Source organism: Arthrobacter sp. StoSoilB5, from assembly GCF_019977235.1.
GTDB lineage: Bacteria > Actinomycetota > Actinomycetes > Actinomycetales > Micrococcaceae > Arthrobacter.
The window spans coordinates 3,160,566-3,216,985 of record NZ_AP024646.1 but is presented as its reverse complement, the minus strand read 5'-3'; the positions used below and the strand labels follow the sequence as shown (position 1 = coordinate 3,216,985).

At 61.5% G+C, this 56,420-nt stretch carries 57 protein-coding genes (2 of these 57 cut by a window edge); 31 read left to right on the top strand and 26 right to left on the bottom strand.

Annotated features, from left to right (window positions below):
- Both lepA and hemW read left to right on the top strand, forming a co-directional pair.
- Positions 1–55, top strand: partial view of a translation elongation factor 4 gene (lepA, locus tag LDN75_RS14485; RefSeq protein WP_216925590.1) — the final stretch only. Its footprint begins 1,799 nt before the window's first position; the window shows 55 of its 1,854 coding nt (coding positions 1,800–1,854); the start codon falls outside the window, past its left edge; it ends in the stop codon at positions 53–55.
- Positions 56–1,285, top strand: coding sequence for a radical SAM family heme chaperone HemW (hemW, locus tag LDN75_RS14480; protein ID WP_223932982.1), 1,230 nt, complete (start codon positions 56–58; stop codon positions 1,283–1,285).
- A 29-nt stretch (positions 1,286–1,314) separates the two neighbouring features.
- On the opposite strand, the gene LDN75_RS14475 is transcribed toward hemW, so the two are convergent.
- Together LDN75_RS14475 and LDN75_RS14470 are read right to left on the bottom strand one after the other, a co-directional pair.
- Complete coding sequence (locus LDN75_RS14475) at positions 1,315–1,728, bottom strand: DUF4870 domain-containing protein (RefSeq protein WP_159699313.1); 414 nt, start codon at positions 1,726–1,728, stop codon at positions 1,315–1,317.
- A 134-nt stretch (positions 1,729–1,862) separates the two neighbouring features.
- Positions 1,863–2,714, bottom strand: coding sequence for a DUF3097 domain-containing protein (locus tag LDN75_RS14470; RefSeq protein ID WP_223932981.1), 852 nt, complete (start codon positions 2,712–2,714; stop codon positions 1,863–1,865).
- Between the two features lie 162 nt (positions 2,715–2,876).
- Here LDN75_RS14470 and hrcA point away from each other — a divergent pair, with 162 nt between their 5' ends.
- From hrcA to LDN75_RS14455, 3 genes are read left to right on the top strand one after another with little or no spacing between them, the layout of a single operon-like run.
- Positions 2,877–3,884, top strand: coding sequence for a heat-inducible transcriptional repressor HrcA (gene hrcA, locus LDN75_RS14465; RefSeq protein ID WP_223932980.1), 1,008 nt, complete (start codon positions 2,877–2,879; stop codon positions 3,882–3,884).
- A 50-nt stretch (positions 3,885–3,934) separates the two neighbouring features.
- Positions 3,935–5,062, top strand: a complete 1,128-nt coding sequence (dnaJ, locus tag LDN75_RS14460; RefSeq protein WP_223932979.1) for a molecular chaperone DnaJ — start codon at positions 3,935–3,937, stop codon at positions 5,060–5,062.
- Positions 5,063–5,064: 2 nt separating this feature from the next.
- Positions 5,065–5,838: a 16S rRNA (uracil(1498)-N(3))-methyltransferase gene (locus LDN75_RS14455; protein WP_223932978.1), complete on the top strand. Its 774-nt coding sequence runs from the start codon at positions 5,065–5,067 to the stop codon at positions 5,836–5,838.
- 46 nt (positions 5,839–5,884) lie between these two features.
- Here the strand turns inward: LDN75_RS14455 and LDN75_RS14450 are convergent, their stop codons facing one another.
- Positions 5,885–6,757 carry a GerMN domain-containing protein gene (locus tag LDN75_RS14450; protein ID WP_223937587.1) on the bottom strand — a complete coding sequence of 291 codons (873 nt, stop codon included), beginning with the start codon at positions 6,755–6,757 and terminating at the stop codon, positions 5,885–5,887.
- Positions 6,758–7,179: 422 nt separating this feature from the next.
- Here LDN75_RS14450 and LDN75_RS14445 point away from each other — a divergent pair, with 422 nt between their 5' ends.
- The 5 genes from LDN75_RS14445 (at position 7,180) to LDN75_RS14425 (ending at position 12,685) form a co-directional block, all read left to right on the top strand.
- A complete protein-coding gene (locus LDN75_RS14445; RefSeq protein ID WP_223932977.1) occupies positions 7,180–8,265 on the top strand; it encodes a PhoH family protein in 1,086 nt (361 codons plus the stop codon).
- The gene (gene ybeY, locus LDN75_RS14440) at positions 8,262–8,735 is read left to right on the top strand and encodes an rRNA maturation RNase YbeY (RefSeq protein WP_223932976.1); all 474 of its coding nucleotides are present in this window, start codon (positions 8,262–8,264) and stop codon (positions 8,733–8,735) included. The genes LDN75_RS14445 and ybeY overlap by 4 nt, the downstream gene beginning before the upstream one ends.
- Positions 8,732–10,063: a hemolysin family protein gene (locus tag LDN75_RS14435; protein WP_223932975.1), complete on the top strand. Its 1,332-nt coding sequence runs from the start codon at positions 8,732–8,734 to the stop codon at positions 10,061–10,063. The genes ybeY and LDN75_RS14435 overlap by 4 nt, the downstream gene beginning before the upstream one ends.
- On the top strand, positions 10,047–11,009 hold the full coding sequence (gene era, locus LDN75_RS14430; protein WP_223932974.1) for a GTPase Era: 963 nt from the start codon (positions 10,047–10,049) through the stop codon (positions 11,007–11,009). The genes LDN75_RS14435 and era overlap by 17 nt, the downstream gene beginning before the upstream one ends.
- Before the next feature lie 104 nt (positions 11,010–11,113).
- Positions 11,114–12,685: an LCP family protein gene (locus tag LDN75_RS14425; RefSeq protein WP_223932973.1), complete on the top strand. Its 1,572-nt coding sequence runs from the start codon at positions 11,114–11,116 to the stop codon at positions 12,683–12,685.
- Positions 12,686–12,780: 95 nt separating this feature from the next.
- Here LDN75_RS14425 and LDN75_RS14420 read toward each other — a convergent pair whose 3' ends face one another.
- Positions 12,781–14,733, bottom strand: a complete 1,953-nt coding sequence (locus LDN75_RS14420) for a M13-type metalloendopeptidase (RefSeq protein ID WP_223932972.1) — start codon at positions 14,731–14,733, stop codon at positions 12,781–12,783.
- 251 nt (positions 14,734–14,984) lie between these two features.
- Between LDN75_RS14420 and leuA the strand changes: the two genes are divergently transcribed.
- From leuA to LDN75_RS14405, 3 genes are all read left to right on the top strand, one after another.
- Positions 14,985–16,724 (top strand): 2-isopropylmalate synthase, encoded by a 1,740-nt coding sequence (gene leuA / locus LDN75_RS14415; protein WP_223932971.1) that lies wholly within the window; start codon positions 14,985–14,987, stop codon positions 16,722–16,724.
- Between the two features lie 87 nt (positions 16,725–16,811).
- Positions 16,812–17,567, top strand: coding sequence for a DNA repair protein RecO (gene recO / locus LDN75_RS14410; RefSeq protein WP_223932970.1), 756 nt, complete (start codon positions 16,812–16,814; stop codon positions 17,565–17,567).
- Positions 17,568–17,569: 2 nt separating this feature from the next.
- The gene (locus LDN75_RS14405; protein WP_223932969.1) at positions 17,570–18,394 is read left to right on the top strand and encodes an isoprenyl transferase; all 825 of its coding nucleotides are present in this window, start codon (positions 17,570–17,572) and stop codon (positions 18,392–18,394) included.
- Positions 18,395–18,409: 15 nt separating this feature from the next.
- On the opposite strand, the gene LDN75_RS14400 is transcribed toward LDN75_RS14405, so the two are convergent.
- The 3 genes from LDN75_RS14400 to LDN75_RS14390 are packed head-to-tail and all read right to left on the bottom strand — an operon-like array spanning position 18,410 to position 22,176.
- On the bottom strand, positions 18,410–19,483 hold the full coding sequence (locus LDN75_RS14400; protein ID WP_223932968.1) for an alpha/beta hydrolase: 1,074 nt from the start codon (positions 19,481–19,483) through the stop codon (positions 18,410–18,412).
- Entirely contained in the window at positions 19,480–20,487 is a 1,008-nt protein-coding gene (locus LDN75_RS14395; RefSeq protein WP_223932967.1) for an alpha/beta hydrolase, read from the bottom strand. Before LDN75_RS14395 ends, LDN75_RS14400 begins: the two co-directional genes overlap by 4 nt.
- A 9-nt stretch (positions 20,488–20,496) precedes the next feature.
- The gene (locus LDN75_RS14390; RefSeq protein ID WP_223932966.1) at positions 20,497–22,176 is read right to left on the bottom strand and encodes an FAD-binding dehydrogenase; all 1,680 of its coding nucleotides are present in this window, start codon (positions 22,174–22,176) and stop codon (positions 20,497–20,499) included.
- Positions 22,177–22,244: 68 nt separating this feature from the next.
- On the opposite strand from LDN75_RS14390, the gene LDN75_RS14385 reads away from it, so the two are divergent.
- A complete protein-coding gene (locus tag LDN75_RS14385; protein ID WP_223932965.1) occupies positions 22,245–23,330 on the top strand; it encodes a quinone-dependent dihydroorotate dehydrogenase in 1,086 nt (361 codons plus the stop codon).
- A gap of 86 nt (positions 23,331–23,416) precedes the next feature.
- Here LDN75_RS14385 and LDN75_RS14380 read toward each other — a convergent pair whose 3' ends face one another.
- Positions 23,417–24,010, bottom strand: coding sequence for a DUF3043 domain-containing protein (locus LDN75_RS14380; RefSeq protein ID WP_223932964.1), 594 nt, complete (start codon positions 24,008–24,010; stop codon positions 23,417–23,419).
- A 118-nt stretch (positions 24,011–24,128) separates the two neighbouring features.
- Between LDN75_RS14380 and LDN75_RS14375 the strand changes: the two genes are divergently transcribed.
- The 5 genes from LDN75_RS14375 (at position 24,129) to LDN75_RS14355 (ending at position 29,385) form a co-directional block, all read left to right on the top strand.
- Entirely contained in the window at positions 24,129–25,601 is a 1,473-nt protein-coding gene (locus tag LDN75_RS14375) for a dipeptidase (protein ID WP_223932963.1), read from the top strand.
- A gap of 209 nt (positions 25,602–25,810) precedes the next feature.
- A complete protein-coding gene (locus LDN75_RS14370; protein WP_216925609.1) occupies positions 25,811–26,200 on the top strand; it encodes an iron-sulfur cluster assembly accessory protein in 390 nt (129 codons plus the stop codon).
- Between the two features lie 182 nt (positions 26,201–26,382).
- Positions 26,383–27,255: a cytochrome c oxidase subunit II gene (gene coxB, locus LDN75_RS14365; RefSeq protein WP_223932962.1), complete on the top strand. Its 873-nt coding sequence runs from the start codon at positions 26,383–26,385 to the stop codon at positions 27,253–27,255.
- A 10-nt stretch (positions 27,256–27,265) separates the two neighbouring features.
- Positions 27,266–28,987, top strand: coding sequence for a cytochrome c oxidase subunit I (gene ctaD / locus LDN75_RS14360; protein ID WP_216925611.1), 1,722 nt, complete (start codon positions 27,266–27,268; stop codon positions 28,985–28,987).
- Positions 28,984–29,385, top strand: a complete 402-nt coding sequence (locus tag LDN75_RS14355; protein ID WP_223932961.1) for a cytochrome c oxidase subunit 4 — start codon at positions 28,984–28,986, stop codon at positions 29,383–29,385. Before ctaD ends, LDN75_RS14355 begins: the two co-directional genes overlap by 4 nt.
- 64 nt (positions 29,386–29,449) lie before the next feature.
- Here the strand turns inward: LDN75_RS14355 and LDN75_RS14350 are convergent, their stop codons facing one another.
- The gene (locus LDN75_RS14350; RefSeq protein WP_223932960.1) at positions 29,450–29,743 is read right to left on the bottom strand and encodes an HPr family phosphocarrier protein; all 294 of its coding nucleotides are present in this window, start codon (positions 29,741–29,743) and stop codon (positions 29,450–29,452) included.
- A gap of 165 nt (positions 29,744–29,908) precedes the next feature.
- On the opposite strand from LDN75_RS14350, the gene LDN75_RS14345 reads away from it, so the two are divergent.
- On the top strand, positions 29,909–30,697 hold the full coding sequence (locus tag LDN75_RS14345; RefSeq protein WP_223932959.1) for a GntR family transcriptional regulator: 789 nt from the start codon (positions 29,909–29,911) through the stop codon (positions 30,695–30,697).
- Between the two features lie 100 nt (positions 30,698–30,797).
- Here LDN75_RS14345 and LDN75_RS14340 read toward each other — a convergent pair whose 3' ends face one another.
- From LDN75_RS14340 to LDN75_RS14325, 4 genes are all read right to left on the bottom strand, one after another.
- Entirely contained in the window at positions 30,798–32,471 is a 1,674-nt protein-coding gene (locus LDN75_RS14340; RefSeq protein WP_223932958.1) for a cytochrome bc complex cytochrome b subunit, read from the bottom strand.
- Positions 32,449–33,519 carry a Rieske 2Fe-2S domain-containing protein gene (locus LDN75_RS14335; protein WP_223932957.1) on the bottom strand — a complete coding sequence of 357 codons (1,071 nt, stop codon included), beginning with the start codon at positions 33,517–33,519 and terminating at the stop codon, positions 32,449–32,451. Before LDN75_RS14335 ends, LDN75_RS14340 begins: the two co-directional genes overlap by 23 nt.
- A gap of 99 nt (positions 33,520–33,618) precedes the next feature.
- Positions 33,619–34,407: a cytochrome c gene (locus LDN75_RS14330; RefSeq protein ID WP_223932956.1), complete on the bottom strand. Its 789-nt coding sequence runs from the start codon at positions 34,405–34,407 to the stop codon at positions 33,619–33,621.
- Positions 34,408–34,494: 87 nt separating this feature from the next.
- Positions 34,495–35,169 (bottom strand): heme-copper oxidase subunit III, encoded by a 675-nt coding sequence (locus LDN75_RS14325; protein ID WP_223932955.1) that lies wholly within the window; start codon positions 35,167–35,169, stop codon positions 34,495–34,497.
- A 112-nt stretch (positions 35,170–35,281) separates the two neighbouring features.
- On the opposite strand from LDN75_RS14325, the gene trpD reads away from it, so the two are divergent.
- Complete coding sequence (gene trpD, locus LDN75_RS14320; RefSeq protein WP_223932954.1) at positions 35,282–36,349, top strand: anthranilate phosphoribosyltransferase; 1,068 nt, start codon at positions 35,282–35,284, stop codon at positions 36,347–36,349.
- 15 nt (positions 36,350–36,364) lie between these two features.
- Here trpD and LDN75_RS14315 read toward each other — a convergent pair whose 3' ends face one another.
- Positions 36,365–36,643 (bottom strand): Lrp/AsnC ligand binding domain-containing protein, encoded by a 279-nt coding sequence (locus LDN75_RS14315; RefSeq protein WP_223932953.1) that lies wholly within the window; start codon positions 36,641–36,643, stop codon positions 36,365–36,367.
- Positions 36,644–36,715: 72 nt separating this feature from the next.
- Positions 36,716–37,105, bottom strand: a complete 390-nt coding sequence (locus LDN75_RS14310) for a DUF3054 domain-containing protein (protein WP_223932952.1) — start codon at positions 37,103–37,105, stop codon at positions 36,716–36,718.
- Between the two features lie 131 nt (positions 37,106–37,236).
- Between LDN75_RS14310 and LDN75_RS14305 the strand changes: the two genes are divergently transcribed.
- Positions 37,237–37,614, top strand: coding sequence for a VOC family protein (locus LDN75_RS14305; protein ID WP_223932951.1), 378 nt, complete (start codon positions 37,237–37,239; stop codon positions 37,612–37,614).
- Between the two features lie 52 nt (positions 37,615–37,666).
- Here the strand turns inward: LDN75_RS14305 and ligD are convergent, their stop codons facing one another.
- Positions 37,667–38,911: a non-homologous end-joining DNA ligase gene (gene ligD / locus LDN75_RS14300; RefSeq protein WP_223932950.1), complete on the bottom strand. Its 1,245-nt coding sequence runs from the start codon at positions 38,909–38,911 to the stop codon at positions 37,667–37,669.
- Between the two features lie 102 nt (positions 38,912–39,013).
- Here ligD and LDN75_RS14295 point away from each other — a divergent pair, with 102 nt between their 5' ends.
- Entirely contained in the window at positions 39,014–40,762 is a 1,749-nt protein-coding gene (locus LDN75_RS14295; protein WP_223932949.1) for a pyruvate dehydrogenase, read from the top strand.
- Positions 40,763–40,806: 44 nt separating this feature from the next.
- On the opposite strand, the gene LDN75_RS14290 is transcribed toward LDN75_RS14295, so the two are convergent.
- Entirely contained in the window at positions 40,807–42,204 is a 1,398-nt protein-coding gene (locus tag LDN75_RS14290; protein ID WP_223932948.1) for a PLP-dependent aminotransferase family protein, read from the bottom strand.
- 123 nt (positions 42,205–42,327) lie between these two features.
- Here LDN75_RS14290 and LDN75_RS14285 point away from each other — a divergent pair, with 123 nt between their 5' ends.
- From LDN75_RS14285 to LDN75_RS14275, 3 genes are read left to right on the top strand one after another with little or no spacing between them, the layout of a single operon-like run.
- A complete protein-coding gene (locus LDN75_RS14285) occupies positions 42,328–43,215 on the top strand; it encodes a dihydrodipicolinate synthase family protein (RefSeq protein WP_223932947.1) in 888 nt (295 codons plus the stop codon).
- Positions 43,212–44,444 carry an MFS transporter gene (locus tag LDN75_RS14280; protein ID WP_223932946.1) on the top strand — a complete coding sequence of 411 codons (1,233 nt, stop codon included), beginning with the start codon at positions 43,212–43,214 and terminating at the stop codon, positions 44,442–44,444. Before LDN75_RS14285 ends, LDN75_RS14280 begins: the two co-directional genes overlap by 4 nt.
- A gap of 57 nt (positions 44,445–44,501) precedes the next feature.
- Positions 44,502–44,957 (top strand): Lrp/AsnC family transcriptional regulator, encoded by a 456-nt coding sequence (locus LDN75_RS14275; RefSeq protein WP_223932945.1) that lies wholly within the window; start codon positions 44,502–44,504, stop codon positions 44,955–44,957.
- Between the two features lie 19 nt (positions 44,958–44,976).
- Here the strand turns inward: LDN75_RS14275 and LDN75_RS14270 are convergent, their stop codons facing one another.
- The 5 genes from LDN75_RS14270 to LDN75_RS14250 all read right to left on the bottom strand — a co-directional run bounded on the left by LDN75_RS14270 (position 44,977) and on the right by LDN75_RS14250 (position 49,217).
- The gene (locus tag LDN75_RS14270; protein WP_223932944.1) at positions 44,977–46,392 is read right to left on the bottom strand and encodes an aldehyde dehydrogenase family protein; all 1,416 of its coding nucleotides are present in this window, start codon (positions 46,390–46,392) and stop codon (positions 44,977–44,979) included.
- Entirely contained in the window at positions 46,385–47,431 is a 1,047-nt protein-coding gene (locus tag LDN75_RS14265) for a homoserine dehydrogenase (RefSeq protein WP_223932943.1), read from the bottom strand. Before LDN75_RS14265 ends, LDN75_RS14270 begins: the two co-directional genes overlap by 8 nt.
- A gap of 150 nt (positions 47,432–47,581) precedes the next feature.
- A complete protein-coding gene (locus LDN75_RS14260) occupies positions 47,582–47,983 on the bottom strand; it encodes a RidA family protein (protein ID WP_223932942.1) in 402 nt (133 codons plus the stop codon).
- A gap of 89 nt (positions 47,984–48,072) precedes the next feature.
- Positions 48,073–48,492 (bottom strand): alternative ribosome rescue aminoacyl-tRNA hydrolase ArfB, encoded by a 420-nt coding sequence (gene arfB / locus LDN75_RS14255; RefSeq protein WP_223932941.1) that lies wholly within the window; start codon positions 48,490–48,492, stop codon positions 48,073–48,075.
- Between the two features lie 62 nt (positions 48,493–48,554).
- Entirely contained in the window at positions 48,555–49,217 is a 663-nt protein-coding gene (locus LDN75_RS14250) for a TetR/AcrR family transcriptional regulator (protein ID WP_223932940.1), read from the bottom strand.
- A gap of 99 nt (positions 49,218–49,316) precedes the next feature.
- Here LDN75_RS14250 and LDN75_RS14245 point away from each other — a divergent pair, with 99 nt between their 5' ends.
- The 3 genes from LDN75_RS14245 (at position 49,317) to LDN75_RS14235 (ending at position 51,366) form a co-directional block, all read left to right on the top strand.
- Positions 49,317–49,790, top strand: a complete 474-nt coding sequence (locus LDN75_RS14245; RefSeq protein ID WP_223932939.1) for a nuclear transport factor 2 family protein — start codon at positions 49,317–49,319, stop codon at positions 49,788–49,790.
- Positions 49,787–50,668, top strand: coding sequence for an NAD(P)H-binding protein (locus LDN75_RS14240; protein ID WP_223932938.1), 882 nt, complete (start codon positions 49,787–49,789; stop codon positions 50,666–50,668). The genes LDN75_RS14245 and LDN75_RS14240 overlap by 4 nt, the downstream gene beginning before the upstream one ends.
- A 107-nt stretch (positions 50,669–50,775) precedes the next feature.
- Positions 50,776–51,366 carry a dihydrofolate reductase family protein gene (locus tag LDN75_RS14235; RefSeq protein ID WP_223937586.1) on the top strand — a complete coding sequence of 197 codons (591 nt, stop codon included), beginning with the start codon at positions 50,776–50,778 and terminating at the stop codon, positions 51,364–51,366.
- 19 nt (positions 51,367–51,385) lie between these two features.
- Here LDN75_RS14235 and LDN75_RS14230 read toward each other — a convergent pair whose 3' ends face one another.
- The gene (locus LDN75_RS14230; RefSeq protein ID WP_223932937.1) at positions 51,386–51,805 is read right to left on the bottom strand and encodes a DUF1801 domain-containing protein; all 420 of its coding nucleotides are present in this window, start codon (positions 51,803–51,805) and stop codon (positions 51,386–51,388) included.
- Positions 51,806–51,881: 76 nt separating this feature from the next.
- On the opposite strand from LDN75_RS14230, the gene LDN75_RS14225 reads away from it, so the two are divergent.
- A complete protein-coding gene (locus tag LDN75_RS14225; protein ID WP_223932936.1) occupies positions 51,882–52,235 on the top strand; it encodes a TraR/DksA C4-type zinc finger protein in 354 nt (117 codons plus the stop codon).
- A gap of 18 nt (positions 52,236–52,253) precedes the next feature.
- On the opposite strand, the gene LDN75_RS14220 is transcribed toward LDN75_RS14225, so the two are convergent.
- From LDN75_RS14220 to LDN75_RS14210, 3 genes are all read right to left on the bottom strand, one after another.
- Complete coding sequence (locus LDN75_RS14220; RefSeq protein WP_346347141.1) at positions 52,254–52,472, bottom strand: hypothetical protein; 219 nt, start codon at positions 52,470–52,472, stop codon at positions 52,254–52,256.
- A 95-nt stretch (positions 52,473–52,567) separates the two neighbouring features.
- Positions 52,568–53,824 (bottom strand): MFS transporter, encoded by a 1,257-nt coding sequence (locus LDN75_RS14215; RefSeq protein WP_223937585.1) that lies wholly within the window; start codon positions 53,822–53,824, stop codon positions 52,568–52,570.
- 165 nt (positions 53,825–53,989) lie between these two features.
- Positions 53,990–55,924, bottom strand: coding sequence for an FAD-binding monooxygenase (locus LDN75_RS14210; RefSeq protein WP_223932934.1), 1,935 nt, complete (start codon positions 55,922–55,924; stop codon positions 53,990–53,992).
- A 181-nt stretch (positions 55,925–56,105) separates the two neighbouring features.
- Here LDN75_RS14210 and LDN75_RS14205 point away from each other — a divergent pair, with 181 nt between their 5' ends.
- A protein-coding gene (locus LDN75_RS14205; RefSeq protein WP_223932933.1) for a 5'-3' exonuclease crosses the window boundary here: on the top strand, positions 56,106–56,420 show its start. 633 nt of this gene lie beyond the right edge of the window; 315 of the gene's 948 nt are visible here — the first part of the coding sequence; the start codon lies at positions 56,106–56,108; the stop codon falls past the right edge of the window.

The window sequence follows — 56,420 nt, the reverse complement described above, 5'->3', positions numbered from 1 at the left end:
GGCTTTCATTGCCGCACTGACCACCGACGAGTCCAAGGACAAGGCCAAGAAGTAGATGCCCAGCGTCCTTCCTTTGGGCGACCCTGCACCTGCGGATGGCTTACTGCCCCCGCAGGTGCTGACCGGCGTCGAGCATCGCAAGTTCGGCCTCTACGTGCACATCCCGTTCTGCGCCGTGAGGTGCGGTTACTGCGACTTCAATACTTATACGGCCACGGAGCTCGGCGGTGGTGCATCGCAGGATGCCTATGCCCAAACGGCTGTCACGGAACTGGACTTTGCGGCAACGGCCCTGGATGCTTCCGGCTTGCCGGAGCGGCCGCTGAGCAGTGTATTTTTCGGCGGCGGAACACCCACGTTGCTACCTGCGGAGGACCTGGCGCGGATCCTGCGCGCCGCCGTCGGGCATTGGGGGCTTGAGCCCGGCGCGGAGGTGACCACCGAAGCCAACCCCGACTCCGTAACGCCCGCGTCGCTCAAGGTGCTGGCTGATGCCGGATTTACGCGCGTCTCCTTCGGCATGCAATCCGCGGTCCCGCATGTGCTTAAAGTGTTGGACCGCACCCATACCCCGAGTCGCGTTCCGCTGGTGGTGCAGTGGGCGCGGGAGGCTGGCCTCGCCGTTAGCCTGGACCTCATCTACGGCACGCCGGGCGAGTCGATGGCGGACTGGCAACTGTCCCTCGAGACCGCCCTATCCTATGAACCCGATCACATCAGCGCCTATGCGCTGATCGTGGAGGACGGCACAAAGCTCGCAGCCCAAATCCGGCGGGGCGAAGTTCCCGGAATCGACGACGACGACCACGCCGCCAAATATGAGCTCGCTGACAAACTGATTACGGAAGCTGGCCTGACATGGTACGAGGTCAGTAACTGGTCGAAGACGCCTGAACAAGCCTGCCGTCACAACCTTGCCTATTGGCGGGGCGATGACTGGTGGGGGATCGGTCCGGGCGCCCACTCACACGTGGGCGGGGTCCGCTGGTGGAACGTAAAGCACCCAACGGCTTATGCCAACAGGCTTGCTGCAGGAGCCTCGCCGGCAGCTGGCCGGGAAACCCTCGACGCCGAAACCCGGGAAGTCGAACGCATCATGCTTGAGGCGCGGCTTGGTACCGGGCTAGCGGTGGATGCGTTGGACAAAGTTGGCCGCCATGCGATGGCGGGACTTATCGCTGAAGAGCTGGTGGATCCGGTTGCGGCCTTCAAGGGCCGCCTTGTTCTTACGCTTAAGGGCCGACTACTGGCGGACGCCGTGGTGCGAAGGATTCTGCCGGACTGAATGCGGCAGTAGCCTGCAGAACCTGTGGGCTACTTGATCCAGCGCAGGTTGAGCTTGTAGCGGTGGGGCTGTCCGTGGTTGACACGAATACCGGCCGAGACTGAGAAGCACGTTAGAGCTACCCAGATTCCCGTGGCGATGACTGCAAAGATATTGCCGACCACGGGAAGCAGGACCAGGATATTTGCGAGCACCGCCGCGATGGTCGGCGGAAGTGTGAAGTTCAGTGCTTCCTTCGACTCCTGTGCCGTAAACGGCCCGCGATCACGGAAAATCAGATAGATCAGCAGGGACGGCAGGCATCCCAGAATTCCTCCGAAGTGCGCCAATGTGGCCCACTGCCGGTCTTCGCTTGCCGTCAGTGGGAGTGCGTTTGCAGGCGCGCCATGGTACTGGGGCTGGCCTGCGGCGCTGCCCGGTTCTTCAGGAGCGTTCTCTGCCACGGTGTCTTCCCTTTGCTGTAAAGATGCTGCGGTGTTGCTGTCCCAGAATACTGGGTCCCGGGTCATCCCGGGACCAACGCCCCGTTGGGTCCCTGAGGAAAGCGTATTCAGGGGCGCAGATCAGGAACTGGCATTCAGGGCGTAGTGAGGAAGTCGATGACTTCCTCCACCCTTCCCAGGAGCGAGGCTTCCAGGTCCGCATAGCTGCGTACCGCGCCGAGCAGGCGTTGCCAGCCGAGGCCAATGTCTTCAGCCGTTTCGTGCGGCCAACCGAAGGCGGCCAGAATCCCGGTCTTCCAGTCAGTCCCTCGTGGAACTTCCGGCCAACGCTCCATACCCAGCACTTTTGGCCGGATGGCTTGCCAGACATCCACATAGGGGTGACCGACAATAAGGACGTTTCCGGCGGCTCCGGGCACCGTCATGGCTTCTTCGGCGATGCGCGATTCCTTTGAGCCCGCCACGAGGTGGTCTACCAGGATCCCGAGCCTGCGGCCCGGCCCGGGGGAGAACGCGGCGATCGCCGACTTGAGGTCGTCCACGCCGTGGAGTGGCTCGACCACGATGCCCTCAATGCGGAGATCGTCGCCCCAAACTTTCTCCACCAGTTCGGCGTCGTGCTTGCCTTCTACCCAGATGCGGCTCGCCTTGGCCACCTGGGCACGCTGGCCCGTGACCTTCACGGAACCAGACGCAGTCCGTCCTGCTTGCACAGGCGTAGCCGGAGTCTTTGCGGCAGGCGGCATGAGCCGAATGGCCTGGCCTTCAAGCAGGAAGCCAAACCCAAGCTGGAAGGACTTTGTCTTGCCGCGCCTGTCCTCCAGAGAGACGATGTGCATGCCCCCGGATTTCTCCACCCGGGTAACCTCGCCCACCCAGCCGGACCGGACATCTTCCAGGACCATTCCGCGCTGGACGGCTACCTCGGGGAGTTTGCGTTTGGCAGGAGCGGACAGATCCTGCGGGCCCCACGTGTCGAAAGCCAAGGACTTCATACCCCTTTGTGCTGGTTGTGCTGGGAATAACTCCCGCGGGCGGTTTCAATGCTAGCAACGCCCTGGCTCATACTAGACTTGTTAGCACTTAGGCATGTTGAGTGCTAAGTATTGGTCCGATGTAGGCCCGGACAGTCGTCAGGAGGTGTTGCAATGAGTGAGCCACGCAAGCTTGAGGTGCTGCGCGCAATCGTTGAGGATTATGTGCATTCCCGCGAGCCTGTTGGATCCAAGGCACTTGTGGAGCGGCACCATCTCGGCGTTTCCAGCGCCACCATCCGCAATGATATGGCCGTACTTGAAGAAGAGGGCCTCATCGCGGCGCCGCACACCAGCGCGGGCCGGATTCCCACGGACAAGGGCTATCGGCTGTTCGTGGACCGAATCTCGCAGGTCAAGCCGTTGTCCGCCGCGGAGCGTCGAGCCATCCATTCGCTCCTGGAGGGGCCGGACGACCTCGATGACATCCTTGAGCGCACAGTCAGGCTGCTGTCGCAACTGACCAACCAGGTCGCCGTCGTTCAGTACCCACACTCCAACCGGGCCTTGGTCCGCCACGTTGAGTTTGTGCTCCTGGCACCAAAGCAGGTGCTCGTTGTGCTCATCGCAGATACGGGAAGCGTTGGCCAGAAGGTCATCGAGGCCGGCTCCGATGTCAGCAACGAGGCCCTGATGTCTCTGCGTTCCAGGTTCCTTGGCAGTATCGCGGGAACCCAACTGGCTTTGCTGCCGCAGGTGTTGCCTTCCGTGGTGGCGCTGTGTCCGCCGGACCTTCGGGGACTCGCGCAGCATCTTGCCCATGGTCTGCAGGCACTGAGTGACACCAGCCGTGAAGAGCGCATCGTCCTTGCCGGAACAGCCAACCTTGCGCGCTCCAACGTGGACTTTCCGTTGAGTATTGGGCCAGTGCTGGAGGCCCTTGAGGAACAAGTTGTCATGCTCCGGTTGTTGTCCGACATGGGGGATGATCCTCGCGGGGTGTCAGTGAGCATCGGGCGCGAGAATCCCTATGACGGCCTGGCTGAGGCATCAGTCGTGGCAACGGGGTATGGCTCCGGCGCCAAGGTGGGAATCCTCGGACCAACCCGGATGGACTATCCCACCACCATGGCTGCCGTGCGCGCCGTGGCCCGTTACCTTTCCCGCATTCTCGGCGGCTGACGCCAGCCCCGAGGTAAGAATCGCAGTACAACAAGGAAGAGATACCGACTTTGAGCAGCCACTATGACGTTTTGGGAGTCTCGCCGGAAGCCACCGGGGAAGAGATCAAAAAGGCGTACCGCAAGTTGGCGCGCAAGCTTCACCCGGACGTCAACCCTGGTGAGGATGTCGCGGAGCAGTTCAAAGCCGTGACGCATGCCTACGAAGTGCTGTCCGACCCCCAAAAGCGCCGCGTCTACGATGCCACCGGTAACGAGAACGGCACTGACAACGGCTTTGGTGGCGGTTACTCTGGCCAAGGCTTTGCGTTCCAGGACATCTTCGATACCTTCTTCGGCGGTGGCGGCGGACACGCGGGTCCGGCCTCCCGCGTACGCAGGGGCCAGGATGCACTCATCAGCGTCCGCATCGACCTCAAAGACGCCGTGTTCGGTGTCAACAAGAAGCTCGAAGTTGATACGGCCGTTGTCTGCCCCACGTGTGATGGCAGCTGCTGCCGGCCTGGCACGCACCCGGAGCGTTGTGACATTTGTGGCGGCAGCGGCCAGGTCCAGCGGGCTGTTCGTTCCATCCTGGGCCAGGTCATGACCACGGCGCCGTGTGGTTCCTGCGAGGGCTTCGGTACGGTCATCAAGGATCCCTGCAACGAGTGCAACGGGCAGGGGCGCATCCGCAGCCGCCGTTCCCTCACCATCAAGGTCCCTGCCGGTGTTGCCACGGGTACCCGCATCCAGCTCTCCGGGCAGGGCGAGGCGGGACCGGCTGGCGGACCTGCGGGCGATCTTTACGTAGAGATCCGCGTCAACAATGACTCCACGTATATCCGTGAAGGCGACGATCTGCACGCAACTCTGAGCGTTCCGATGACCGCAGCCGCCTTGGGCACGGAACTGACCCTGGAAACCTTTGACGGGCCCCAGGAGATCGATGTCAAGGCCGGCACCCAGTCCGGCGAGGTCATCACTCTTCGCGGTTTGGGCGTTACCCACCTCAGGGGCTACGGCCGCGGCGATCTCAAGGTGCACCTGCACGTTGAGACACCGGTCAAGCTGGATCCGGCACAGGAAGAGCTGTTGCAGCAGCTTGCCAAGTTGCGCGGAGAGCAGTTCAGCGAAGGCAAGCTCGTGGCCAGCGGCGGCATGTTCGCCAAGCTGCGGGACAAGCTCGGTAACCTGTAGCGGTGAGCAACCCCGTTTTCTTCGCGCCCGCCGGGAGCCTGGATGGCGTTGAGCCGGGCGCTTTGTTCGCCATTGACGGTGCAGAAGCCAGGCATGCCGTAACGGTGAAGAGGCTCACGGTGGGTGAAGCCGTGGACATTGCCGATGGCGCAGGGGCCCGCCTCACGGGCACAGTGGCAGAGGTTGGTCCCGGAAGCTTGTCCGTCAAGGCATCCGAGGTAGTTTTCGAAGAGCAGCCTGACGTGCGTCTGGTACTTGTTCAAGCATTGGCCAAGGGTGACCGTGACGAGCTGGCTATTGAAACAGCCACAGAGCTGGGCATTGATGCCGTGATCCCTTGGCAGGCTGAACGATCCATTGTCCGTTGGAAGGGCGATCGCGCTGCCAAGGCCCACGCGAAGTGGCAGTCAGTGGTCACTGCCGCGGCCAAGCAGGCCCGCAGGGCATGGATACCCGAGGTGCGTCCCATCCTGGATTCCGGGGCGTTGGCAAAGGCTGTTGCTTCGGCAGACTTGGCCGTAATCCTTCACGAGGACGCAAAGAGACCCCTACGGGCAGTGCTTGAAGCGCTGGTGGAGACGAAGGGCACCGGGCTGGATTCACCCCGTGAGGTCCTCCTGATTGTCGGCCCCGAGGGTGGCATCTCGCCGCGCGAGGTGACGCGCCTCAGTGACGCTGGAGCGGTCACGGCTTTGTTGGGACATCATGTCCTGAGGTCCTCGACGGCGGGACCTGCCGCCGTCGTACTCGCCTCTGACGTCCTGGGCCGCTGGTAGGCTGTTTCGGCCTACAGGCGCCCCTGGCCGACGCCCGCCGCTGATCTTAGCCGACGCTGAAAAGCCGGGTGTCCGTGGTTGATGCGTTTGCTTGCCCGGAGTCCTGAACCTGGGCCACCCGCAATTCGTACTTCCCGGGCTTCAGGGTCGCGCTGAAGGAGAACACGCCGAATTGTCCCGGCTCTCCTGTGGCCTTCGTCTGGCCGGTGAGCAGGCTGGTTTTTTCGCCGCTGCCATTGTCCTGGAGGATCTGCCAGCTGACGGGCTTGGAGCTGTCAGTACTGCGGCCATTGAATTTGACGGGACCCGCGGGGAGTGAGGTGTCCTCTTGCGGATCGATAATCCACAGCGGCGCTACCAAGGAGGCGTCCCTGGCCATGGGCTGACCAAGCCGCACCTGGCCGAAGGCCATGAAGTCCGTATGGCCGTCCACCAGGATGACCACCTGGATTTGCTGGCCGGAGTTGATCAGGCCCGATGACGAGGCTGCCGCGGTAGCTGTGTAGACCAGCTGCTGTACCGCCCTTTGCGCCATGCCTGCGTCAAGGTTGGAGTTGAAGGCGTCGCGCGAAATATCAACAGTGATGACGTTCTTGCCCGAAATGGATGTTGCCAGGCTGCCTGGATCCTGCCAGGGCGTAAAAAAGTCGTGGTCCAACGGCTTTTCGGCCATCATGATCCGCAGCGCCGTGGTTACTGGGTTTCCATCGCCCCGGATGTCCCTGAATTCGCGGTACAGGTAGACATCGTCCTTGCTCCGACCAATCCAGTACACCGGGATCTTTGTTGATGCTTGGGTGGTCTCCAGGGGAGCGTTGCTGGCGGGCGCCTCCTGGAGGCTGACCGGCGGCGGGCTGGAGGTGGCCTGGGTGGATCCGCCGTTGGCGATGCACCCGGTCAGCAGCAGGACAGCAAGCATCGCAGGCGCTGCGACGACGGATTTGTTCCGCTTTCGCCCGCCGGGCTGGTGGCTTGCTGACTGCGTGATGGGGTGTTCCTTGCCTTGCGGCCGGCGGTGTCGCCAGCCCTTTTCGAATGCGCGTATTCTTTCTACCCGCCCTGCCAGCTTGGCATATCGTCGACGGCGGCTGGCCGGGTTTGCGGGCACTGGCAGTAACTGAAACAGGATTGATACCCGCTTGATGCCGAGTTGAGACAAAATGTCGTCCGCCGGCGGAGTGTGCAAGTGGACGAAGCACGCGCGTACGCCCTGGGCGTGCCGGGCTGGCGTAGGATTGAAGGCATTCCGGCATATGGCCTGGCGGTTAAGCCAGTCCCGTTGTCGAAACGATGGACTAACTGTATTCCGACCGGAGGAGAAGAGGCCGCACGGCCACCACTATGAGTGAATCCCTGAATGGGCGGTTGCGGACCGGAAACGGGAACCCAGCCACCACCGAGTTCCCGCACACCTTACCGGGCACGCGCACGGAAATCGTCACGTTCGACAACTCCGATCAGATGGTTCACTCATTGGGCAGCCATGACGAAGCCTTGCGCTACATCGAGGAGCAGTTTCCCGACGTCAACTTCCACGTTCGCGGCAATGAATTGTCCATGTCCGGTCCCTCCACGGTCATACCGCGCATCATGCGCCTCCTCGAGGAGGTCCGGGGACTCGTGGCCAGGGGCACAGTGGTGACTCCTGACGTCCTGCAGCAGCTCGTTTCCTTGTTGAGGACGCAGTCCGTCCAGAATCCTGTGGATGTCCTTACCCACAACATTCTCTCCAGCCGGGGCAAGACCATCCGGCCCAAGACGCTGAACCAGAAGAACTATGTGGATGCCATAGATGCGAACACCGTGATCTTCGGCATTGGCCCGGCAGGTACCGGCAAGACCTACCTCGCCATGGCCAAGGCCGTTCAAGCGCTCCAGCTGAAGGAAGTCAGCCGGATCATCCTGACCCGCCCGGCTGTTGAGGCGGGGGAGCGGCTGGGCTTCCTGCCGGGAACGCTGAGCGACAAGATCGATCCCTACCTGCGGCCGCTTTACGACGCTTTGCACGACATGATGGACCCGGAGTCCATTCCACGGCTGATGGCTGCGGGCACCATTGAAGTCGCACCCTTGGCGTACATGCGTGGACGGACGCTCAATGACGCGTTCATCATCCTGGACGAGGCCCAGAACACCACTCCTGAACAGATGAAGATGTTCCTGACCCGCCTCGGATTCGGTTCCAAGATGGTTGTTACCGGCGACGTTACGCAGATCGACCTGCCTTTTGGCTCCACCTCCGGACTCCGGATAGTACGGGAAATCCTCACTGGGATCGATGACGTCAATTTCTCCATCCTTGAGGCCGCTGACGTCGTTCGGCACCGTCTGGTCGGGGACATTGTTTCGGCCTATAGCAAGTGGGATGAGGCTCATCGTACAGATGGGGCCGCAGGCACACATCACAAACGTGGAGAACGAAAATGAGCATTGAAATCAATAACGAATCCGGTGTGGAGGTGGACGAAGCCCAGCTGGTCACATTGTCGCGGTTCATTTTTGAGCGCCTCTACATCCATCCGCAGGCTGAGCTGTCCATCCTGCTGGTGGATGAACCCGCCATGGAGAAGCTGCACATTGAACTCATGGACGAACCCGGAGCCACGGATGTGCTCTCGGTGCCCATGGACGAGCTGACGCCGGGCACTCCTGACAAGCCCACGCCGCAGGGAATGCTTGGAGACATCGCCATATGTCCCCAAGTGGCCCAGGTGCAGGCGCGGAACGCCGGACACACCACCCAGGATGAGATGCTGTTGCTCGCTACGCACGGCATCCTCCACCTGCTCGGTTTCGACCATGCTGAACCGGAGGAAAAGGAAGAAATGTTCGGTTTGCAGCGTGAGTTGCTGTCTGAGTTCCTGGGCAAGGATGCCCCCATGGAGACCATGCAGTGACCTCGCTCATCCTGGTCGGCATGGCGCTGGTTTTTCTCAGCTTCGTCGCCTTGCTGACCGCAGCTGAGGCTGCGTTCAATTTCCTGCCGCGGCACGAAGCTGAACAATCAGTGGTCCGCAGCAAGGGCAGGGCCTTGGGGAGCATCCTCAAGAACCCCATCGCACATATGCGGGCCCTGAGGTTCTGGCGCGTGTGGTTCGAGATGGCAGCCGCAGTGGCCGTCGCTGTCGTCATGCATAGTTTGCTGGACAACGTATGGCTTGCAGGCCTGGCGGCGACAGGCATCATGGCAGTCATCGGATTCGTTTTGGTTGGCGTCTCGCCGCGGCAGTTGGGCCGCGCCCATTCCGGTCCCGTTGTCAGGTTTACGGCCCCGCTGATCAGGTTCTTGTGCTGGGTCCTTGGGCCGATTCCCGGCTGGCTGGTCGCGTTGGGGAGCGCGGTCGCTCCCGGCGCCCCCGGTGGTGATGACGCGTTCGTCAGCGAGGAAGAATTCCGTGAGTTCGTGGATCGCGCGGCGGAATCGGACATGATCGAAGACAACGAGGCAGAGCTCATCCACTCAGTCTTCGACTTCGGCGATACCTTGGTTCGCTCGGTCATGGTTCCCCGTACGGACATCGTCAGCATTGGAGCGGGTTCGGACCTCGAAGCTGCCATGGCGCTTTTCCTCCGTTCCGGCTATTCCCGTATCCCGGTCATTGGCGAGAATACGGACCAGATCCGCGGCATTCTCTACCTCAAGGACGTTGCCGCGGCGATGCATCGCGGCGAACCCGGACTGCAACAGCACGACGTCGATTCGCTCGCCCGGGAGGTTAGATACGTGCCGGAATCCAAGCCTGTGAGCGACCTCTTGAAGGAACTGCAGAAGGAATCCACGCATGTGGCCATTGTCATTGACGAGTATGGCGGCACCGCCGGCCTTGTCACCCTGGAGGACCTCATCGAGGAAATCGTGGGCGAGATCGTTGATGAGTATGACGCCGCGGCGGAAGAGGCGGTGGACCTCGGCGATGGAAGCTACCGTGTCAGCGCCCGCATGAGCATCGATGACCTGGGGGAGCTGTTCGATATCGACCTCGACGACGACGAAGTGGATACCGTCGGAGGCCTCCTTGCCAAGGCGCTCGGCCAGGTCCCCATCGTCGGAAGCTCCGTTGAAGTGAACGGTGTGTCGCTAAAGGCAGATAGGCTTGAGGGTCGCCGAAACCGGGTCAGCCACATCATTGCGGCTGCCATGCCAAAGGAAGACACTGACTTTGAAGACCTTCTCGATGAGGCCGACACAACGCAACAGGGAGTTCCACGTGAGCAAGCAAAATAAAAAGTTCGACGCCGATGACGATTTCGGTGGCTTCCACGCCGGATTCTCGGTCCTTGTTGGCCGCCCGAACGCGGGTAAGTCCACGCTGACAAATGCCTTGGTGGGCCAGAAGGTGGCCATTACATCGGCCAAACCGCAGACCACGCGCCACACGATTCGCGGCATCGTCCACCGCGAGGACGCACAACTGATCCTGGTTGATACTCCCGGCCTCCACCGGCCCCGCACTCTCTTGGGAAAGCGGCTCAACGACCTCGTTGCCGACACCTTGTCCGAGGTGGACGCTATTGGCTTCTGCTTGCCGGCCAATGAGAAAATCGGTCCCGGCGACAAGTACATCGCCGCTCAGTTGGCTGCCGTGGGCCGCAAGCCCATTGTTGCCATTGTGACCAAGACCGACCTCGTGGACCGCCAGGCTCTCACGGAGCAGCTGCTCGCTGTTGCCGCATTGGGCCGGGAAGTCCTCGGGGACCAGGGCTGGGCGGATATCGTCCCCGTTTCTGCAGCCGATGGTTTCCAGGTGTCCACTGTTGCGGACGTACTTATTGGGCATATGCCGTCGTCGCCGCCGCTTTATCCGGACGGCGAGCTGACCGACGAGCCCGAGGCCGTCATGATTGCCGAACTCATCCGCGAAGCTGCCCTCGAAGGTGTCCGGGATGAACTTCCCCACTCCCTGGCCGTTGTTGTCGAGGAAATCGTGCCACGCGAAGGCCGCACCGAAGAGAATCCGTTGCTGGACGTCCGGGTCAATCTTTACGTGGAGCGTCCTTCCCAAAAAGCAATCATCATCGGCAAGGGTGGGAGCAGGCTGCGTGAAGTCGGAACCAATGCGCGTAAGGGAATCGAGACGCTCCTGGGAACCAGGATCTACCTGGATTTGCATGTCAAGGTTGCCAAAGACTGGCAGCGGGATCCCAAGCAATTGGTAAAACTCGGCTTCTGACCCGGCGTCACGGCAACGGCGTGGCTTGGGCTCGATAAGGAACTTCCCAGAATCGGCCACTATGATTGCGGGGATCCACGTGTTTGAGGAAAGGTAACCGAATAGTGCGACGTCGTGACGCCCGCCCGCCGGGCCCCGGCACCGCTGCTCCCGATGCGGCGCGCCATGGGGAGGACCCCGAGGGAACTCCGCGCCACATGAACGCGCCCAAGGGGCTCCCGTTGTGGCTAAAGATTGTTACCGGCGTCGTGTCGGTGGCTCTCGTTGCCGGCGTTGCTTTTGCAGCCTTCTGGTTTATCCGGCTACAGACCAACATCACCAAGGCCCCGCTATCCGCGGGCGAAACGCGTGATGCCACCGACGCCGTGGTGAATGACAAATCGGACCGGCTGCAGATCCTTATCCTCGGCTCGGACACCCGCGATGGGAAAAACTCGCAGTACGGCAACGCGGACGATTCCACTGGCTATGGCCACTCGGACGTCATGATGCTGCTGGACATTTCCGCTGACAACAAACGGGTCAGCGTCATGAGTTTCCCGCGTGACCTCCTTGTTGATGTGCCCCAGTGCACGGACCACACCAACAACCAGACGTTCCCCGCCCGTAGCGGCGTGATGATCAACGAAGCCATGGCAGAAGCCGGTATCGGTTGCGCCGTGGACACCATCAATAAACTCACCGGCCTGGAAATAGATCACTTCATGATGGCCGACTTCAATGCGGTGAAGGAACTCTCCAAGGCCGTCGGCGGAGTGGATGTTTGTGTCAGTGATCCCGTCTTTGATCCCGACTCCCATCTTCGTTTGCCGAAGGGCAATTCCCAGGTGGAAGGCGAGCAGGCCCTGGCATTCCTGCGTACCAGGCATGCCTTCGGAGACGGTGGCGACCTTGGCCGAATCAAGGGCCAGCAGGCGTTTCTTTCGTCCCTGACGCGGAAGCTCAAGGCCGACGGCACGCTCGGCAATCCACAAAGGCTCCTGCAGATCGCCGACGTCGTGACGCAAAACCTCACTGTTGATGAGGGGCTGGCGTCAGTGCCATCACTGTTGACGATTGGTGGAAGGCTGAAGGACATTGATGTCTCCAAGGTCGCGTTTGTCGCCGTCCCCACCCAGCCTGCCGCATTGGACCCCAACCGGTTGGAGCTCGTTGAGCCCCAGGCATCACAGCTCTTCGCAGCCCTTCGCGCCGATCTGGACCTGACAAATCCCGGGGCGACGTCTAGTCCGGCCCCAACAGGGCCTGCGGAAGGAACACCTTCGGCGGCCCCTACCACTGTTGCTCCTGCAGTTCCGGCCTACAACAAAGCCATCCAGCCGGTGGCAGTCGCCAACGGCAGCGGAGTTGGGACCAGGGCGCAGGAGATTTTGGCGACCTTGACCGGCAATGGATTTGCGCAGTCCGTTTCCTATCTGGCAAACCCCGTGGAGAAGACTGTTGTCTACTACGGTCCGGACTTCGCTGACGTTGCTACGGACATTGCCACGCTCTTCGGCATCCCGGCGGCACAGGTTCAGCCATCCCCACGGGTTTCGGGCGTACAGCTCTACGTGGGCACGGACTTCGCCACCGGGACAGCCTATGGGGCGGCCTCGGTTCCACCCGATGTAGTCAACCAGACGGCCAAAGAAGCAGTGTGTCAACAGGTGAACCCGCTCTACATCACCCAATAACAGTCATCTCAGCGGTAACAGGCTGCAAAGGCAGCCAAAGACGAATGGCCGGACCCCGATTCATCCACGGGATCCGGCCATTCGTCGTAGGGGCCTTACCAGATGCTGACCCTGTCCCCGGGTTCCATCCACATCCGGTCTTGATCGTTGACCTGGAATGCTTCGTGGAAGGCGTCAAGGTTGCGGGCAATGGCATTGGTGCGGAATTCGTTGGGGGAGTGTGGATCGGTGGCGAGCCTGCGGATCGCTTCCTCGGGCCGGATCACCTGGCGCCAGCCGGCAGCCCATGACATGAAGAACCGCTGCTGGCCCGTGAAACCATCCAGGACCTCAGGCTCGGCGCCGTCGAGACTGAGAAGGTAGGCCTTGTACGCAATCGTGAGCCCGCCGAGGTCGCCGATGTTCTCACCCAGCGTCAGCTTCCCATTGACCTTGTGGTCAGGTGCCGCATAGGGCGATAGGGCATCGTATTGGGCAACCAACTTTGCCGTCCGGGCTTCAAAAGCCGTCCTGTCCTCTTCTGTCCACCAATTGCGGAGTGCTCCGCTGCCGTCGAATTGGGATCCCTGGTCGTCGAATCCATGGCCGATCTCATGGCCGATCACGGCACCAATGCCACCGTAGTTCACGGCGTCGTCTGCCTCTGCCGTGAAGAAGGGTGGCTGGAGGATAGCGGCGGGGAACACGATTTCGTTCAGCATCGGGTGATAGTACGCGTTCACGGTCTGTGGCGTCATGAGCCACTTGTCCAAGTCAACGGGCTTGCCTATTTCGTCCAGGTGGCGGTCGACGTCGGCGTCATGGGCCCGTTCTACGTTGCCCAAAAGGTCATTGGGGTCGATCTCAACGGCGGAGTAGTCGATCCATTTCTCAGGGAAACCAATCTTGGGGCGGAACGCATCCAATTTCTTGAGGGCCTCGGCCTTTGTATCCTCACCCATCCACTCAAGGGAAGAAATGCTGTCCCGGTAGGCCTCAATCAGATTGGCCACGAGGGTTTGCATCCTTGCCTTGTGACCTTCAGGAAAATGCCGCTCCACGTAAATTTGGCCCACGGCCTCGCCGAGTGCTGCTTCGACGACGGCAACGCCGCGCTTCCAGCGCTCCTTGTTCTGGGGGGTGCCGCTGAGGGTGGTCCCGTAGAAGTCGAAGTTCGTGTCCACAAACACCGAGGAAAGGTATGGCGCGGCGGAGCTGAGCACCCTCAGGGTCAGCCATTCCTTCCAGACATCCAGTGGTTCCGATTCCAACAGCGAAGCGGCGCCTGCAAAGAAGTCCGGTGTGCTGACCACGATCTCGCTCCGCTTGCCGGCGTCGACACGGCCGGCGTCAAACCAGGTATCCAGTAGGGGGAACAGCTTCGCTGCTTCTTCCGCGGTCTTGAGGTTGTACGTCTTTTGGGGGTCACGAAGGGTGACGTTGTCCCAGTGGTGGGATGCGAGGGCCTTTTCCAAGGCGACAATGCGGCCAGCAGCGGCTTCTGCGTCAGGAACACCGGCGAGGCTAAACAACTTGGCGATGTATTCGCCGTAGGCAACCACGATCGCGGCAAACTTTTCATCGCGATAGTAGGACTCGTCTGGGAGGCCCAGGCCGCCTTGCCCGATGTACAGCAGGATCCGCTCCGGGTTTCCGGCGTCCGGCGCCGGGTAGATGGAGAACAGGCCGGACACATCGCACCGGAACAGCCGGCCCAGTAGCGCCGCGAATTCCTCGGCCGAACCCACTGAACGGACTTCTTCCAGACGCCCCCGGAGTGGCTCGAGCCCCTTCGCCTCCGCTGCGGCCTCGTCCATGAAGCTGGCGTAAAGTCCGCCGACCTTCTGTTCGACGCCGGTGGCTGAGGCTCCCTTGTTTGCCGCTTCCTCGATGATCGCCTTGACGGCCAGTTCTGCTTCGTCCCGCAAAGCGGTGAATGTGCCTTCCAGGGGGCGGTCGTCAGGGATCGTCGTGCTGTTCAGCCATGCACCGTTGACGTGCTGGTAGAGATCGTCCTGCGGCCGGACGCTGTGATCTATGTTGGAAAGAGTGATCCCCGACTGTGGCACTGTTGCTCCTTGAATGGACGCTGCAGCCGGCGTTGCCACCGTCGCGGCGTCTGCATAGTGGACGTTGCATGAGGTGTTGCAATGTCATCATACGCACCGTGTTACTGTGAACTTGTGCGTGCGGGAATGCTTCTTCTTAGCTGCCGCGGCGAGGCCTGAAAGCTATCTGAAAAGCTGGGCCATCCTCGCCGCGGAGTTTCGTTGTGCCCGGCTAAGCTTTCACTTAGATCTTAGAGAAAAGGCCACACGACATGCGTAATGCACAAAAGCCCTCCGGTATGCCGATTCACCGCTACCTGCCGTTCCAGGACCAGATCACAGTTGAGGTTCCGGATCGTACTTGGCCGGACAAAGTCATCACCAAGGCACCACGCTGGTGTGCAGTTGACCTGCGTGATGGCAATCAGGCGCTCATCGATCCCATGAGTCCGGCGCGCAAGCTGAAGATGTTCCAGCTGCTCGTCAACATGGGGTTCAAGGAGATCGAAGTTGGGTTCCCGTCAGCATCCCAGACCGACTTTGATTTCGTTCGGCAGCTGATCGAAGGCGGCCATATTCCGGACGATGTCACTATCCAGGTCCTGACCCAGGCGCGTGAACACCTGATCGAACGAACCTACGAGTCGCTGGTAGGTGCCAAGCAGGCGATTGTGCACCTGTACAACTCCACGTCGGTGCTGCAGCGTCGCGTGGTCTTCAACCAGGACGAGGACGGCATCCTGGATATCGCCCTGCAGGGGGCCCGCTTGTGCAAGAAGTACGAGGAGACCCTGACCGACACTCACATCACTTACGAATACTCACCGGAATCCTTTACGGGCACCGAGCTGGAGTATGCCGCCAGGGTATGTAACGCGATTGCCGATGTCTTTGAGGCATCCGCGGACAAACAGGTCATCATCAACCTGCCGGCCACCGTGGAGATGGCCACGCCGAACGTCTATGCGGACTCCATTGAGTGGATGCACCGAAATCTGCACCCGCGTGATGGCATCATCATTTCGCTGCACCCGCACAACGACCGCGGAACAGGTGTGGCCGCTGCTGAACTCGGCTATCTGGCCGGCGCGGACCGCATCGAGGGGTGCCTGTTCGGCAATGGTGAACGGACTGGAAACGTGGACCTCGTCACCCTGGGCCTGAACATGTTTGTCCAGGGCGTGGATCCCATGATCAACTTCTCCGACATCGATGAGATCCGCCGCACGGTTGAATACTGCAACCAGTTGCCTGTTCCGGAACGCTCACCATACGGTGGCGACCTCGTCTTCACAGCGTTTTCCGGTTCGCACCAGGACGCCATCAAGAAGGGCTTCGAGGCACTGGAGAAGGACGCCGCGGCGGCTGGCGTCCCTGTTGACGACTTCACGTGGCAGGTTCCCTACCTGCCTATTGACCCGAAGGATCTGGGCCGAAGCTATGAAGCCGTGATCCGGGTCAACTCGCAGTCCGGCAAGGGCGGCGTGGCGTATCTGCTGAAGAACGAGCACAACCTGGATCTGCCGCGGCGCGCACAGATTGAATTCTCCGGCGTCATTCAGCGCAGGACAGACGCTGTTGGCGGCGAGGTCAGCGGTGCGCAGCTCTGGCAGATCTTCCAGGACGAATACCTGCCCTCGGACGAGGAACAAGCACAGTGGGGCCGGTACTCCTTGGGCAGCGTAAGCACCGAGACGGACGAGTCCGGTGCCATGACCATGAACGCGAACCTGCGGATCGACGGCGTCGAGGTCCGCAGGACCGGCCACGGTAATGGTCCAATCGCCGCGCTGCTGGACATCCTGCACCATGACGGCGTAGATGTCCGCGTTCTCGATTACAGCGAACATGCCCTGTCGGAGGGCGGCAGCGCCAGTGCGGCCGCATATGTTGAATGCGCTGTCGGAGAGCGTGTCCTGTGGGGTGTGGGAATCGACCCCAGCACCACGACGTCGTCGCTGAAGGCGCTGATCTCTGCTGTGAACCGGGCAGTCCGGGACGCCCAGGCGTAAACGCCTGAACCGTGTGGTGACGGGAATCGCCGTCACCACACGGTCCGGCGGACCTCTTTGGCCGCCGGCTTAGTGCGAAGATTAGTTGTGGCCAATCCCTCATCGTTTGCAGCACGGTCCTACCGGGACGATGCCGTGGTGCTCCGTACCCACAAACTGGGTGAGGCTGACCGCATCATTACCCTGCTGACCAAACACCACGGGCAGGTCAGGGCAGTGGCTAAAGGGGTGCGTCGGACCAGCAGCCGGTTCGGTGCACGGCTGGAGCCCTTCATGGTGGCAGACCTCCAGCTCATTTCCGGCCGCACCCTGGATATCGTCACGCAGGCTGTCGCCAAGGGGTCATACGGGAGCAGCATCGCGGCGGACTACGGCCGTTTCACGGTGGCAGCTGCCATGACCGAAACCGCGGAGAAGCTCACGGACGCGGATGCCGAATCCGGTACAGCCCAGTACAACCTCCTGGTGGGTGCGTTGGCCGCGCTCAGCCGCTCGGACCATCCTCCGGAACTCATCCTGGATTCGTATCTCTTGCGTGCCCTGGCTACCGGCGGGTGGGCACCTAGCTTTACCGACTGCGCACGGTGCGGCAGGCTTGGCCCCCACACAGCTTTCGCGGCACCTCTTGGAGGCATGGTGTGTGGCGATTGCCGTCCGCCCGGTTCGCCCGCCCCCGCGCCGGAGACTGTGGTACTTCTTGGCGCCCTGCTGACCGGGGATTGGGGCGTTGCTGACTCTTCGGATTCCCGGCATCGACGCGAAGCGGCCGGGCTAGTGGCCAGCTACCTGCAATGGCATTTGGAACGCGCCTTGAAATCACTCAAACACGTGGAGCGAAGCTGACTGTGGCACTTGGAAAGAAAAGCAAGACGACCCCCGCGAGGACTTCGCCCGTAGTAGCCCCGTATGGCCACCCTTCAGGTGCCGTTCCGCCGAACATTCCAAGTGAACTTATTCCACAGCACGTGGCAATTGTGATGGATGGCAATGGCCGTTGGGCCAACCAGCGGGGATTGCCCCGCATTGAAGGGCACAAGGCCGGCGAACCGGCACTGCTGGACGTGATGGCCGGAGCCATCGAGCTAGGCATCAAGTACGTTAGCGTCTACGCGTTTTCCACGGAGAACTGGCGACGATCTCCAGAAGAAGTCCGCTTCCTGATGGGATTTAACAAGGATGTGCTACGTCGCCAACGGAACCAACTCGACGAATGGGGAGTCAGGATCCGCTGGGCCGGGCGACGGCCCAGGCTCTGGGGCTCGGTTATCCGTGAGCTTGAAGAGGCCGAGGAATTTACCAAGGCCAACGACACTTGCACCTTGACCATGTGTGTTAACTACGGCGGCCGGGCTGAAATAGCCGACGCCGTCTCTGCCATTGCCGAGGACGTTGCCGCCGGGCGACTCAAGCCGGGATCCGTGACCGAAAAGACCATCCAGAAATACCTGGATGAGCCCGACTTGCCCGACGTAGACCTCTTCCTGCGCAGTTCCGGCGAGCAGAGGTTGTCAAACTTCCTGCTGTGGCAGTCTGCCTACGCTGAATTCGTCTTCATGGACACGTTGTGGCCGGACGTAGACAGGCGGACGCTTTGGGACGCCGTCGAGATTTACGCTAGGCGGGACCGCCGGTATGGCGGAGCGGTAGACGCGGCGCCAGCCGCTAATTAGCACGGGCATGCTGGATCAATACGGGTAGGACGAGAGCCAAACCGACACATCACGATAAGCCTGTTGGCGAATTGTCCTCCGGGACAGGAAAATGTCGTGGAGTGCCCCTGGGTAGCGGAACACAGCCGTTCGCCGGCCCAGGCCCAACGCACGGCGCGATGTCTCCTCGACGTCGATTACGGCGTCCGCCCTCATGAGGTCTGCCGTCCATTCGACCTGGATCCTGGTCCGGCCCGATAAAAGCACCAGGACCGGGGCATCGATGTTGAGTTTTCGCTCCACCGTTTTGTGGCCGGCGAGCACTGCCTTGGTCCATCCGGCGCGAATGGGGAATGAGGCGCGCGGCCGCCAGACCGAATCGAGCACCCATTCGCCGTGGGCTTGGTTGCTGACGCTCTCCCAGTACGCGGGCATCTCGGGGAACCTGAACGGACGCTTAGGGTCAGTTCGTGCGAAGGGCTCCACCAGATGCATGGCGATGCTGCGAACCAGGCTGCTGCCCTGGAGCTCAAGCCAAGGCGAGTTCAGCACCAGTGTCCCAATCCGGCCTGGGTGGCGGTCCGCCCACAAGGAAGCAATCAGCCCGCCCAAAGAGTGTGCGAGCACATGAATGGTTGGCGGCGCTGGATTGTTGGTCCTTGCCAAAACGTCCCGTTCGACCTCCAGCAAGGCTGCCTCGATGTCTTCGTCGTAGACAGCAAGGTTGGTTGTATATCCGGGCGTCTGACCGGGCAACAGGCTCCGCCCAAATTTCCGAAGGTCCAGCGCGTAGAAATGAAAGCCTGATGCAGTGAGGTACTCAGCGAGTTCGGTCTGGAGGAAATAGTCAGCCCATCCGTGAAGATAGAGAACCACGCGTGGCGCCCCCGCTGGATCCGTGGAAGCTGCCCGGCGCCTGCCTTTTGTGAAGGTGGAGAGAAAGTCAAGGATGCCGTGGGGAGTTGTGGCTGTAACTGGTGGGGCATGCCTGACGAGGGTCGCTTTGACGGTGCCCTCGTCGTCAGGGGGCAAGGGGAGTTCCAAGCACTGATACCCGCTGCCCAGGATGTCCGGTCGCCACAGTGATACTGATTCTTCGGTGGTGGTCATGCGTCCCCTTCCTGCCGTTCCTGCGGCAAGCCATCTTCCATGTACCCGCGAATCCAACGTGAAAGCCTCGCGTAGGCATCTGCCCGGACGTTGGGTGCGGACAGAAAGACGTCATGCAGGCCCCCGTCCACTCTCTCCAACGTCACGCTGCGGCCCAAGGCCATGGCCCTCAGTGCGATGATGCCAACGTCCAATACCGCATCCGAACGCCGCATGGACTCCTGCCACACCATTCCATTGGCACTGGCAGCCGACGTGAGCACCAGGACCGGGATGTCCAGGTCCAGGCCACGCGCAACCTGCGAGTGGCCGGCCAGAACGGCTCTGAGCCACCCCGCCCTGACAGGAAAAGCCAGGGGAGGCCGGTATTTTTCATCCAGCGGCCATTCTCCTTCGGCCGTGTTGCTTATGCTTCGGAAGTAGAATCCACGCTCCGGGAGCCTCAGGACCATCTCCGGCCGGAGTTTTGCGAGAGGTCCAACCATCACTTGGGCGGCGCGCCGAACGATTGAGTTGCCATGCATTTCGAGCCAAGGGCTGTTCAGTATCAGGTGTTGCACTTGGCCCGCGTGCTTGCTCGTCCACAGCGCCGCGATAAGGCCTCCGGTGGAATGCCCCATCATGGCAAGGTTGTCCCTGCGATGTGCAGGGCTGTCGCTGCGGATGACCTCGATGGCGCGACTGATTTCGGCATCGTAGTCCCCAAGGTTGGCCACATAACCACCATGCGAACCGTATATCAGGCTTCGACCATGGTTGTGCATGTCCAAGGCATAGAACTCATAGCCGTTCCTTGCCCAAAACCTGGCGAGCTCCACATTGAAGAAGTAGTCGCTCCAGCCATGAAGGAAGAGCAAGGCACCATGTGTTTCTCTGGCCTCCTGGGTCATTGATTCCGGTCGGTAACGGACCAACGTTGCCCGGCGCAGCACACCATCAGGTCCTTCGGCGTCCAGGACACGCGATTGGAAGTCCATTCCCAGGATGTCAGTCGACCAATCCATGCCTTCAGCTTAGACACTCGCTGCGGCATCGCGTCCCGCAGCCCTGCCAGTGAAAAGGCATCCACCCAGGAACGTTCCCTCCAATGCCCTGTACCCGTGGACGCCGCCTCCACCGAAGCCGGCCGCTTCACCCGCAGCATAGAGGCCAGGGATCACCTGGCCGTCTTGGTCCAGGACGCGGGAACGAAGGTCCGTCTGCAGCCCTCCCAGGCTTTTCCTCGTGAGGACGGAGAGCCTGATGGCAATGAGGGGACCGTGGGCAGGATCTGCCAGCCGGTGTGGGGGAGCCACCCTCATCAGTTTGTCAGTGGCAAAACGGCGGGCCGCCCGGATGGCGGCAAGTTGAGGGTCTTTACCCAGCCCGCTCGCCACTTGAAGGTCGCGGGCCCGGACCAACGCGTCCAGGTGATCAGCGCTGACCAGCTGATCCCCGGTGAGTCCGTTCATTTTCGCGGCCAGGTCCCGGGGCGTCGTGCCCTGGATGAAGTCGATGCCTTTGTCCAGGAAACGTTGTATTGGGGTATCGCCACCGGGCTTCAAGCGCGAGACGAGCAGTGAGACGTCCTTCCCCGTGAGGTCCGGATTCTGCTCGGAACCGGACAGCGCAAGCTCCTTCAGTGCAATAGTGCGGTTCAAAACGAACCACGAATAGCTGTGACCCGTGGCCACGATGTGGCGAAGCGCGCCAAGGGAATCGAAACCCGGGAACAGCGGCGCCGGGAGTTGTTGCCCGAGGGCATCCAACCACAGGGACGAGGGCCCTGGCAGTATACGGATGCCGTGCTTGGGCCATATGGGATCGTAATTGTGGATTCCCTCGGGGTAGTGCCACATGCGGTCACCGTTCACCAAGGCTGCGCCGATGGATTCCGCAACCGGGAGGAAATCACCATCCACTGAGGCAGGAACGCCGCTGAGCATGTATGCCGGTGCATCATCGCCCGGCCACTGCCGGCGAACCGAACCGTGGTTGCCGCCAATGCCGCCTGTCGACACTACGACTGCGCCCGCCATCGCGTCGAAACCCCCGACGGCGGTGCGTGAGGAAGCTTGGCCGCGCACCGCCGTCGAGGGTTCCAGAACCTGGCCTGAGACGCCCACGACCCGGCCGGCCGTCGTCGTCAGTGAAGTTGCCCTATGCCGGAAATGCAGCGTTACCCGTCCGGCCTGGACACCTTCCTGCACCTTCGCAAGAAACGGTTCCACAAGGGCAGGACCAGTTCCCCACGTGACGTGGAACCGGGGAACCGTGTTTCCGTGTCCCTGGGGCCCGTAACCGCCGCGTTCTGCCCATTGCACGAGGGGGAAGATTCCGACGTCGAGGCTCTTCAACCATGCCCTTTTCTCACCCGAGGCGAAGTGGACGTACGCTTCTGCCCACTGCCGCGCAACCGCATCGTGAGGCTGATCAAAGCCGGCGGACGCCAACCAGTCCGAGAGCGCCAACTCAGCGCTGTCCTTGACACCGAGTCGGCGCTGCTCCGGGGTGTCCACCATAAACAGGCCCCCGAAGGACCAATGCGCCTGCCCTCCCAGGGATGCCGCCGGTTCCTGGTCCAGGATTGCCACGCTCTTGCCTGCCGCGTATGCGCTTGCCGCTGCAACCAGCCCGGACAAGCCTGCACCGACAACGATGATGTCGGCGAGGATTCGATTCCCATGATTTGCGTCACGATCCGGTAGGGGCATGCGTACATGCTAGCTGTCGGCATGGTCACGGGTTTGGTGAGTTGTCAGTAAACCGGAAAACTAGGACCATGCGTGTTTACCCCACCTTCTTCAAGCTCGCCTTCTCCTGGATGGATGCCGAGAAAGCCCATAAGATCGGCTTCCAGGCCATCCGGGCGGCCCACCGCTCCGGTGCAGGGCGGATTCTGGCCAGGATCACAGCTCCGGATGCTTCCCTCCGGACCGAGGCCTTGGGCCTGACATTCCCGTCTCCCTTCGGCCTGGCGGCAGGTTTCGATAAGGAAGGCCATGGGATTGAAGCGCTGGCAGAGCTGGGATTCGGCCATGTGGAGGTCGGAACCATTACAGGCCAGGCCCAGCCGGGCAACGAGAAGCCACGCCTGTTCCGATTGATTGATGACCGTGCGGTTATCAACCGTATGGGCTTCAACAACGATGGAGCTGCTGCAGTGGCTCCGCGGCTCAAGTCCGCCAAAGCCGCACTGCAGCGCAAGCACGCCGACGTTCGTCCAGTGATCGGCGTCAACATCGGTAAGACGAAAGTTGTTGAGTTGGATGAGGCCACAGAGGACTACTTGGTTAGCGCACGCAGCCTTGCACCGGCTGCGGACTACCTGGTTGTCAACGTCAGTTCGCCCAACACGCCAGGACTGCGGCTCCTCCAGAACGTGGAAACCCTTCGGCCGCTGCTCCGGGCAGTGGGGGATGCAGCTGATGAGGCAGCTGGCCGCCATGTTCCACTACTGGTCAAGATCGCGCCTGACCTCAGTAACGAGGACATCGACGACGTCGCCCGGCTTGCGCTTGACCTCAAGCTCGACGGCATAATCGCCACCAATACCACCATTACCCGTGAGGGCCTCGTCACTGACGCCGCCAAGGTTGAAGCACTGGGAGCCGGAGGGCTTTCAGGTGCCCCGTTGAAGCAGCGATCATTGGAAGTCCTGCGACGACTTAAGGAAGCAGTGGGAGATCAGCTCGTGCTGATTGCCGTGGGGGGAGTGGAGTCAGCCCAGGATGTTCAGGACCGTTTGGACGCAGGGGCAACCCTGGTGCAGGGCTACACCGCGTTCCTTTACGAGGGTCCGTTCTGGGCGTCACGCATCAACAAAGGCCTCGTGAAGATCCAGAAGCGCGGCTCCCGCTCGGTATAGGCTTCCGTCCCGAATCAAGAAGAAGACCCCGGACCATTGGTCCGGGGTCTTCGTGTAAGTAGGTTGGTCGGCGGTTAGGGGTACCGCTAGGCCGGGTACTGGCCGCGCTTGACCTGTGGCTTGGGGAGGCGGAGCTTGCGGAACTGCAGGGCGCGCATGCATCCGTACCAGACTGAACCGCGCTCGACTTCGCCGAACTTCTCGCCCAGGCGCTTGCGGAGCTTGCGTGAAAGGATGAAAGCATCGATGAAGACGGCAAGGAACATGATCCAGAATCCCACCAGGACATAAGTAATCTGCGCACTGTTGGACGGGATGATCAGCGAGACCACCACGAAGAGCAGGGCCCCGAACATCAGGTATTCACCAAGGCTGAACCGTGCGTCTACATAGTCCCGAACGAAGCGTTTCTGGGGACCCTTGTCCCTCAGCGGGAGGTACTTTTCGTCCCCCGTGTCCAATGCCTGGCGCATCTTCTGCCGCTGGTCCTGAATCGCGACGCGCTCGGCCTCCTTGGAAGCTTTACGGTCATTGGGCACCAACGGGCGCTTGCGGGCTGCCTCCTGGGCCTTCCGCTTGGGCGTAGGGGCGCCCTTTCCGGCACCCGGTTCCTGGGCGGCGGCGTGGGCCTGGTCTACTACTGCTTGAGCGCTGGGCTCTTCCTTTTTGCGTCCGAACACCCATACAGAATACCCCGCAGGGAGGTGGCGCAGGTTACGTGACCCCGCGGTACGTTTGGCGCGTGGGAGCCTGCCGCGCCGTCCCTTGTCGCCCCGTGGTCAGCGGTAAAGTTTGGGCATGACATCAGCACATGCGGGGATCCCGCAGAACCAGCAACGGAACTCCGGCCACAGCACGGAGGGATCGTCGTCGAACCAGGTCATCGGCAACGAAGCCGTGGCCGCTTTGGCCCACGCAGTCGATGAATCCTTTAGCGCCACTCTCAGCACGCTCAAGGACCTCGTGGGTATCCCGGGAATCGCGTGGCCCAGCTTTGACCCCGCCGAACTGGATCGCAGCGCCGAAGCTGTCGCATCTTTGGTAAAGGCCACCGGCATGGATGATGTCCGGATTCTGCGCTGTGACAAATCGGATGGAACGCCCGGCGGCCCCGCCGTCGTCGCCCGCCGTCCTGCCCGCGACGGAAAGCCGACCATTCTCTTGTACGCACACCACGACGTGCAGCCCCCGGGCGACCGGGCCCTTTGGACCTCCGAGCCCTTCATTGCGGAAGAGCGGGAAGGCCGCCTGTATGGCCGTGGCGCTGCTGACGACAAAGCCGGCATCATGGCCCACCTGGCTGCATACAGTGCTGTGATGAGTGTTCTGGGGGATGCGTTTGGCCTTGGTGTGACTTTCTTCTTCGAGGGCGAGGAAGAAGCGGGCTCGCCCACCTTCCGGACGTTCCTCGAGGAACACCGCGAACTTCTCCGGTCCGATGTAATCGTCGTGGCGGACTCCAGCAACTGGAAGGTTGGCCTTCCTGCACTGACCACAAGCCTCCGAGGGCTCGTGGATGGCACTTTCGAAGTCCGCGTGCTGGAACATGCGGTGCATTCGGGAATGTTCGGCGGCCCGGTGCTGGACGCCCCTACACTGCTGTCACGTCTTATCGCTACCCTGCACGACGACGAAGGAAATGTCGCCGTGGCTGGCCTCGTTCGGAATGACGACGTTGCGGTTGACCTGACGGAGGCTGAATACCGCGCCGACGCTTCAGTGCTCGACGGCGTCAAGCTCGCCGGGAGCGGGACAATCAGTTCGCGTTTGTGGACCAAGCCCGCGTTATCCATCATCGGCATGGATGTTCCCGCAGTTGACGTTGCCTCAAATACGCTCATTCCCGCAGCCCGGGCCAAGTTCAGCATGCGTCTGGCCCCCGGGCAGGATCCGGAAGCCGCAATGGAGGCTTTGAGGAACCACGTGGAGTCCCACGCGCCTTTCGGGGCCAAAGTGACCTTCACGCCGGGGGAGCGGGGCAACGCCTTCTCGACCGACACCTCATCAGCAGCTGCCAGGGTGGCACTCTGGGCCCTGGGCGAGGCATGGGGAGTCCAGCCAGTGGAAATGGGAATCGGCGGTTCCATCCCGTTTATTGCCGACCTGACCGAGGCATATCCCGATGTCCAGATTCTGGTCACGGGGGTGGAAGATCCCGATTCCCGCGCGCACAGCGCCAACGAATCATTGCACATCGGCGATTTCCGCCATGCAGTGCTGGCAGAGGCGCTCATGCTGGCGCAGCTTAACGCTGAGGGCCTGGACCGCTAAGTAGCGTTGCCGTGTTCCCGGGCCGTTTGTTCGGGTGCCCTTCCGGGACGCGGACACGCCGGGAACAAGTCAATGCGGTCCGTGGTTACGTCAGAAGTTATAGCTCAGCGTCTGCGCGACGTAGCATGGAGCTATAACCCGCACGTAATTGGGTAAGGGCAGGCAGCGTTCCGGCGCCGCCGCCAGGAGCGTCATAAGAAGGTAGGCCAATGAGCACTGCAACCAACGAAAACAGCACCGGAGCACAGCTCGTCCCGGACGAGGAGCTTCCCACGCACGAGGTCAATCTGACCGATGTCGCAGCAGGCAAGGTCCGTAGCCTCCTCGAACAGGAAGGGCGCACCGATCTGCGGCTGCGCGTTGCAGTCCAGCCGGGCGGCTGCTCCGGCTTGATCTACCAGCTCTACTTTGACGAGCGCCTGCTGGATGGAGACGCCGTTCGTGACTACGACGGCGTTGAGGTCGTCGTGGACAAGATGAGCGTCCCGTACCTTAGCGGCGCCAGCATTGACTTCGAGGACACCATCTCGAAGCAGGGCTTCACCATTGATAACCCGAACGCCGGCGGGTCTTGCGCTTGCGGCGATTCGTTCCACTGACGTGAGCTATCGCCGCATGTCGGCGCCCGTCTGGATGCGTTCCAACGCATTCGGAGCCACGGGGCCGACATGTGCGCGAAAACCGCTTCATAGCGGTAAGCTCTACATCGGGTAGTAAAACTTTTAGTGTGCCCGGTGGCCTTTGGCCTGCCGGGAGACAGCAACAAGAGGAAGGGCCGTCTGTGAGTTCGCAGAACCGAACCGGCAGCCGACGCATAAAGATCACCTCGATCACTGGCTTGGCACTAGCCGGCGCGTTGGTTTTGACCGGATGTTCACCAGAGGTAGAGAAGGGTTGGCTGCCAACAGAGCGCGGCACGACCAACCACACTGACCGGATCATGGACCTCTGGGTCAACTCATGGATCGCCGCCTTGGCAGTCGGTATCATCACGTGGGGCCTTCTGGTCTGGTGCATCATCGCTTACCGCCGCCGCAAGGGCACCACGGGATTCCCCAAGCAGCTCAGCTACAACCTGCCGCTTGAGGTCTTCTACTTGACCATTCCGCTGTTCATGGTGCTGGTGTTCTTCTACTTCACCGACCAGGACCAGCGGGCGATCGATGACCGCTCACAGCCGGCAGACGTCGTCGTTGACGTCCGCGGCAAGCAGTGGGCCTGGGACTTCAACTACAAAAAGGGCGAGGTCGTCAGCGAGGACCTCCACGAGGCCGGCGTTCAGGCCCACCTGACCGGCAACGAGGTCAACAAGGACCTGCTCCCCACGCTGTACTTGCCCGTTGGCAAGTCGGTTGACCTGGAGCTGAACTCCCGCGATGTCATCCACTCTTTCTGGGTTCCGGCCTTCCTGCAGAAGCGGGACATGATCCCCGGCAAGACCAACTACATCAGGTTCACTCCCACCAAGGAGGGCACTTTCGATGGCAAGTGCGCCGAACTCTGCGGTGAATACCACTCCGAAATGCTGTTCCGCGTCAAGGTTGTCTCCGAGTCTGAATTCCAGGCCCACATGGACAAGCTTCGCCAGGACGGCAACACGGGCCTGCTCGGTGCGGAATACGACCGCAACCCGGACCTGATCGAAACCAAGTAAGGGGAGCGACGTGGCTACTTACACTCAATCCGCCGGGACCCTAGAGGCTCCCGTAGTTCCTAAATCCAAGGGACGCATCGTCGTCAACTGGATCACCTCCACGGACCACAAGACCATCGGGTACATGTACCTCATCGCGTCCTTTGTGTTCTTCTGCCTCGGCGGCGTCATGGCGCTGCTGATCCGTGCCGAACTGTTCGAACCGGGTATGCAGATCCTGCAGACCAAGGAACAGTACAACCAGATGTTCACGATGCACGGCACCGTGATGCTGCTGATGTTCGCGACACCGCTGTTTGCGGGCTTCACGAACGTCATCATGCCACTGCAGATTGGCGCCCCCGACGTCGCCTTCCCGCGATTGAACGCGCTGGCCTTCTGGTTCTTCCTCTTCGGCTCCACCATTGCTGTGTCCGGCTTTATCACGCCGCAGGGTGCTGCATCGTTCGGCTGGTTCGCGTATGCGCCGCTGTCGAACACCACCTTTACGCCCGGCGTCGGCGGTGACCTGTGGGTCTTCGGCCTCGCACTGTCGGGCTTCGGTACCATCCTTGGTGCCGTCAACTTCATCACCACGATCATCTGCATGCGTGCCCCTGGCATGACCATGTGGCGCATGCCGATCTTCACCTGGAATGCCCTGGTGACGTCCATCCTCGTCCTGATGGCGTTCCCCCCGCTGGCCGCTGCCCTGTTCGCCCTCGGTGCGGACCGCAAATTTGGTGCCCACATCTTCGACCCCGAAAACGGCGGCGCAGTACTCTGGCAGCACCTGTTCTGGTTCTTCGGCCACCCTGAGGTTTACATCATCGCCCTGCCGTTCTTCGGCATCGTTTCTGAGATCTTCCCTGTCTTCAGCCGGAAGCCGATCTTTGGTTACAAGGGCCTTGTCTACGCAACCATCGCTATTGCCGCACTTTCCGTCACCGTGTGGGCTCACCACATGTACGTGACTGGTTCCGTGCTGCTCCCGTTCTTCGCCTTCATGACCATGTTGATCGCGGTGCCCACAGGCGTAAAGTTCTTCAACTGGATCGGTACTCTCTGGCAGGGTTCCATCACCTTCGAGACTCCGATGCTGTGGAGCATCGGCTTCCTGGTGACCTTCCTGTTCGGTGGCCTCACCGGTATTATCCTGGCGTCGCCGCCGCTGGACTTCCACGTCTCGGACTCGTACTTCGTTGTGGCCCACTTCCACTACGTCGTCTTCGGCACCGTGGTGTTCGCCATGTTCGCGGGCTTCTACTTCTGGTGGCCCAAGTGGACCGGCAAGATGCTCAACGAACGCCTGGGCAAGATTCACTTCTGGCTGCTTTTCCTTGGCTTCCACGGAACCTTCCTGATCCAGCACTGGCTGGGTGTTGAAGGTATGCCCCGCCGCTACGCCGACTACATGCCGCAGGACAACTTCACCTGGATGAACCAGTTCTCCACGATTTCGTCCTTCGTCCTGGGTGCGTCCCTCCTGCCCTTCTTCTGGAATGTCTACATCACCTGGCGTAGCAACAAGAAGGTAGAAGTTGATGACCCTTGGGGCTTCGGTGCGTCACTGGAGTGGGCAACGTCCTGCCCACCGCCGCGCCACAACTTCACTTCCCTGCCCCGTATCCGCTCTGAGCGCCCGGCACTGGACCTTCACCACCCGGAGTTGGCCCAGGTCCACACTGCCCAGTCCCCGGACCCGGCAGCAGTGCTGCTCGGTAACGCTGACCAGAAGGACGTCCGCAAGTGAAAATTGAATCGTGGCTCTTTGGAGCAGGAGCATTCTTCTTCATCCCTGTCGCCATCGCCTACGGCTTCCTGACGGAATGGCATGAGTGGGTCGGCGTTCTGGGCATTCTCCTGGTTGGCGGTCTCGTGGGCATGATCGGCGCCTACCTGGGCTTCACTGGCAAGCGGATTGGCATGCGTCCGGAAGACCGCCCTGATGCTGAAATTCACGAGGGTGCGGGCGAGCAGGGGCACTTCAGCCCTTGGAGCTGGTGGCCGCTGGTTCTCGGCATTGCATGCGCAAGCGGCTTCCTGGGCCTTGCGGTGGGTTTCTGGATCACTTTTATCGCGGGTGGCCTTGCCGTTGTGGCACTGGTCGGCTGGGTCTTCGAATACAGCCGCGGCGACCACGCCCACTAGCAGCAAACAGCATAACGACGACGGGCCCCACCTTCTGGTGGGGCCCGTTCTCGTGGTTGGGGTTTCAAGGGGCCTGAGTGCCCTCCAGCACAGCAGAAAGTCCCACGAGGGCATCGTCGGCGTCGGAGACATTTTGGCCCTCCTGGAGGGCATCCAGTGCCACCTCAAGGAACACCTCGCAGCCGTGGCCAAAATCTTCCGTCATGACTTCCAGAAGCGAGCGTGCGTCGACCGGAAGGCCATCCTGCTTCCGTATTGTTACGGGCAGGCCTGTCTCGGTTACTGCCCGGACAAATACCGCTGCTGCACGCGCATGCAAGCCAATTTCTGCTGCGACGAAGGATTTCTGCTCCGGCAAGCCCAGCTCCTTTGCTAAGACGGAATAGCCGTCCGTGAAATTTGATCCATACAAGCGTAGCCGCCTCCAGGCCAGCTCTCCATATCGCGCACTGCAGCTGGTCTAGACCTGTGCCCGGACTGATCTACCCTTAATGCATGATTCATTTGATGTTGGGCACTTGTCATGCCTGAAGCCGCGAGTATCGCCGGTGAAATTGACCGGACCAGCAGCACTCCCATTTATATCCAGCTCCGGGAGATACTGAGGAGTTTCATTGCCCAATCATGTCCGCCTGGTTCCTCGCTGCCGTCCGAACGGGATCTCTCGTTAAGGTTTGGCCTTGCCAGGATGACCGTACGCCAGGCCATTGACGCCCTGGTGGGTGAAGAAGTCATCGAGCGTGTGGTTGGACTAGGTACGTTCGTGAAGAAGCCCAAGCTTGACCTCCAAGTGAAGTTGACCTCCTATAGCGAGGAGATGCAACGCCGAGGGATGGTCCCGGCTGCCAAAGTGCTGAGCTTTGAACAGATTGCTGCCAGCGCCTTTTTGGCGCGGGAGCTTCAGCTGGAAGAAGGTACGCCGTTGGTCCGTTTCAGGCGCTTGCTGTTGGCCGACAACGAACCAATGAGTGTCGACGAGAACTTCATTCCGGCACACCGCGTCCCTGGGCTATTGGACGAGGCACCGCCCACTTCGCTCTACAACGTCCTGAGCGAACGCTATGGCCTGGTCATGGAATGGGGGGAGGACATGATCGAGGCCACCGCCGCTTCCCCGTCAACTGCAAGGCTGTTGAACGTGGACGTAGGCTCACCCCTGCTGAAGATCCAGCGTCACGCCTTCGTGGCCCGGGCAATGGTGGACTACTCGGTTTCGTACTATCGAGCAGACCGCTATAAGCTCTGGGTTCCGCTGCAGCGACCAGGCGTTCGGCCCACACGCAACTATTCCTCCGGCTACCGGACTCAATAGTGCAGGCAGTGGTCCCTAGTGACCACTCACAAGTAGCAAGTGAAAACACGGAAGGGCCCGATCCATATGGATCGGGCCCTTCCGTGTCTTCAAACAGGAACTAGTGGCTAAGACTCTTCTGGTCTTCGCCAGCTTCGATGGCCTCGTGGTGGCCATGCGCGTGGGCGGCTTCGAGTTCCGCAGGCGTCGCCGGAGCAACACGGTCTTCGAAGAACCACTTGGAAAGCGCTGCACGGCGCTTTTCCTTGCGGGTCACAACACCATGTTCGTTCGGCGTGGCCGGCAACGGAACCGGAGATTCGAACCCAACGAGCTTGTAGCGCTTGTACTCGTCCAACGGAGCGTGTACTTCGATGAACTCACCGTGGGGGAGTCGTACGATGCGGCCGGTCTCACGTCCGTGGAGCGCGATCTCCCGGTCCTTACGCTGCAGAGCCAGTGCGATTCGCTTGGTCACGATGAAAGCAATGACAGGGCCAATGAAGAACAGAGTGCGCAGCCAGTACGTGACATCGTTCAGGGATACGTGGAAATGCGTTGCGATGAGGTCCGAACCTGCTGCAGCCCACATGACGCAGTACCAAGTGAAACCGGCAACACCGATCGCGGTACGGGTAGGTGCGTTGCGGGGACGGTCAAGGACGTGGTGCTCACGGTTGTCCTTGGTGACCCAGCGTTCAATCCACGGGTACATGAACAGCACGGTGAAGATGATGCCGGCGGGCACCAGTGCCGGGAGCAGGACGTTCAGGGTCAGCGTGTGTCCGAAGACGATGTACTCAAAGTGGAAGTTGTTGACGACACCAGGCATGAGGCGAAGTGCACCGTCAACGAATCCGATGTACCAGTCAGGCTGGGTACCTGCGGAAACCGGGGAGGGGTCGTAGGGACCGTAGTTCCAGATCGGGTTGATCGTAAAGGCAGCTGCCATGAGGGCCAGCACGCCGAAGACGATGAAGAAGAACCCGCCAGCCTTGGCAGCGTAAACCGGGCCAAGGGGGTAGCCGACGACGTTGCCGTCGTTGCGTCCTGGGCCGGGGTACTGCGTGTGCTTGTGAACAACCACCATGAACAGGTGAATAACGATCATCAGCAGAATCAGGGCAGGGACCAGAAGGATATGAAGCACGTAGAGGCGACCAATGATCGCAGTGCCCGGGAATTCTCCGCCGAAGAGGAAGAACGAGATGTAGGTACCAATGACCGGGATGGACTTGATAACGCCATCGATGATGCGCAGACCGTTGCCGGAAAGCAGGTCATCGGGGAGCGAGTAGCCGGTGAAGCCGGCAGCCATTGCCAGGATCAGCAGGACGCCACCCACCACCCAGTTCATCTCACGCGGCTTGCGGAACGCGCCGGTGAAGAAGACGCGCAGCATGTGGACGCCAAGCGAAGCCACGAACAGCAGCGCCGCCCAGTGGTGCACCTGGCGCATGAAGAGGCCACCACGAACATCGAAGGAGATGTTCAGGGATGAGCTGTAAGCCACCGACATTTCGACGTTGTACAACGGCGTGTAAGAACCCTGGTAGTGGGTTTCAGCCATGGACGGGTCGAAGAAGAAGGTCAGGAACGTACCCGACATCAGGAGGATGACGAAGGAGTACAGCGCCACCTCACCGAACATGAATGACCAGTGGTCAGGGAAGACCTTGCGGCCGAACTCGCGCAGGATGCCGGAGCCGCCTACACGCTCGTCTACGAAGTCAGTGAAACGGCCAACTTTGGTCTTCGCTACGAAGGGGGCTTCAGCTGTTGATGAGGCGCTCATGCTCGTCACGCTCCCAGTAACTCGGTCCTACAGGTTCTTTGAAGTCGCTGGTAGCGACGAGGTAGCCCTCTGCGTCAACTGCGATGGGCAGCTGGGGGAGCGGACGGCTTGCCGGTCCAAAGATGACCTTGCATTCCTGCGTGAGGTCGAACGTGGACTGGTGGCACGGGCACAGGAGGTGGTGTGTCTGCTGCTCGTAAAGAGCAACCGGGCAACCAACGTGCGTGCAGATCTTGGAGTAGGCAACAATGCCGTTGTAGCTCCAGTTCTCGCGGCCCTCGGACGGGTTCAGCGAGTTCGGATCGAGGCGCATCAGCAGAACGACGGCCTTGGCCTTTTCGTTCAGCTTGCCCTCGTGAAGTTCGTTGAGTCCCTCGGGAATGACGTGGAAAGCCGAGCCGATGGTGACATCCGAAGCCTTGATGGGAGTGCCATCGGGGTCGCGGGTCAGTCGCTTGAGCTTGCCGCCTTCGGGAGCCCACATGGTGTGTGCGAGCTTGTCATCCGGACGCGGTCCCAAGTCGCCGAAGATGGCGAGGGCAGGGAGCGGAGCAAGGGCAACGGCGCCAAGAAGGGTGTTGCGGATCAGCGGGCGGCGCTTAATGCCGGTTTCCTCGACGATGTCGTCGACGATACGCACGGCAGCCTGGCGATCTTCCTCATGACGGATAGCGTGGCGCTCTTCCGACACTTCGTGATCGGGCATCAGGGCCTTGGCCCAGTGCACGATACCGGTGCCGATGCCAAGCATCGCGAACGCCGTACCTAGGCCCAGGAGCAGGTTTTGGGTACGGATGGTTGCAATCGTCGAATCGTCGCCCAGATCGATGGCGAAGTACGCCACCAGGAAGATCAGCGTGCCAATGACGGAGGTGCCAAACAAAATGGCTACCTGACGTTCGGCTCGCTTTGCGGCTACCGGGTCCGTGTCAGCCAGGCGCAAACGATGCGGAGGGAGTCCAGGATCCTGGAACTTCTCCACCTCATTCTGACCAGCCGTAGCTACGGTGCCCGAGTGGTTCGGACTGCCGTCACTATGGTTGCCCATAATTCGCCTCATCCTTCTCTCGTTGTCTCGGCCTGAGCCGAGTTAATTTTCAGTTCGAAACTGCTGACCATGCAGCAGAAGTTTGTTGTCTCGTCCGGACTATGACGTGCGTGACGTCAGCCAGATGGTGAAAGCGATGATGACGCCCAATCCGGCAATCCAGACGAAGAGACCCTCTGACACGGGGCCAAGGGAGCCGAGATCGGCACCGCCTGGCGAGCCGTTGGCTTCGATGGTCTTGAGGAAGGTGATGATGTCGCGCTTACCTTCAGGGGAGACGTTCGAGTCGTTGAACACAGGCATGTTCTGCGGACCCGTGGCCATGGCTTCGTAGATGTGCTTGCCAGTGACATCGGCCAGCGCCGGAGCGAACTTGCCGCGGGTCAGGGCGCCACCGGCTGCTGCCGCGTTGTGGCACATGGCGCAGTTGACTCGGAAGAGCTCGCCACCGTTGGCTGCATCTCCCTTTTCGTCAAGGAGGTGTTCTTCCGGAATTGCAGGGCCTGCGCCGAGCGATGCAACGTAAGCGGACAGCTGGCTGGTCTGCTCTTCGTTGAATTGGACGGGCTTCTTCTGGGCCTGTGGGCCATTCATCTGCATGGGCATGCGTCCGGTGCCAACCTGGAAGTCAACTGCTGCGGCACCTACGCCGACCAGCGAGGGGCCGTCCTTGGATCCGCTTGCACCCATGCCGTGGCAGGTGGCGCAGTTGGCAGCAAACAATTTGCCGCCTTCTTCTACGTCACTTGCGCTGTAGCTGGTGGTGTCGGCTTTGGCCTGGTTGACAGATGTGGCAACGGCGTACAGCCCACCAGTGAGGAGGAGGCCCATCAGCAGCAGCGCAATGGCTGCCAGTGGGTGACGTCGCTTCTGCGAGAGTGCCTTCACGTGGTGGTTCCTTTATTCGATCCTGCGTCGGCTCCGCGAGCCGCTTCTTGAAATTCTGCCTCTTGTAGAAAAAGAGTCAAAGCCGGGCTACTTGAGGACGTAGATGACCAGGAAGAGGCCAATCCAGACGACGTCAACGAAGTGCCAGTAGTACGAGGTGACGATCGCGGATGTCGCTTCAAAGTGCCCAAACTTCTTGGCTGCAAACGCGCGGCCAATAATGAACAGGAACGCGATCAAACCGCCGATGACGTGAAGGCCGTGGAAGCCTGTGGTCATGTAGAAGGCGGAACCGTAGGCATTGGATGACAGGGAAACATGCTCGGAGACGAGCATGGCGTATTCCGTGGTCTGTCCGGCTACGAAGAAGGCACCCATGATGAAGGTGAGAACGAACCATTCGCTCATGCCCCAGCGGGTGAACTGCAGGCGTCCGCCGGTGCGGCGCGGTTCAAGCCGCTCAGCAGCGAAAACGCCCATCTGGCAAGTAAAGGAACTGGCCACAAGGACGATGGTGTTGACGAGCGCAAACGGGAAGTTGAGCTTGGCCGACTCCTCGGCCCACATCAATCCCGATGTGGAACGCAGGGTGAAGTACATGGCAAAGAGGCCGGCGAAGAACATCAACTCACTGGACAGCCAAACAACGGTTCCAACAGAAACCAGATTGGGGCGGTTCAGCGTCGGGTGCGCCGGGGTACTGGGGGCATGGGTCGCAGATGTCACAAGGACATTATGTCTGTAAAAGTCCAGAGTTCCCAATGCAAACCACCGATTCGGGAGACTTTTTCTACAAAGACGCGAAATCGCGCGGAAAAGTTCCCGGTCCGGTTCACATTGGTCATCGGTGTAGCTCGGTCGATAGCATCAAGGGGTGACTTCTCCGGCATCGGCACCTGCAGCCAGCAATACCTGGCCAGGGCTCATCTCAGCACTGATCAACGGCGACGACCTTGCAGTGGGCAATACTGAGTGGGCCATGAACACGATCATGGCCGGCGAAGCGACTCCTGCGCAGATCGCGGGTTTCCTGGTTGCCCTGCGCGCCAAGGGCGAAACAGTGGAAGAACTGGCCGGTCTCGTGGAGGCCATGGTTCAGAATGCCAACCCGATAGAGATCTCGGGTGAAAAGCTGGACATCGTGGGAACGGGCGGTGACAGACTGAACACTGTCAACATCTCCACGATGGCAGCCCTTGTTGCCGCCGGAGCCGGTGCCAAAGTTGTCAAGCACGGAAACCGTGCGGCGTCGTCCACCTCCGGTTCTGCTGATGTGCTCGAAGCCCTGGGTGTCCGCTTGGACCTTTCGATTGACCAGGTTGCGCGGAACGCGGAGGAGGCAGGAATCACATTCTGCTTTGCGCAGGTTTTTCATCCCTCGTTCCGTCACACTGCAGTACCTCGCCGGGAACTGGCAGTACCCACGGCCTTTAACTTCCTCGGCCCCATGACCAATCCAGCCCATGTGCAGGCTTCTGCTGTTGGTGTCGCCAACGCTCGGATGGCGCCCCTGGTTGCCGGCGTCCTTGCCCGGCGCGGCAGCCGCGGCCTGGTGTTCCGCGGTGACGACGGGCTGGATGAATTGACGCCCACGGGACCATCAACCGTCTGGGAGATCAGGAACGGAACTGTCACGGAGCAGGTGTTCTCACCCGCGGAGCTTGGTATCAAGCCATCCACCGTGGCCGATTTGCGAGGCGGCGACGCCGCCGCAAATGCAGTAGTTGTCCGCGAGGTCCTTGACGGCAAGACAGGTCCTGTACGCGATGCTGTTCTCTTGAATGCTGCCGCTGGCTTGGTGTCCGTTGATCTGAACGCCGAAGGCGACCTTTTGGACCGTATGCGACTGGCGTTCGCACGGGCAGCGGAATCCGTGGATTCAGGGAAGGCTGCCGGCGTTCTGGCAAAGTGGATTGCCCTCAGCCAGGCCTCGAACGGCTAGCCCAGGGTCCCGGCCCTATTCGAATCCCAGGGCAAAGGCGGCGTCGAGGTCGTGCTGCGAGTAGGCACGGAACGCTATGTGCGTAGTGGTGTGGACCACCGAATCGACCTTCGACAAGCGATCAGCGATGACGTCCGCAAGGTCTTCATGCTTTGAGACTCTCGCCACGGCAATCAGGTCCCATTCTCCAGTGACGGAGTAGACCTCGCTGATGCCCTGGATGGCCGAAATCTGCTCGGCGGTTTCCGGAATGCGCGAGGCATCGGTCTTGATCAGGACGAAAGCAGTGATCACGTGGGGCCCTTCCGGAAAAGCATCGTTGCGGACGCTCTCCAGCCTAGTGCATGGGAGATGTCGTGGACCTGTTCAGGCCTTGCGTTGCTGCTTTCGTGACGTACGCAGAATTAACGCGAGAAGGGCGCGGAAGCCGAGCAGGAAAATGCCCAGGCTGATAAGTGCCACGATGACAAACGGCAGTACCACCGTCTGACCTGTCACGGCCCTGAGCAACATGCCGATCAGGACGGCACCGATCCAGACACACACGCCCGAAGGCCAAACGGCATACGGTGCACGCCAAACCCGCATGACCACCCAGGCTGCGCTGGCACCTGCGAGAAAGGGCCACGCGGTGATGAATGCGCCGGTGATGATGTCTCCCCGGGCATGGGCGTCGCGGCCGATCGCGGCGAAGACAAGAATCAGCACGAGGTCTGCGGCGGCAGCAGGAATCCAGGATCTCAACGATGACGGCATGTTCTGACAGTATCGGGGCTGCAGTGCTGGCGCGAAGTTGACGGCGCGCAGTTTCTCCCTTGCGCTTGGATTGGAGAGCGGCCACGATGACTGGCAGTAACCCAAAGACGCGCCCAGTTCAGGAGGAAACGATGCGATTCGTTCAGGTAGCCCAGCATGCCGAAGACCTGAAGAGGGCGGCTGCCTTTTACGCCGCGTTGCTGGGGACCGAGCCCAAGGCCTTGTATGACCCTCCCGGTCTGCTTTTCTTTGATGTGGGCGGCGTGCGGCTTCTGCTGGAGAAAGGTGCGCCGTCATCCCTTCTCTATTTCGAGGTGGGAGACCTTCACGGAACAGTGGCGGCATTGCGCAGCAAAGGTGTCAGGATCGTTTCGGAGCCACACCTGATCTTCACCCATGAGGACGACCTCCTTGGACCTGCAGATTCGGAGGAATGGATGGCATTCATTGAGGACAGCGAGGCCAACACCGTAGGCTTGGTCAGCCGTATCCGGACAGCAGGCGACTGACTCTGCCCCAACAGTCATGAGTGGACAGGCATTGACGTCGGCCAAACGTAAATCAGGATCCCGGACGCCCTGCCCAGTCCTTGCCGGCCCACGGGTCATAGTCGGCGATGAGCTCTTCCTGTGGCGGACGCTTGGCTTCGGCGATGTGCTGCAGGTTCACCCGGACCCTGTACCAGAGCGAACTCGATCCGCGCATCCCATCGATGAGCACATCCGCCGGGTGAAGGCCCGCGACAACGTCCGCATGCCTGGCCTTCCACTCATCCAGTGCAGCAACCGCCTCAGGCTTGGTCTTGGTGCGGGCAACCTCAATGAGTGGCATCGTCGAGACCCGGCGGCCCGAGCCGTCGCCAGCCCGAGGTGCTTTCTCGGCGGGACCCAGTTCTTTTGCCAAAGCCAGGAGGCCGTCGAGGGAGCCAATGGCATCATCGATGCCGGCGTGGGGGTCGCCCAGGTCAGCGCAGCGCTCGGGCACGGTCAGGACGGTGAATAGTTCAGGCCGTGAGGAAGTGACCTCGGCCCACGTCAGGGGAGTTGAGACCCGGGCGTCGGGCCGGGGCCTGATTGAGTATGCCGATGCAACGGTCCGGTCTTTGGCATTCTGGTTGAAGTCGACGAAGACGCTCTCGCCGCGTTCTTCCTTCCACCACCGCGCGGTGGCGAGCCCTGGTGCCCGGTTCTCCACCTCACGGGCAAGGGTTTCGGCGGCGAGCCGCAGCTGGCTATACGACCATTCCGGGGCAATGCGCACCAGGATGTGGAGCCCGCGTGAACCGCTGGTCTTCGGCCATCCCACCAGTCCGACGTCGTCAAGCACCTCGCGCGCGACGTAGGCGACGTCGACGATCTGTGACCAGTGAACGCCGGGCATGGGATCGAGGTCGATCCGGAGTTCGTCGGGATGATCCAGATCCTCGGCACGCACGGGGTGGGGGTTGAGATCGAGGCAGCCAAGATTCACCACCCACGCTAAACCGGCTGCGTCCCGGATGACAGTCTCTTCTGCTGACGTCCCCGACGAGTAGTGCAATGTTGCGGTATCAATGAAGTCCGGGTGGTTTTCCGGAACGCGCTTCTGAAAGAACGGCTCGGCTTCGATGCCTTTGGGGAAGCGCTTGAGCACCATGGGGCGGCCGCCCGCGCCCCGCAGCGCACCTTCGGCAACTGAGAGATAGTAGCGGACCAAGTCCAGCTTGGTCAGTCCGGGTTCGGGGAAAACCACTTTGTCCGGATTCGAGACGCGAACCTCGGCCCCACCTATGTCCAGGATCTCTGCCGGAGTCTTCGACGGGTTCATGCCGCCACGCTAGCAACGATCGGCTGTCCCAGCCAGACCAAGGCCAGGCCGACTATATTTGCCCTGTCAGCCCACCACCACAATCGCGGGAGTCTGCACACCATGGCCAAGGAACTTGCTACACAGCTCATTGAACAACTCCAGGCTGCCGGGGTGCAGCGGATCTACGGAATCGTCGGCGACAGCCTCAATCCGATAGTGGACGCTGTCCGTCAAACGGGAGGTTCGGCCAAAGGTGGCATCGATTGGATCCATGTACGCCATGAGGAGGCGGCCGCTTTTGCCGCTTCAGCTGAGGCGCAACTGACCGGCAAGCTTGCTGTCTGTGCCGGCTCGTGCGGCCCTGGCAACCTCCACTTGATCAACGGACTCTACGACGCCAATCGCACGGGTGCGCCCGTACTTGCCATCGCCTCGCATATCCCCAGCAAGCAGATCGGCAGCGGATTCTTCCAGGAAACACATCCCGACCGGATCTTCACTGAATGCTCGGTGTATTCGGAACTGGTCAGCACCGCCGAGCAGGCGCCTCGCGTGATGCACAGCGCCATCCAGAACGCTGTAGCCCTTGGGGGAGTCGCCGTCGTGACACTTCCCGGTGACATCGCCGGACTTGAGGCTACCGCTCCGACGCCGTTGCCAGCCATTTTCCGGCCTGCCCGCCTGGTCCCGGACCAGTCGAGCGTCCAGGAACTGGCTGAGGCGATTAACGACGCCGGTAAGGTCGCCATTTTCGCGGGGGCGGGCGTCGAGGGGGCCCACAGGGAGCTCATTGCTTTGGCAGAACTGGTCAACGCTCCGATTGGCCATTCGTTGCGAGGTAAGGACTTCGTCCAGTTCGACAACCCGTTCGACATCGGCATGACCGGCCTCCTGGGTTACGGGGCTGCGGCGGAGGGCATCGAAGACGCAGACCTGCTGGTCCTGCTGGGCACCGATTTCCCCTACGACCAGTTCCTGCCCGACACCCGGACGGCCCAGGTTGACCGGGCCGCCCAGCGGCTGGGGAGGAGGACCGACGTCGACATTGCCGTTCATGGCGACGTCCTGCCTACCTTGGCCGCCCTTCTGCCGTTGGTGAAGCCGAAGAAGAGCCGCCGGTTCCTGGACCAGATGCTGAAGAAGCACGACCGCCTAATGAACAAGGCCGTGGGCGCGTACACAAGGAAGGTCGAAAAGAAGCAGCCCATTCATCCTGAGTATGCGGCTTCCTTGCTGGACCAAGTAGCCGCCGATGATGCCATCTTCACCGCGGATACCGGAATGTGCAATGTATGGACAGCGCGCTACATCAACCCACTGGGCACCCGAAGGCTGATTGGTTCCTTCCTTCACGGGTCAATGGCCAACGCCCTTCCTCACGCGATAGGTGCACAGGTTGCATATCCAGGGCGCCAGGTGGTTTCTGTCTCGGGTGACGGGGGCCTGTCCATGTTGCTTGGTGAGCTCATCACGGTGGCCGCACATCAACTCCCCGTCAATGTGGTGGTCTTCAACAACTCCACGTTGGGCATGGTCAAGCTGGAGATGTTGGTGGACGGGCTCCCCGACTTCGGCGTTGATGTGCCGGACGCCAACTACGCAGCCGTTGCCAAGGCCTCGGGCTTCCATGCCGTGCGGGTCACGGATCCAGCCAAGATTGAGGCGGCGTACCGGGAAGCGTTCGCCCATCCCGGTCCTTCGCTGGTGGAGCTCATCACCGATCCCAATGCGTTGTCCATCCCGCCGAAGATTTCCGGGCAACAAGTCATCGGCTTCGCAACCGCCATGTCCAAAGTGGTCTTGAACCGCGGGGCTGGTGAAGCTGTGAGCATGGCCCGGAGCAACCTGCGCAACATTCCGCGGCGGTAAATGCGTCCTTACACCTCACTTGTTTTGGGGCCAGTGACATGCGCTTATGGCTGCTCGCTGAGCAGGGTTCCAAGGACGGTGAGGGCCTTGGACAGCTGGAGATCGGTCACGGCGCCGTACCCGATGACCAAGCCGTTCTCTGGCGTGCGCTCGGCGTAATATCCCGCCAGGGGGATGACCCGCACGCCACGTTCCAGTGCTTTCGCAGCGACCTCCGCCGCGTCAGGCTGGTCGAAGCGGATCACTGCATGCAATCCGCCGTCCAGGGCTGCAAGCTCCACATCTGTCCGTGAGCCCAAGCGCTCAATGAGCAGGGAACGGCGGTGCGAATATTCCCGCCGGGCCCGGGCGATGTGGCGGGAGAGGCCGCCGCCCTGAAGGTAATAGGCAAGTGCTGACTGCAGGATCCCTGCCACGGGAGTGTCCAGGGCAACACGCGCGGCCTTGAGGCGTCGGCCGGCATCGCCCCGGACTGCCAGGTATCCGCAGCGCAGCCAAGGACTCAGGTTTTTGGAGAACGTTCCCAAAAGAACGACGTCGGCCTGTGCGGGCAGGGACGCAATGGCCGGCAGGGGCATTCTGCTGTGGCGGAATTCGCTGTCGTAGTCATCCTCCAGCACCAGCACGCCATGGCGGTCAGCCCATTTCAGAAGGCCAAGCCGTTCCTGGACTGCCATCCTGCCGCCCAGGGGGTACTGGTGGCTTGGTGTGATGAGGACAGCATCGGGAATGACCTTGAGCCCGGCGAGTTGGGAACTCTTCAGACCGTCCTCGTCCACGGGAAGCAGCTGAATTTGGGCGCCGGCAGCGGTCATGACACGACGCGCCGTGGGGTAGCCGGGGTCCTCGACCAGGATGCGCGGATTGTTCCTCCTGCCGCGAAGCATGGCTACCACCAGATGCAGTGCATCACTGGTACCTCCCGTAATGATGACGTCCTCGGGTTCTACGGCCAGACCCCTGGAGACCGCGAGGTGACTGGCCACGGCTTCCCGCAGGGCCAACGTTCCAAGGGCTGGTGGCAGATGCGTGTTTCCTTGCTCCGCCAGAGCTCTTTTCCACGCGTTTCGCCACTCCCTGTCTTGGAACGGCGACCCCGAGGGGCGGCCGGGGGTCAGGTCAATCACCTCGGCGTGGACAGGGGTGCTGCTATTCGCCCTCTCCTCAATCGGGCCTTGTTGAATGTCCGGCCGCACCGCCACTTTGGTCCCGCCAGTACCGAGGCTTTCCAGGAAACCTTCTCCAGAGAGTTGCTCGAAGGCGCGCACCACTACGCCGCGGGAGACCCCTAATTCCGTCGCGAGCCGGCGCGTAGCGGGAAGCGTGTGCTCGGCTTGCAGGAGTCCGCTGAGGATGGCAGAGCGGAGCTGGCTTGCAACTTGGGCGGACAGGGAGGCCGGACTTGTCCTGTCGAGCTCGATGGGTATTTCGGCCTCGCTCATTGGACCTCCGGAGTTGTTGATTCTTGGATCTAGTGTAGGACCAAGGTGATTGGCAGCATAAGACATGCAGTCACCTATGGCTGTGTTCGCATCCGGTCACAGCCACAAGAAAGCAGGACTGAAGTGTTCAACGGCCTTAGCGCATTCCCCCTGACACCTATGAGCGGCGACCGTGTCGATCTGGACGCCGTGGTCCGGCTGGTGGCCCGCGCGGCACAGTCAGGTGCGGATTCACTCGGTGTCCTCGGTTCGACGGGAAACTACGCCTACCTCTCCCGCGAAGAACGGCGCATGGTCCTTGAAGCGTCCGTGGAAGCTGCGCGTGGAGTGCCCATTCTGGCCGGCGTGGGATCAGTGCGCACGCGCGAGGTCCTCCTGCTTGCTGGTGATGCACAGACCGCTGGCGCTTCGGCATTGCTCTTGGCCCCGGTGTCCTACCAACGCCTCTCGGAGGCAGAGGTTTTTGGGCTGTTTGAAGACGTTGCGTCGGCGTCATACGTCCCGGTCATTGTGTATGACAACCCCGTCACCACGGGCTTCACGTTCTCGGACGAGCTGCACGCCAGGATCGCCCGGATCCCAGGAATCGCATCCATCAAGATTCCGCCGCCATCTGCCACTGACATTGCCACCAGGCTCGGCAAGCTCCGTGCAGCTTTGCCCCAACAAATATCTGTGGGAATCAGCGGGGATTGGATTGCCGCCGAAGCACTGCTTGCTGGTTGCGATCTCTGGTACTCGGTGATCGGCGGGATCCTTCCCCGCCAGGCCAGGGAAATCGTTGATCACGCTTTGGCTGGTCGGAGGGACGATGCGATCGCAGCTTCAGCCGCGCTGGAACCTATCTGGTCCCTGTTCCGAACCTACGGCAGCCTCCGCGTCACGGCAGCACTGGCTGAGGATCTGGGACTCATTCCATCCTCAGCTTTGCCGTTGCCCTTGCAAGGCTTGGATAGCGAGGGCAGGAACAGGGTTGCCGCGGTCGTCCGTCAGTGTGGCTTGGAGGCATGAGCCTCCTCGACGGGCGCAAAGGCAGCCGCGCAACTACCGGCGGGCAGACATCGCGGAGCGGGTTGGCCCGCTATGTCGTTGCAGCCACCCTGGCCCGGAGCGCCGACGGAGGCGCGGTTGTCGCCATTGTCCTGCTGGTGACAACCAGCGGGGCGCCCGGTTGGCTGGCCGGAATACTGGGTGCATGCATCACGGCCCCGCACCTCTTCGGTCCATTCGTTGCCCGAACCCTCGACACAGCCCGGGACGGAAGGACAGTCATCGCTTGGGCGTGCCTGATGCACGGTGCCACCCTCGCCGCAGCTGTCCTGCTGTATCCGGTGACTCCGCCAATCGTGCCGGGTTTGCTGCTGATAGCATCCGGGCTGGTCGGTCCACTACTGACCGGCGGCATCAGTAGCCGGCTCTCGGCAATCGCCGGAGGAAGCAGAACCAGCCAGCGACGCGCACACGGATGGGATGTAGCAACGTATGGCATCAGCGGAACGATTGGGCCCACTCTGGTCGCAGCGGTCTCGGCCTGGGCGAATCCGGCTGTAGCGGCATTGATCCTTGCCGGATTGACGTTTGTGGCCGCCGCCGTCGTCAGGGTTTTGCCCCCTTCGCCTCCAGGGCCGGCCCCGTCGGAGGTGCCCCGCGCGGCCCGTACATTGCTGATGATGCTTTCAACCGGACCCTTGCGCCGCACGCTCTACATGACGGTCGTCATCGCCCTATCGGTCGCGGCGCTGCCCATCAGCGCGGTGGCTTCGGCTGCAGGAATGCGGGTGGAGCCAGCCGCTGCAGGCGTCCTGACCGCTGTATATGGTCTCGGCGGACTCCTCGGATCTGCCGGCGTCATGATCCGGCCGCTACGGAGCGATGCGGACCACCTCATGACCTGGTTGGGTGCTGCTGTTGGGATGGCGTTGTGTGGGGCGGCGTTTGCCGGACAGTTCCCGGTAGCGATGATTGTGTACTCATTCGCCGGAATGCTCAACTCCTTCTTTTTCGCCGCAACATTGGCCGCGCGCAGCGAGTATGCGCCAGCGGGCGCGCGCGGCCAGGTCTTCGTTTGGATCGGTGCTTTGAAGATAACTGCTGGTTCTGCCGGCACAGCGTTGGCAGGGGCCATGGCCCTGCCCATGACCCAGCTGCCCTTGCTTTTCGCGGCAGCCCTTGTTGCTGTGACCGTGGGCGCTTCCCTGCTTGACCGCCGTCGTGAAAGGTCCACCACGCGCCGAGGCTAGAAGCATCAGAGCAATGGGATATCTTTGTGTGTCCACATCCCCCAGACAGGAGCGTCCGTGCCGAAGAGTCCACGTGATGAGATCGACGCGCAGATTCTGGCCCAGCTGAGGCGTAATGCGCGCATCAGCCTTGCCCAGCTAGGCGAGAAGGTGTTGCTCTCACGCAACGCGGTGCGGCAACGGATTGAGCGGCTTGAACGGGACGGGTTTATCCACGGGTACACCATCAAGGAATCAGCTGGAGAGGGGGCGCCCACCGTCAATGCGGTGCTCTTGATCCAACGGCACGACAGGATGCGGGGCGGCGACGTGATCGCCGGATTAAAGGCAATCCCTGAAATAGCCACCTGCGATGTAGTCAGCGGCGAACTGGATATCGTCGTTAGGGTTGAGGCTCCCGACGCCGCAAGAATCCAGGAAATCTGGCGGCAAGTCTCGGAGTTTCCCGGAGTCCGCGATATCACCACCGCCTTGTCCCTCTCCACCGTCATCGACAGGCAGGCGCCTCGCTGAGGCAGCATGACGCCTGTGATCATGAGGTGATCGCTATGACTTTGGGCTGCGTCATTTCCTCGTAGGCGAAGCGGACACCTTCCCGGCCCATGCTGCCGTACTTCGAGCCACCGAACGGCATGGCATCGAGACGGTAGTCGGACGAATCGTTGATCATCACTCCGCCGGCGTCGATGGCCTTGGCGGTCTGCAAGGCGCGGTTTAGGTCCTTGGTGAACACGCCGGCCTGCAAGGCGTACTCGCTGTCGTTGGCCAGTTCGATGGCTTCCTCAGTCGAATCGAACGGCTCCACCAGGACCACGGGTGCAAACAATTCTTCGCTCCACGCCTCGCAGCTGCGGGGGACTCCGGTCAGGACAGCTGGTGTCAGGAGCGGGCCATCCAGGGTGCCGCCGGTGAGCAGTTGCGCCCCGGCCGACACTGCCTCATCGATCTTGCGCTTGGCTTCTTCGGCGGATGCGGCGCTGATCATGGGTCCGACGTCGGTCTGTTCCTTGCGCGGATCTCCCGTCCTCAGGGCGGCTGTTTGGGTAACAAAGGCGTCCAGGAAGGTATCAAAAATTGCCCGCTGGACGAGGATCCGCTGCGCGCCGATGCAGTTCTGCCCAGCAGCCCAGAAGGAACCAGAGACACTGGCCTCGACGGCGGCAGGAAGGTCCGCGTCGTCGAAGACGATGACGGGCGCGTTGCCGCCAAGTTCCATGGACAGGCGCTTTATGCCCGCGTTCGCGGCGATGGCCCGGCCGGTGGCGAATCCTCCCGTGAAGGAGACCATCCGGACCAAGGTGGAGGAGATAACGGTTTGCGCGATGGTGCGGTCGCCCAGGACCACAGTGACGAACTCCGCGGGCAGGCCTGCCTCGCGGAGGAGATCCACGAGAAGCATGGCCGTCAAGGGTGTCAGCTGGGATGGCTTGAGGATGACTGTGTTTCCTCCCGCTATCGCCGGCCCGAGCTTGTGCGCTACCAGGTTCAACGCGTCGTTGTAAGGAGTAATGGCGGCGATGAGCCCTAATGGCTCACGGGTGAACCATCCCTGGCGGTTTTCGGAGCCGGCGAAGGAGTCGAACGGGACGACTTCGCCAACGTTTCGGCGCGTTTCCGCCGCAGACAGTTTGAGCGTGTTCACCGCACGGGAGACCTCTTTGAGCGCCTGCTTGATGGTCTTCCCGGCCTCGGCGACGATCAAGTCCGCCACTTTCTGCGACCGTTGCTGAAGCATCTCGGCTGCGGTATCCAGAATCCGTCCCCGCTCATGGCGGGGCATGGCCGCTGCAGCAGGAGCGGCGGCAGCGGTGCGGATAATTTCCAAACGTACGTCCGCCTCACTGCACTGGGGCAGGGTGGCCAGAACCGTACCCTCAAACTTGTCGTACACCACCAGGTCGCTGGTAGCTGCTGCCGTTGTGGCGTCGGCAATGGCTGTCTCAGGCACGGACGGCTCCTTTGACGAATTCGTTGACAGCAATGATGTCGGAGATGAGGGCGTAGGCGGTTTCCACGCGTCCGGCTCCCGGGCCGGAGACGGTCACGGCGCCGAGCAGGTCGGTGGTGAAGGACACGGCGTTGGTGGCACCGGAAATGCCTGCCAGCGGGTGATCGGCGGGGAGGGCTACGGGCTGGACGGTAGCGACGATGCGGCCGTTTTCTTCGCGGCGGGCTTCGCCAATCAGCTTCCAATGAAGGCCGCTTGCCAGGGCTTGGGCCACGTCCTCGCTCTTGATGCCCTGGATGCCGGTGGTTTCCACGTCGCTGGGGCGGATGTCGGCGCCGAGCAGTTCGTTGGCCAGGATGGCGACCTTCAACCGGACGTCCGAACCGCCGATGTCTGCCGTCGGATCTGCTTCGGCATATCCGAGATCCTGGGCTTCGGAGATGGCTTCGTCCAGGCGTAGCCCGGCTTCCATCCGCCCGAGGACGTAGTTGCTGGTTCCGTTCAGGATCCCTTGAACGGCGTTCAGCTCCAGACCTCCGAGCATCTTGTGCGCCAAGCGGATCACGGGTGTGCCGCTCATGACAGCGCCCTCGTACTCGAAGCGGACGCCGTTGTTTGCAGCTAGTTTGCTCAGTTCCTGGCCGTGCAACGCCACGGGACCCTTGTTGGTTGTCACCACATGCTTGCCGGATTCGATGGCCCATTTGACGTGCGAAACGGCGGGCTCGCCGTCAATGGGGCTGGTGAAGGTGGCTTCGACGACGATATCGGCGGGGCTGTTCTTGATGACGTCTTCGTTGCGGGGATCCGGGCTTCCGCCGGGGAGACCCTCGAAGGAGGATCCCCGCGGCATCGCAAGGATAGCGGCCAGATCGATGCCGTCTCCCTGGACGAGGGAACCGAAGGCAAGATCGGTGATGGCCACGACGCGGAGTTCGAATCCGAGTGAGGCAAATCGCTGGGGTTCGTCCCGGATGAGTTCGGCCAAGGCGCGGTTGACGCCTCCGAAACCGATGAGGGCCAGGTTGTAGGTAGTCACGGGATCTCCTTGGTAGGCGGTGGTGCTGTCCTTTAAGCCTCGGTTCCCGGAGTGTCAGTTCCCTAGAAGCGAATCGCCCGCCAAGGATGACGAAACGCCCAAAAACGCTGCCAACCATGCTCAAACGCCCGTGGTGCGGCCGCCGCCCGTTTACCGCTCGACGGCGGCTACCGCACTGATCTCCACCAGCGCCCCGGGAACGCCCAAACGGGAGACAAACGCTGCTGTCACGAGGGGCGGCTCGTCTGCGGCGAGGTCGGACGCAATGGCCCCATAACCTGCGGCGAGGTCGGCACCGTCCACGAAGAGAACCGTCCACTGCACAACGTCGTTGAGGGTTGCGCCAGCAGCCGCCAGCGCGGTCTTTGCGTTGGCCAGGGCGCGGGCAGATTGCACTCCCACGTCACCCTCGCCGACGAGCGAACCGCCGCTGTCGACCGAGTTCTGGCCGCCGACATAGATGGTGGTGGCGTTTGGAGGGACGATGGCTACGTGGCTGAAGGCCGGGCTGGAGACAAGTCCCTCGGGGCGGATGCGCTTGATGGATGACATGACTGTATGCTGCCATCCCCAGCCAGTTGCCAAAAGGGGGTGCGCTCCCTAAAGCCCCGGTTGGTCCGGTCTCGTCATTCAGGCGCTCGTCACTCAGGCGAGGGCCGCCGTCGTTGCTGTTTGGTTGCCGCTCTCTGTACTTTTGCTGCGCGATGCCGCTGGGCGGACCCCCGCGTGGGTTTCGTTGCCCTGCGCGCAGTCCTTGTGGCAAGGCCCGCCACCACAATGTCAGCGAGCTTAGCCAGGGCGCTCTCGCGGTTTCGTAACTGCGAGCGCTGCTCGGAGGATGTAACAGTGATGACTCCATCGACGAGTCGTTTTTCCAGTCGGCGCAGCAAGATCTCCCGTTGGCTTTCTGTCAACGCCTCCGAAGTGGCTACGTTCCATGAGAGCTCAGCCCTGCTGTCAGTCGTGTTGACGTGTTGACCGCCCGGTCCTGATGAACGGGAGAACCGCCAGCCGAGTTCCGAAGCCGGAATCATGAGGGAGGGCGAGATTTCCAGGTCCATGGAACTAGCGTTGCACGTCAGGGGCGGGTCTTCCCAGCGGAGCGGTGCGACGGCACGACGTGTCAGAGCAGGTTTGCAGTCAGCGTTGCGGCGATGAACCGCCCGTACTGCTCTGCCTTCCACCCTCGTTTCACGACGAGGCTCTCGAACAGTTCGGGGGTGGTGCACGCAAACATGATGTCGGCGGCCTCGTCTGGGGACATGCCGGGGCGGAGCAGGCCGCGGGCCGTCAGTTGACGCGCGTTGTGCAGCATCCGCCGATGGCGGGCGACGTCGACATCCTTCAGGAGGCTGGCCATGTCGGCATCGCCTGTTGCGGCGGCGTCACGGATGAGCAGGCTGATCGGTGCCGCAAGGGGGCTGATTTCCGCTGTGAACAGACCGAACTGCTCCATCAGTTCCCGCGGGTCGTCTGCCCTTACTTGTGCGAGGTCTGAGCGCTGTTCGGCTGGCGTGCCGCCCTTGCCAAGGAGGCTCTGCTCGTGGAGAGCCCGGACGAGGCCGGCTTTGCCGCCGAAGTTCTTGTAGATGGACTCCGCCGATACTCCGGACGCAGCGGCAATTTCGGAGATGGTGGTTGCGCCGAACCCCTGCAGGAGAAATAGTTCCCGGGCGCGCGCCAGGATGGTGCGCCGGGATGCCTCGGCTGCTTGGCGGCGACGGCTGGCATCGTAGGTGCGTTGACTCCGGGATGTTCCATCGGGACTCTTGATTCCGGTTGCCATGACTTCTAGACTCCAATCAATACAGAGAACTGTATTGAATTCAAGATACCAGCCCTGCCCGCCCCTGAAGGGAGAATTGCAGGGCACCAAGGAGCCACCATGGCAACCGTGGAGGGCCTTGAGCGTCTTCCGGAAGGACCCGTTCGCCGGATGTTCGCCGCTTCCGGACGCCACGACCTTGAGGCCTTAGTCGCCGAATTCGCCGACGACTATCTCAACATCACGCCGATTCATCCCGAACGGAATTTCACCGGCAGCGCGCAGGTCCGCGCCAACTGGACCAGCCTTTTTGCTGGTATTCCTGACCTCACACCGGCAATCGCCGACGCCACTGAAGGCAGGCACGGAACCGTTTGGGTTGAGTGGGGCGCCCGGGGCACAAGACGTGATGGTACGGCGGTGGAACTTGCCGGTGTTGCGATTTTTACTGTGCGCCAGGAGCGGATCGCCTCCGTACATTTCTATCTCGAACCTGTGGAACGTTCTTCAGGTGACATCGACGACGCCGTCCAGGCCACTGCGGGCGCGGGTCTTCAGGCTGGGATGGTACTTCCGACATCGCAGGGGTCATGATCCTCGTAGTGGGCGGCACGGGCCGCTTGGGCTCGCGGCTTACCGCGGAGCTGGTTCGCCGCAGCGCTTCCGTGCGGGTCCTGGCCAGGGGCGAATCCCAGCCGTTCCCCCGGAAGCCGATCGACGGCGTCGAGCTTGTCCGCGGGACCCTCGCCTCAGGCGCGGACTGCCGGCGGGCCGTTGCCGGATGCAGCCAAGTGGTGTTCGCGGCGTCGGGCTTTGGGCTGAAAAGGGACGGCAACCCACGAAGTGTGGACCGCGACGGCGCACTTCGGCTCATCGATGCCGCATCCCGGGCGGGCGTGGAGCAGATGGTCATGATGTCGATGCATGGGGCAGCTCCCGATGCCCCTCTGGATTTCCTGCGCATGAAATACGCAGCGGAGGAGGCGTTGAAGGCCTCGGGCATGGCATGGACGGCGATCCGAATGGGAGCGAACCTTGAGCAGTTCCTCGATTCAATGAGCCAGCCCCTCCATACGAAGGCCAGGGTGCTTGTCTTCGGCTCAGGACGGGCACCTGTGACATTTACGTCGACGGCGGACGCTGCTGCCGCTGCTTTGTTGGCTCTTTCCAGCCCTTCATTGCGTGGCAGGACCATTGAGTGGGGGTCCGAAACGCACCCCTTCAACACGCTCGCGGAAGCTATCCTCGCGGACGCTGGAAAGGGCTCCATCCAGCGGATACCAGTGGCCGCCTTGCAGGTGATGGCCGCCGTTGCACGTCCGATTTCGCCGTTTATGGCCCGGATGGCGAGGGCGGCTCTTTGGATGGAATCAGGCGCGGCGGCCTTCGATCCAGCTGTGGAACGAGCCGCCTTCCCTGAAATTCCCGTGATCGGACTGCGTGCGAGTTTGGACCAGATCAGGAGCACGTGAGTCGTGGTGCAAACCGGCCTTCGGGAGGACAATGCTAGGCACAACCCGAAATCCCGTGAGGAGCAGCCGTGGGCGAGTCAAGTAAAGAAGCGACATCAGCGAAGTTGATGGTGGACTTGATCATATCCCTGGATGGGTATGCCTCAGCGGAGGGGTGGCCCGGTTGGTGGGGACTTGAATCCCCGGAATACCTTGCCTGGCTCGAGGAAGAAGGGAAGAAGGATTTCACGACACTTATGGGGGCCAACACCTACCGGGTGATGTCAAGCATGTCGGAGCAGGCCGCGGGCGAAGACTCCGGGTTCTCCGAGGAAGAGGGAGCGGCCTTGACCGGGCTCGCGGCACTGCCAAAGGTCGTTTTCTCGTCCACTCTGCAAGAACCTCTGGCTTGGCCGAATTCCGAGCTGGTAAGCGGGGATGCTGTGGAAGCTGTCAAGGAGCTGAAGCGGACCCGGACCGGTACCCTGACCACACTGGGAAGCCTTAGCCTTTGCCGCTCGTTGTTGAGTGCCGGTCTCGTTGACCGATACCGGATCGTCGTTTTTCCGGTGATCACAGGCCGCACAGGCAGGGAGCGGATTTATGACGGCTATCCTGATGTCTCCCTTGAACTGGTGAACAGCAGGACTTTCGATGGTCAACTACAGCTGCTGGAGTACATACCGACGCTGATCAGCGGTCCACCTGCCCGGAAGTAGTGTACCGAGAGGTCAGCTCTCACAGTGAGTCAGAAGACTCCTGAAAACCTGCTTTGATCTTGCGCCACCCACCTGCACGATTGTTGTCGGCAATCTTTCGCAGCATCTCGATGAGTGGTTCCGTTGGTACTGCGTCATTGATGTAAAAGCTGATCATTCGGCCGGTCTTGTTATCGTGTCCGGCTGTGATGATCCCGGCGGGGTCAGGAACGATAGCGCCGTCGTAGAGAAAGAGATTGACGTGGTTCCTCGCCGCGAGCAAGGCACAGACGTTTCCATCCAGGACAAAGTAGGGCTGAACGCGCCTCTTGATAGTCTCCACAATCTCCGGTTCTGCCTCGTGGATCAGATCCCGCAGCTCCTCACAGACTGCTCTTTGCCAGTCCGGGAGGGCCTCTATGTAACTATCTACACCAGGATGGCGCTCGTAGGTTCCCATGACGTTATTAGGGCACCACGCCGCTTGACCTGTCCAGACCGGAGGACTGGGCAGGGCCATTAGTAGGCTTACTCACATGATCGACGTCGAACGGTTCCGGATATTGCTGGAGGAGGAGCGAGGCCGGAAGCTTGCCCTGCTGAAGGCGCTGCGTAGCGACATCACCTCAGTCAGCCTTGCCCGCCAGGACTCGAATGTCGACGACGAACACGATCCTGAAGGCACAACCATCGCCTTCGAGCTCTCACAGGCCTCCGCGCTGCTTGACCAGAGCCGTGTAAGCCTCGAGCAGATTGAGGCCGCATTGCAGCGGATTTCTGATGGAACTTTCGGCATATGTGCGGTTTGTGGCATCGCCATTCCGGAAGGGCGACTCGAAGCAAGGCCGTGGACGCCCTATTGCGTCAATCACGCGTCCGGCCCACAGTAAAACCCGGACAGGCGCGACTCATGCCTTGTCGGGGCTGATGGGTACGAACTCGATGCCCTGCTGGACTTTCTTTTTCGGCCCCCTTTCGAAGCCCTTGGCGTCGAGGTTGTTTCCAGCCCGGAATGCAGCCAGGGCGTCGTCGAAGATTTCGTTGAGCCGCCGGCCCGTGAAAACCTCCTGCGTGCCGTCGGTAAACGTGACGGACACGGAGGCGCTGGCGGGAAAATGCCTGCTCATCCGGATGAAGCCTTGGGAATCCTGCCGTAGGGAGATCATTGCTTGTCCACGCTTTCAGTATCTGGTTTCAACCACTCTTTCACGTCGCTGCCCGTTCAAGGCGACTCGGCGGCCTCGGTGGTGGCCCGGTCTGCGGATGAGCCCTGCTTACGGCTGGCCAGCAGGAATGGTACTGAAATGAGCTCGATGATACCTGCCATGGCCAGCGAGGCCGGATAGCCGTATAGGTCAGCGCCACGGCCTAGAAGTGGCTGAACCACCACTCCACCGCTGGATCCCATGAGCGAATCGAAGCTCAGGACCGTGGCGCGCTGCTTCGAGGGGATCATGTCATTGATGTACGCCTGCCGGACGGGAGTTGCCGCAGAGCCGACCACAGCCCACAGCGCCAGCAGCACCAGCGCCACCCAGAAGACGCGCGTGAAGCCGAGGACCAGCAAGATCACGAATCCCACCAGGCCTCCGAGTACCAGTACCGACGTTCGTTTATGGAACAAGCGCCGGGCATGTGGTGCCAGCCAGCCGCCCAGGATTTGCGAGCCGGCCACGATTGCGGCGGCGAGGCCCGCAATGGAATAGGCATGGGGGTCGCCAAACAGGTCCAGGAGGTAAGGCTGCAGGGCGTAGAAAACATAGATCCCGACGCCGGCACTAAAGGGAGCGGCCAGCATCACGTACCGGACCGGCGGGTTTTTCAGGCCATTTTCGATCGAGGCCGAGAGCACTGCACGAGTGGCACGGAGAGGGTGGGTGGAGCGCTCAGGTGAGAATCCGACGTCGTGCATTAACCCAAACGCCACGGCGAACATGGCAACCAGAACGAAAACCCGCAAGAGGAACGGCACACCAAGGTTGGTGGCTTGGGCGATCACCCCACCTGCCACCGAGCCCAGCAGCATAGCCACACCCTGCACCATCTGGCCGCGACCCAGAACAGTCTCAAGGCCACCTTCATACCCTGAGAAGCGCAAGGCGTCCACAAGCCAGGCCTCCACAGCTCCGGAGAAGAACGTGAAGCCGAGGCCAAGGAGCACTGAGACAACTGCCCACATCCAAAACGGTGCGGAGATCTGCCACAGCACAAAGTACAAGTATGTAGAGGCCGCCAGCGTGATGGTGCCAAGTAGGAAGGAAGCACGGCGACCCCAGCCGTCCGCGATGACGCCAGTAGGCACCTCAAAAAGGACCATCCCCACTGTGAAGAAAGCGTTGGCCGCGAAGGCTTCAAGGTTGCTCAAGCCTGCATCCAGCAGGAAAAGCGTGTTGATTCCCCAGATGAAGGAAGCGGCCACTGTGTTGCCCAGCGTCAGCGTGAGATAGACGCGTTGAATCTTCCTGGCGGCGTCGTTCATGGTGTCGCCGCCAGTGCTGCGAGGGGTGACCACACGCTCATTCTCGTCCGGTTGCCCGGCCTCCGCCAGATCCCGGGGGAACAGATTGCGAGCGCTGCGGCGTGGGCGGCGTGGCGGTTGCGCTGCCGGGAGCCTGGCCCGGCCCCCGGCAGCTGCGTCCAGTCCTTACGCCTGGTGGCTGACCAGGTCTGCTCCGCTTGTGGTGGCCTTGTCCCGCTGGCCGGAATGCAGGGTCGCAAAGAACGCGCCGAGCTCCGCCGTCGCGGTCAGTGGGAGCACGTTTGCCACGTACTGGTCCGGACGTACCACCACCACCACACCGTCGCGGCTCAGGCCGCGCATCTCGAAGATGTCAGCGTTCGGGTCCGTGCCGAAGACCTTCTCGAGGTAGGTGAGCTTGAATGGTCCAACGGTCGGTTTGAAGGCGGCCGGAACGGCATTGATGTCCACGTTCGTGTGGTCCTGCTGATAGATCACCTTTACGTCGAACCAAGCGTCGCGATCAGCGTCCGACGGCGTTGCGGCCAACGGAGAGTCCGGGGAGTTCAAGATCCACTCGGCGAAGTCCGCGACAGGGCCCGGGGCGCCGGCATGTGCGGCATCGGCGAACACGTAGATGCGCCAACGGCCGTCCGCCTTCGCATGGTGGCCTAGGTGCATCGGGTTTGTATCGCAGACCCGCAGGACAGGGGCGGATTTGAACCGTTTGCCGATTGGGAAGCCAGTGGCCAAATCCTGGTGGTTGGGCTCGGCCACCAGGATGGAGGGTGCGTACTGGGTCATGAAGCCTGCAGGGAACTCCGCGGTGCTGGTGTAGAAGTTCTCAAGCTCCGTGGGGTCGTCGAACTCCTCGGGCTTCTTGGCCATGAGCGTGGACCACTGCTTGTCAAAGTCGATGAGGTTCTTTGCCACCACCTGGCGTTCGGCCGAGTAAGTGTCCAGCAGGCTCTCCGGACTGCGGCCTTCCAGGACGTGCCCGAGCTTCCAGCCGATGTTGAAACCGTCCTGCATCGAGACGTTCATTCCCTGGCCGGCCTTCGCACTGTGCGTGTGGCAAGCGTCGCCGGTGATAAACACCCGTGGAGTGCGCGTTCCGCGCTCCTCCGGCAGGACGTCGTCGAACCTGTCCGTGAGGCGGTGGCCCACCTCGTAAACGCTGTGCCACGCGACGTTGCGGACATCCAGCGTGTACGGGTGCAGGATGGCGTTGGCCTTCTGGATGATCTGCTCGATGGTCGTTTTCCGCACTGCCCCGTGATCCTCGGGCCCAACCTCGCCAAGGTCCACGTACATGCGGAACAGGTGGCCGCCCTCGCGGGGGATAAGCAGGATGCTTCCGCCGGCACCGGACTGGATGGCGCACTTGGTGCGGATATCCGGGAAGTCCGTGACGGCCAGGACGTCCATGACACCCCAGGCATGGTTTGCCTGGTCACCTGCGAGGTGGCATCCGATGGACTCGCGGACCTTGCTGCGTGCCCCATCTGCCCCGACGACGTACTTGGCCCGGACCACACGTTCCTGTCCTTCGTTGGGACCAGCGGTGTGCACCAGGGTGACAGCGACGGGGTAGTCGCCAACGCCGGTGACTTGGAGGCCGCGGAACTCGTAGCCATAGTCAGGCTTCATGCGCGTGGGGGAGTTGGCCATGAACTCCGCGAAATAGTCCAGCACACGTGCCTGGTTCACGATCAGGTGCGGGAATTCGCTGATGCCAGTGGGGTCATCCACTGTGCGGGCCGCGCGGACGATGCGCGAGTGGTCGGCGGGGTCCGGCTTCCAGAACGCCATCTCGGTGATGCGGTACGCCTCCGCCGTGATGCGTTCGGCGAAACCGAAGGCCTGGAAGGTCTCGACGCTGCGGGCTTGGATGCCGTCGGCCTGGCCGATAGCCAAGCGGCCGGGACGGCGCTCGACGATACGCGTGGTGATATCCGGGAACTGGGCCAGTTGCGCGGCGGCCAGCATCCCTGCGGGGCCGGTGCCAACGATGAGAACGTCGACTTCGTCGGGAAGCTCGGCCGGGCGGTTTATTCCGACGCCGGCGGCTGGCTCGACTCGCGGGTCACCGGATACGTAACCGTGGTGGTGAAACTGCACGGGCTTTCCTCACTTCTTTGTGGGCTGAATACTGAGCTTGTTCTATAGTTGAACACTCTGTTCTATTATTGCTCACATAATCGTAATGCGGCTCACAGTGGTGTTCAAGTCTTTGTGTGGCCGTCGACGAGGTTGAGGCCGGGTTCACGTGGATTTCGGGAATGACGTGTCAGGATCAGGTATGCCTCGACTCATGCTCCTGGACACTGCCTCACTGTATTTCCGCGCCTTCTACGGGGTGCCGGACTCCATCCGCCGCTCCGACGGCACGCCCGTCAACGCCATCCGCGGCCTGATGGACATGATCGCCCGCCTCACCACCGAGTATGAAGCGACCCACGTGGTTGCTTGCTGGGACAACGACTGGCGCCCCAAGTGGCGCGTTGAGCTGATCCCGAGCTACAAGGCCCATAGAGTTGCCGAAATCACTCCGGTCGGCCCCGACGTCGAAATCGTCCCCGATCCGCTCGAAGCGCAGATCCCGCTGATCCGCCAC

Bases quoted from the DNA above. Each gene is read 5' to 3' on its own strand.
- LDN75_RS14400 (WP_223932968.1), bottom strand. From the start codon at position 19,483: ATGACCACCACCGAAGAATCAGTATCACTGTGGCGACCGGACATCCTG.
- LDN75_RS14250 (WP_223932940.1), bottom strand. From the start codon at position 49,217: ATGGCAACCGGAATCAAGAGTCCCGATGGAACATCCCGGAGTCAACGC.
- LDN75_RS14375 (WP_223932963.1), top strand. From the start codon at position 24,129: ATGACATCAGCACATGCGGGGATCCCGCAGAACCAGCAACGGAACTCC.
- LDN75_RS14370 (WP_216925609.1), top strand. From the start codon at position 25,811: ATGAGCACTGCAACCAACGAAAACAGCACCGGAGCACAGCTCGTCCCG.
- LDN75_RS14290 (WP_223932948.1), bottom strand. From the start codon at position 42,204: ATGAGCGAGGCCGAAATACCCATCGAGCTCGACAGGACAAGTCCGGCC.
- LDN75_RS14305 (WP_223932951.1), top strand. From the start codon at position 37,237: ATGCGATTCGTTCAGGTAGCCCAGCATGCCGAAGACCTGAAGAGGGCG.
- LDN75_RS14220 (WP_346347141.1), bottom strand. From the start codon at position 52,472: ATGAGCAGGCATTTTCCCGCCAGCGCCTCCGTGTCCGTCACGTTTACC.
- LDN75_RS14395 (WP_223932967.1), bottom strand. From the start codon at position 20,487: ATGGATTGGTCGACTGACATCCTGGGAATGGACTTCCAATCGCGTGTC.
- LDN75_RS14260 (WP_223932942.1), bottom strand. From the start codon at position 47,983: ATGTCATCCATCAAGCGCATCCGCCCCGAGGGACTTGTCTCCAGCCCG.
- hemW (WP_223932982.1), top strand. From the start codon at position 56: ATGCCCAGCGTCCTTCCTTTGGGCGACCCTGCACCTGCGGATGGCTTA.
- arfB (WP_223932941.1), bottom strand. From the start codon at position 48,492: ATGGACCTGGAAATCTCGCCCTCCCTCATGATTCCGGCTTCGGAACTC.
- LDN75_RS14310 (WP_223932952.1), bottom strand. From the start codon at position 37,105: ATGCCGTCATCGTTGAGATCCTGGATTCCTGCTGCCGCCGCAGACCTC.
- LDN75_RS14335 (WP_223932957.1), bottom strand. From the start codon at position 33,519: ATGGGCAACCATAGTGACGGCAGTCCGAACCACTCGGGCACCGTAGCT.
- LDN75_RS14280 (WP_223932946.1), top strand. From the start codon at position 43,212: ATGAGCCTCCTCGACGGGCGCAAAGGCAGCCGCGCAACTACCGGCGGG.
- LDN75_RS14385 (WP_223932965.1), top strand. From the start codon at position 22,245: ATGCGTGTTTACCCCACCTTCTTCAAGCTCGCCTTCTCCTGGATGGAT.
- hrcA (WP_223932980.1), top strand. From the start codon at position 2,877: ATGAGTGAGCCACGCAAGCTTGAGGTGCTGCGCGCAATCGTTGAGGAT.
- ligD (WP_223932950.1), bottom strand. From the start codon at position 38,911: ATGAACCCGTCGAAGACTCCGGCAGAGATCCTGGACATAGGTGGGGCC.
- LDN75_RS14345 (WP_223932959.1), top strand. From the start codon at position 29,909: ATGCCTGAAGCCGCGAGTATCGCCGGTGAAATTGACCGGACCAGCAGC.
- LDN75_RS14295 (WP_223932949.1), top strand. From the start codon at position 39,014: ATGGCCAAGGAACTTGCTACACAGCTCATTGAACAACTCCAGGCTGCC.
- LDN75_RS14215 (WP_223937585.1), bottom strand. From the start codon at position 53,824: ATGAACGACGCCGCCAGGAAGATTCAACGCGTCTATCTCACGCTGACG.
- LDN75_RS14390 (WP_223932966.1), bottom strand. From the start codon at position 22,176: ATGCCCCTACCGGATCGTGACGCAAATCATGGGAATCGAATCCTCGCC.
- LDN75_RS14445 (WP_223932977.1), top strand. From the start codon at position 7,180: ATGAGTGAATCCCTGAATGGGCGGTTGCGGACCGGAAACGGGAACCCA.
- LDN75_RS14225 (WP_223932936.1), top strand. From the start codon at position 51,882: ATGATCGACGTCGAACGGTTCCGGATATTGCTGGAGGAGGAGCGAGGC.
- LDN75_RS14245 (WP_223932939.1), top strand. From the start codon at position 49,317: ATGGCAACCGTGGAGGGCCTTGAGCGTCTTCCGGAAGGACCCGTTCGC.
- LDN75_RS14230 (WP_223932937.1), bottom strand. From the start codon at position 51,805: ATGGGAACCTACGAGCGCCATCCTGGTGTAGATAGTTACATAGAGGCC.
- LDN75_RS14340 (WP_223932958.1), bottom strand. From the start codon at position 32,471: ATGAGCGCCTCATCAACAGCTGAAGCCCCCTTCGTAGCGAAGACCAAA.
- LDN75_RS14235 (WP_223937586.1), top strand. From the start codon at position 50,776: ATGGTGGACTTGATCATATCCCTGGATGGGTATGCCTCAGCGGAGGGG.
- leuA (WP_223932971.1), top strand. From the start codon at position 14,985: ATGCGTAATGCACAAAAGCCCTCCGGTATGCCGATTCACCGCTACCTG.
- LDN75_RS14240 (WP_223932938.1), top strand. From the start codon at position 49,787: ATGATCCTCGTAGTGGGCGGCACGGGCCGCTTGGGCTCGCGGCTTACC.
- ybeY (WP_223932976.1), top strand. From the start codon at position 8,262: ATGAGCATTGAAATCAATAACGAATCCGGTGTGGAGGTGGACGAAGCC.
- LDN75_RS14450 (WP_223937587.1), bottom strand. From the start codon at position 6,757: ATGCTTGCTGTCCTGCTGCTGACCGGGTGCATCGCCAACGGCGGATCC.